Here is a 57,671-nt window from a genome sequence, read left to right on the forward strand (position 1 = left end):
TCCTGGGCCTGCTGCTGCGCAGTCTGGTCGCCCCGCTGTACCTGATGGTGTCGGTCGCCCTCGGCTTCGCCGCCACCCTCGGCGCGACGGTCTGGCTCTTCCAGAACGGCGCGGGCGAGAAGGGCCTGCTGTTCACCTTGCCGATCATCGTCTACCTCTTCGTGGTCGCCATCGGTACGGACTACAACATCCTGATGGTGGCCCGGCTGCGCGAGGAGATAGGGGCCGGACGGAGCCCGGGCGAGGCGGTGCGCCGGGCCGTCACGGCCACCACGCCGACGATCAGCGCCGCCGCGGTCATCCTGGCCGGCACCTTCGGCGTGCTGATGCTCGCCAAGAACTCGATGCTCCAGCAGATGGGCTTCGCCGTGGCGTTCGGCATCCTGCTGTCCGCCTTCGTCATGGCGATGCTGCTGGTCCCGACGCTGACCAGCCTGCTGGGTCGGCACGCCTGGTGGCCCGGCCACCGGACCACCCTGCCGACCACCGCCGGCGATCGGGGCGCGGGCCCGGACGGCCCGGGGAGCGGGACAGCCGGGCCGGGAACGTCCCGTACCGACGACCGAACGCTGGTCTGAGCCGTATCCACCGTGTGACCTGTGCGAGAGGAGGGCGCCGCCCGGTCCGCGCTTCCCGAGGGGGGCGGGGACCGGGCGGCGCACGCCCATGGAGCTGACCGTTTTCCTGTTCATCGCCACCATCACCCTCGTCCTGACCGTGGCACTGCTCGCGGTCGGCGCCCGCCGCCTCCTGGGCCTGCGGATCGGCAAGGTGCGGGCGGCACTCACCGGACTGGTCGCCATGGGGGCCGGCGGCCTGATCGGAGCCGCGATGGGCGAAGCCCGTCGCGGCGCCCTCGTTTCCGTGCACATCGGTCTGACCGTGCTGGTCGCGGTGGTCTTCCTCGCCCTTTCCGAGATGGTGGTGCCCTCCGGGTCGCTGGCGGAGGTGGTGCGCTGGCCGCAGGCCCTGCGCCGCCGGGTCGCCCGGACCCGCCGGTACACCCAGCTGAGCCGGATCGCCGTACGGCACGGCCTGGGCGGGGCGCTGCGCGGCCGGGGGCGGAGCGGGCCGGAGGCGACGGCCGACCGGGAGCAGCTGGCGGCCGGCGTACGGCTGGCCCTGGAGGAGGCCGGCGCCACCTTCGTCAAGCTCGGCCAGGTACTGTCCACCCGCTACGACCTGCTGCCGAGCGAGTTCGTGGAGGAGTTGACGAAGCTCCAGCACCAGGTGGCCGCGGATTCCTGGGACGAGGTGGAACACGTGCTGACGCAGGAACTCGGCAAGGAACCGGAGGTGTTCTTCGCCGAGTTCGACCGCGAGCCGCTCGCCGCGGGTTCGATCGCCCAGGTGCACCGCGCCCGGCTGACCACCGGCGAGAAGGTGGTGGTCAAGGTGCAGCGGCCCGGTGCCCGGCCCGTCGTCGACCGGGATCTGGACATCCTGTTCCGGATGAGCCGCAAGTTCGAGGAGCACACCTCCTGGGGCCGGGACCTCGGTGCGGTCGACCTCGCCGTGGGCTTCGCCAACTCCCTCAACGAGGAGTTGGACTTCCGGATCGAGGCCCGCAACATGGCCACCATCAGGGCCGCGAACGAGCGTCCCGACATGGCGTCCACGGTCCGCATGCCCTTGGTGCACGAGGAGCTGTGCACCCGCCGGATCCTGGTCCTGGAGTGCCTGGACGGCGTACCGCTGAACGCGGCCGGGGCGGTGATCGACGAGCGGGGGCTGGACCGTACGGAGATGGCCCGGCAGCTGCTGGAGTGCGTACTGGAGCAGATCATGATCGGCGGGGTGTTCCACGCCGACCCGCACCCCGGCAACATCATGCTGCTGGACGACGGCAAGCTGGGCCTGCTCGACTTCGGGTCGGTGGGGCGCATCGACCGGGTGCTGCGTGCCGCGCTGCGCAACCTGCTGCTGGCCATCCACCGCAGCGACCCCGTGGCGCTGTCCGACGCGCTGCTGGAGCTGGTCGACCGGCGCGAGGACATCGACGAGATGCGTCTGGAGCGGGCGCTCGGCCGGTTCATGGCCCGGCACCTGACGCCGGGGGTGCGGCCCGACCGGGAGATGTTCGCGGACCTGTTCCTGCTGGTGGCCCGGCACGGGTTGACGGTGCCTCCGGAGATCGCCGCGACCTTCCGGGCGCTCGCCACCCTGGAGGGGGCGATGGAGCAACTGGTCCCGGGTTTCGACATCGTCGCGGAGGCCAGGGAGTTCGCCGCGGGGCAGCTGGAGCGCAAACTGACCCCGAGCTCGATCGGCCAGGTCCTCTCGGAGGAGGCGCTCGCGCTCGCGCCGATGCTGCGCCGGCTGCCGCGCCGGTTGGAGCGGATCACGAACGCGCTGGAGCACGGCCGGTTGGGGGTGCAGGTCAGGCTGCTCGCCGACGAGCGGGACCGGCGGTTCGTGCGCTCCCTCGTGCACGACGTGCTGCTGGCGTTCCTGGGCGGGGTGACGGGTCTGATCGGCGTCCTGCTGCTGGACACGGACCACGGGCCGCCGCTGAACGACTCCCTGACGCTGTTCCAGCTGATCGGCTACAACCTGCTGGTGGTCAGTTGCGTGCTGGTGATCCGGGTGGTGTTCGGCATCTTCAAGGCTCAGCGGCGGCTTCCCGGCAGGTGACCGGCGGCAAGGGTGCGGGGTGGGGCCGGGGTGTGGACCCCGGCCCCTTCGTTCTGTGCGCCGCCCGGTCCGGTGCGCGTTCTCAGGCCGCCCGGAAGGCGACGGGCAGACTGCTGTGGCCGTGGAGGAAGTTGGAGTACACCCGGCGGGCCTCGCCGCGGGACTCGATCGAGGCGACCATGTCGCGCAGGGCCGACAGCAGGGCCTTCAGTTCCTCGCGCCCCAGGAACGCGCCCAGGCAGAAGTGCGGGCCGAAACCGAAGGTCACGTGCTTGTTGGGGGTGCGGGCCAGGTCGTAGCGGCGGGGGTCGGCGAAGACGTTCTCGTCGAAGTTGGCGGAGGTGTTCCACAGGGTGACGATGTCGCCGGCCGCGATGGTGTGGTTGTCGATCTCCACGTCCACCAGGGCGCGGCGGCCGAAGTGCATGGCCGGGGTGGTCCAGCGCAGCACCTCCTCGGTGGCGCTCTCCACGCTCACCCCGCCGCCCTTGAAGGCCTGCCACTGGGCGGGGTGTTCGATGAAGGCGAGCACCGCGCCGATGGAGGCCATGCGGCTGGATTCGTCGCCGCCGATGATCAGGCTGTAGCAGTTGAAGATGATCTCTTCCTCGCTGAGGGGACGCCCCTCGACCTCACCCGTCGCCAGCGCGCTGATGACGTCGTCGCCGGGGTTGCGGCGGCGGGCGCGGGCCAGGTCGGAGAAGTACAGCAGGATCTCGTTGCGCGCCAGCCACGCCTCGTCGGCGGTGCCGTCGCTGCTGTCGGCGCTGAGCACCTGCTTGTTCCAGTCCAGCAGCCGCTGGCGGTCCTGCGGCGGTACGGCCATCAGGTCGCAGATGGTGCCCATCGGGATGTGCTCGGCGATGGCCTCGGCGTAGTCGAAGCCGCCGCGGTCGACGACCTGGGAGAGCAGGTCGCGGGTGCGGGTGTTGACCTGCTCGACCACGTGGCGCAGGGCCCGCGGGGAGAAGGACTTCAGCATCAGGTTCCGGATGGCGCGGTGGCGGGCGCCGTCGCTGACGGCGAGCATCTTGCCGGCCGCCGAGTCACCGCCCTGGAGCAGGGTGGAGAGGACGTTGCCGCGCTCGGAGGTGAAGTGGGTGGTGTCCTTGTAGACGGCCATCACGTCGTGGTGGCGGGTGAGCGCCCAGAAGCCGGGCAGGCCCGCGGTGGCACGGTGGTGGTGGACGGGCCGCTCGGTGCGGAACCGCTGCCACAGGTCGTGGATCGCGGCGGGGTCCGCGGTGACGAAGGTCCGGGGGTCCGTGAGGTCGACGGCGTCGAGGTCGCCGGGTATGCCGGGGCCGGTCCCGATGGTCTCGGTCGTAGTGGTCATGTCCGCTCTCAGTTCGGTCCGTGCGCGACGCGCACGCGGTCAGGGGGTCCGGTCCGACGGGGATTCGGCGCGGCGGCGGATGCCGTGCAGCCACTCGCGGCGGATCAGGCCGCCGGGCAGCCGGATCAGCGTCCAGTAGCGGGCGAAGCTGCGCCGGGTCGCCTCGTCGGTGCTGAGCACGCGCGTCTCGGTGATCAGCCGGCCGTTGTCGTAACGGAAGTTGAAGGCCACCTTGTAGTGGCCGGGGCGCTCGAAGGCGGCGAAGGACTCGCCGGCCGGTTCGGCCAGTTCGGCGGGCCCCTTGGGCTCACGGACGGACACGGCGGCGCCGACGACCAGTTCGCCGGGGCCGCGGTGCAGTTCGGTGAAGCCGCCGCCGGTCATGGAGCCGAGGAAGGGCTCCTGGGCCTTGTCGCGTTTGGTGCCGAGGGAGCCGACCACCATCATCGCGTGGAAGAGGGGGACGTCGCGCCAGCGGGTCTCGTCCACGGCCCGCAGCACGCTCTCGCGCGGTGCGCGCACCGCGACGGAGTGCCGCTCGTGATGGTCGTAGCGCGGCAGCAGCCGCTCCAGTGCCGTGGTGTCGGTCTTCATGTCGGTCAGGCCTCCTCGGGCCGGGGCGGGCGGGTGCGCCGCTGGAAGGCCACGGCGAGTGCGGTGAACAGCAGGCCGCCGAGCATCCAGTAGGGCTCGTAGAGCAGGACGGCGAAGCGGTCCATGCCCTCCAGCGGCCCGCTGCGCCTGCCGGCCAGGTAGACCGCGAGGTCGACCATGGCGGGCAGGGCGTGGAAGACCATCAGCAGGGCGCAGCCCCAGGCCCCGAACAGGACCAGCTTGCGCGGGAAGAACAGGCCCCAGCGCTGGACCAGGGCGAGGGCGAGGGCGGCTCCGCCGAGGTTCATCGGGATGGCGATCAGGTCGATGATGAACAGGGGCTTGTTGTCGACGAGGGACTCGCCCGGCGGCAGCCCGTAGGTGCCGCCCAGGGCCCAGTAGGCGTGGAAGGCCGCGAAGAGGACCATCCAGACGCATGCGGCGGCGCCCGTCGCTCTCTGCCGGGCCGTGGCTGCGGGGTGGAGGTCGGCGCGGGCCGCCAGGCGGCTCGTCCTACGGCTGGCGTCGGCGGGTGCGGTGCGCATGCGGTTCCTATCGCGGTAGGGGTGTCAGGAGGAGGGGTCCGGGCCGTAGCCCATCGGGCATCCGTAGACGACGTCGCCGTCGCCCTCGGCTGTGGTCTCCCCCGTGGGCGCCGCGTGAACCTGGCTGCGCGCCTCGTGCAGTTCGGGGAAGAACCATTTGTCCAAAGTGGTGCGCAGGAACTCCGATCCGGCGCTGCCTCCGCTGCCGGGGCGGGTTCCCAGCGCCCGTACCACCAGCATCCAGTGCTGGTAGCGCCACTGGTGGAACAGGGCGTCGTAGGCGAGGAGGTCCTCGGCCGTGTCGCGCAGTTCCTCGTCGGGCGCGCCCGGCGCGAACAGCTTCTCGACGCTCAGGCCGCGTCGCTCCAGCAGGGCGTGGAAGGCGTCGTTGAGGGAGGGCTCGTGGAAGCGGCGCAGCAGCCGTTCCCGTTCGTCCACGGTGGCGCCCGGCAGGTTCAGGTAGCGGCGGTCGCGCAGGCCGGAGAGCATTTCGAGCTCGCGGAACTGTACGGACTGGAAACCGCTGGACTCCCCCAGCGCGCCGCGGAACTCGTTGAACCCGGCCGGGGTCATGGTGGCGAGCACGTCGAGGTGGCCGAGCCACAGGGAGTTCATCCGGGTCAGCCGGCGCAGGCCCCAGCGGGCCCGGCTGAGCAGGTCCTGGTCCAGGCAGACGCGGACCTGCTCCAGTTCGTGCAGGGCGCAGGAGAACCACAGTTCTATCGCCTGGTGGGTGACGATGAACAGCAGTTCATCGTGGGCGTCGGTGCGTGGGCGCTGGAGTTCCAGCAGGCCGGGCACCTCCAGGTAGGTGCCGTAATTGAGCGGCTGGGGCGTGACGTCGGCGGCGGGGGCCGGGACGGCGGTGGCGGTGAGCGGCTCGGCGATCGTGTCGGTCATGACGTGGTGTTCCCCCTAGGTGGAGCGTCAGCGGGCGACGGCGGTGCGGTACTTGCGGGTCGCCAGCGGTGCAGCGACGGCCAGCAGCAGCGCCATCCAGATCAGGCTGAGCGCGATGGGATGGTCGTTCGGGAAGGAGTGGCCCGCGGTCGCGGCCGGGTTGCCCCACAGTTCGCGGCAGGCGCCGACCACGGAGCTCAGCGGGTTCCACTCGGCCGCCACGCGGAGCCACTCGGGCAGCCCGGTGAGCGGGATGAAGGCGTTGGACAGGAACATCACCGGCATCAGCAGCAGCGCGGGCACGGACGAGGCCGTCGACGGGTCGCCCACGGAGAGGCCGATCAGCGCGCCGAGCCAGGCGACGGTGAAGCCGAAGAGCAGCAGGATCCCGAAGCCGGCCGCGACGCTCAGCGGGCCGGTATGGGTGCGCCAGCCGATGGCGAGGCCGACGAGGGCCATCGCCAGGCAGCTGATCGCCCGCAGTGCGGTGTCGCCGACGGTGCGGCCGATGAGTACGGCGGCACCCGACATGGGCAGCGACCGGAACCGGTCGACGAGGCCGTTGCGCAGGTCCTCCACGGCGCCGACCGAGGTGTCCGGTACGGCGGTCAGGACGCTCTGGACGAAGATGCCGGCCATGATGAACTCGGCGTAGCCGCCGTCCGGGACCTCGATGACGCTGCCGAACAGCACGCCGAAGAGCAGGACGAACACCATGGGCAGCAGGACGGCGTTGACCAGCCGGCCGGGGGCCCGTCGCAGGTGCCGCAGGTGCCGTTCGACGCAGACGGCGCCGTCCTGGACCGCTTCGACCGCCGCGCTCATGCCGCGCTCCGTTCCGTGTTCTTGGTGCCGCCGTGGCCGGTGAGGTGGAGGAAGACGTCGTCCAGGGAGGGCCGGCGGACGGCGAAGTCGACCACCTCGACACCGGCGGCCCGCAGGGCCAGCGCCGCTTCCGCGATGTCCTCCATGCCGGTGGCCAGCTGCACCGACAGGCTCCGGCCGTCGTCGTCCGCGACCGGCGCGACGCCGACCGCGCGGGTGAGCGCGGCGGCGGCCGCGGGCCGCTGGGAGGGGTCGGCGAGGCCCACGTCGAGGCGTTCGCCGCCGACCTTGTTCTTCAGCTCGTCGGCGGTTCCCTCGGCGATGACCTGCCCGCTGTCCACGACCGCGATCCGGTCGGCGAGTTGGTCGGCCTCTTCCAGGTACTGGGTCGTCAGCAGGACGGTGACGCCCGCGTCGACCTGCTCGCGGATCATCGCCCACAGGGCGATCCGGCTGGCCGGGTCGAGCCCGGTGGTCGGCTCGTCGAGGAAGAGCACGGCCGGATCGCCGATCAGGCTGACGGCCAGGTCGAGCCGGCGGCGCATGCCGCCGGAGTACGTGCCCGCCGGTCGGTCGGCCGCCTCCACCAGGTCGAACTTCTCCAGCAGTTCCCGGGCCCGCGCCTGGGCGGCTGCCCTGGACAGCCGCAGCAGCATGCCCACCATCCGGAGGTTCTCCCGGCCGGTGAGCTGCTCGTCGACCGCCGCGTACTGGCCGGTGAGACCGATCGCCCGCTGCACCCGGCGGCGTTCGCGGACCACGTCGAACCCGGCGACCCGCGCCGTGCCCGCGTCCGGTTCCAGCAGCGTCGCCAGGATGCGGACGGTCGTCGTCTTGCCCGCGCCGTTCGGGCCGAGCACCCCGAGCACCGAGCCCGCGGGGACGGCGAGGTCGACACCGCGCAGCGCCTCGTGGGCGCCGTACCGCTTGCGGAGTCCCTCCGCCTGGATTGCCAGCTCCACTGTCAACTCCTCTTTTCCCCGCGGATGCGGTCCGCGAGCCGCCGGCCGATCTGCGTGACCGGTTCGGGCCGTGTCATGTCTTCATGGGCACAGGCGATGTCGTGGACTTCGATCCGCCCGTCGACGTGGGGCTCCCACGAGGCGACCGACGGCGCGTCCTCGCCCCGGCCCTCGGTGGCGAAGAAGTACAGGACGTCGCCCCGGAAGCGGCCCAACCCCGAGGTGTCCGCCTGGAGCCGGCCGTTGTTGGCGGCGACCCGCTCGACGGCCGCCAGGTGCCGTTCCTGAAGGCCCGCGAACCCGTCGCCGCCGCCCCGCAGGGCCGCTGCCAGCTCGCGGCGGAACTCCTCGGCGTCGTGGTCGGCCTGCCGCGTGCCGCTCGCGTAGGCGTCGAGCATGGCCAGGAGGGCGACCTCGTGACCCTGTTCCTGGAGCCGGGTGGCGATGAGGTGGGCGACCACGCCGCCGAAGGACCAGCCGAGGAGGTGGTAGGGGCCGGACGGCTGGACGTCGAGGATCCGCGCGACGTAGTCCTCGGCCATCTCGGCCGAGGTGGCGGGGAGTTCGTCCTCGCCGGTCAGGCCGCGGGCCTGGAGCGCCCAGACGGGGCGGTCCGGCTCCAGCGCCGGGACGAGGCCGGAGTACACCCAGCCGATGCCCAGGCCCGGGTGGACGCAGAACAGCGGGGGCAGCGAGCCCTGCGGGCGCAGCGGCAACAGCACCTCCAGCGCGTCGTCGACGGTGTCGGTGCCGAGCCGCTCGGCGAGCCGGGCGACGGTGGGTGCCTCGAACATGCTGCGGACGGTGAGTTCGGCGCCGCAGGTCTCCCTGATCCGGCCCGCGAGCCGCATGATCAGCAGCGAGTGGCCTCCCAGGTGGAAGAAGTCGTCGTCGATGCCGACCCGCTCCAGGCCCAGTACCTCGGCGAAGAGCGCGCACAGCAGCTCCTCGCGCGGGGTGCGCGGGGCCCGGTCCGAGACCCCGGCCGCGAGGTCCGGGGCGGGCAGGGCCTTGCGGTCGAGCTTGCCGTTGGTGGTCACCGGCAGGGCGTCGAGGGCGAGGAAGGCGGCCGGCACCATGTGCTCGGGCAGCAGCTGCCCGAGGTGCGCGCGCAGCTCGTCGGCGCCCGGGGCCGCCGTCCCCGGCTCGGATACGACGTACGCGGCGAGCGCACGGTCGCCCGGGGTGTCTTCGCGGGCCACGACGGCGGCGTGGGCGATGTCGGGGTGGCGGTCGAGGGCGGCCTCGATCTCGCCGAGTTCGATGCGGAAGCCGCGGATCTTGACCTGGTCATCGGTACGACCCAGGTACTCCAACACCCCACCCGCGGCCCACCGCGCCAGGTCCCCGGTCCGGTACATGCGCGAGCCCGCCGGACCGTACGGATCCGCCACGAACCGCTCCCCCGTCAGCCCCGGCCGCCCCAGATAACCACGGGCCAACTGCACCCCCGCCAGGTACAACTCACCCGGCACGCCCGGGGCGACCGGGCGCAGGGCCGCGTCCAGGACGTACGTACGGGTGTTCCGGACCGGCCGGCCGATCGGTACCGGGCCGGCGTCGGGGGCGCATTCCCAGGCCGTGACGTCGACGGACGCCTCGGTGGGCCCGTACAGGTTGTAGAGCCCCACCCGGGGCAGCACGCGGAAGAACTGGTTCTGGAGCTCCTCGGGCAGTGCCTCGCCGCTGCACACGACCCGGCGCAGCACGGTGCACTGCGAAGCGGCGGGCTCCTGGACGAACACCTGCAACATGGACGGCACGAAATGCACGGTCGTGACCCGCTCCGCACGGATCAACGCCGCCAGATACACCGGATCCCGATGCCCCTCCGGACGCGCCACCACCAACGTCGCACCACTGACCAACGGCCAGAAGAACTCCCACACCGACACGTCGAACCCCGACGGCGTCTTCTGCAACACCCGATCATCCCCGGCCAACCCGAACCGGTCCTGCATCCACAGCAACCGGTTCACGATCCCCCGATGGGAAACCACCACCCCCTTGGGACGACCCGTCGACCCCGACGTGTAGATCACGTACGCCGGATGGTCGGCGGCAGGTTCCACGGCCCCGGCGGCCTCGGCGGGAACCGGTGCGGCCAGGTCCGCCCCGTCGACGAGCAGGTGGGGCACGGCCGGGTCGGCCGGGAGCCGGGGCGCGGTCGCCGCGGTCGTCAGCAGGAGGGTCGGGGCGGCGTCCGCGAGCATGAACGCGATGCGGTCGGCCGGGTGGTCGGGGTCCACCGGCAGGTAGGCCCCGCCCGCCTTGAGGACGGCCAGCAGCGAGACCACCAGCTCGACCGAGCGCGGCACGGCCAGCGCCACCACGCTCTCCGGTCCGACGCCGCGCCCGCGCAGGACGTGGGCGAGGCGGTCGGCGCGGGCGTGCAGCTCGGCGTAGGTCAGGGAGCTGCCCTCGAAGCGCAGGGCCTCGGCGTCCGGGGTGCGCGCCGCCTGCCCGGCCAGCAGCTCCGTCAGGGTGGTGTCGGGCACGGGCTCGGCCGTGGCGTTCCATCCGTGCAGAACCTGCTGCCGCTCGGCGGGCTCCAGCACGTCGGCCCGGCCGATCGGCTCGTCCGGACGGTCGGTGACCGCGGTGAGCAGTCGCACCAGCCGTTCCAGCAGGAGCTCGACGGTGGCCCGGTCGTAGAGGTCGGTGTTGTACTGCAGGACGCCGTCGATGCCGGCGGGCGATCCCGCGGCGTCGAACCGTTCGCCCAGGTGTCCTTCCAGGTCGAACTTGGCGACGTGGTTGTCCGCGGCGTGGGCGCTCGCGGTCAGCCCCGGCATCCGCAGTTCGGCCTGGGTGTTGTTGTGCACGGACAGCAGGACCTGGAAGAGGGGGTGCCGGGCCAGCGACCGGGTCGGGTTGAGCACCTCGACCAGCCGCTCGAACGGCATGTCCTGGTGGCCGTACGCGGCGAGGTCGGTCTCCCGCACCCGGGCCACCAGCTCGCGGAAGGTGGGGTCGCCGGAGGTGTCGGTGCGCAGGACCAGGGTGTTGACGAAGAACCCGACGAGGTCGTCAAGCGCGTCGTCGGTGCGGCCGGCCACGGGGGTGCCGATCGGGATGTCGCTGCCCGCGCCGAGCGCGCCGAACAGAGCGGCGAACCCGGCCTGGAGGACCATGAACATGCTGGCCCGGCCGTCGTGGGCGAGGCGCGCCAGGCGGGCGTGCAGCCGGGCGTCCAGGGAGAAGGTCACGCCCGCTCCGCTGTTGCCGAGGACCGCGGGGCGGGGCCGGTCGGTGGGCAGGTCCAGCTGCTCGGGCAGGCCGTCCAGGGTGCGGCGCCAGTAGTCGAGCTGCTGGGCGGCGACGCTGCGTGCGTCGTCCTCGTCGCCGAGGACCTCGCGCTGCCACAGCGCGTAGTCGGCGTACTGCACCGGCAGCGGGGTGAAGGCCGGTGCCCGGCCGGCGGTCCGGGCTTCGTAGGCGGTGGCCAGGTCGCGGGCGAACGGGGCCATCGACCAGCCGTCGGTGGCGATGTGGTGGATCACCAGGAGCATCACATGTTCCTGCGGAGCCACGGTGAACAGCTCGGCGCGCAGCGGGAGGTCCACGGCGAGGTCGAAGCCGCGGCCGGCCCGCGCGTCCAGCAGGGCGGGGAGCCGGTCCTCGGTGGTCGTGGTGAAGGCGAACGCGACGGGGGCGGCTGCGGCGGGCAGCACCTGCTGGCGGGGTTCGCCGTCGGGCGCGGGGAAGACCGTACGGAGGCTCTCGTGGCGGGCGACCACGTCGGCGAGGGCGGCGTCGAGGGCCGTGTGGTCGACGGTGCCCCGGAGCCGGACCGCGAGCGGGATGTTGTAGGTGGCGCCGGGGCCCTCCATCCGGCCCAGGAACCAGAGCCGGCGCTGGGCGAAGGACAGGGGCACGGTTTCGGGCCGGGTACCCGCGCGCAGCGGGGGCCGGGCCCCGCCCGCGGCGGCGACGCGTCGGCCGAGTTCGGCCGGGGTGGGTGCCTCGAACAGGGAACGGATGGCGAGTTCGACGCCGAGGTCGGAGCGGATCCTGCTGACCAGGCGGGTGGCGAGCAGCGAGTGGCCGCCGAGGGTGAAGAAGCTGTCGTCGACGCCGATGTGCTCGATCCCCAGGACTTCGGCGAAGAGCGCGACCAGCGCTTCCTCCTCGGGGGTCTCGGGGGCCCGTCCGGTGGTGGATCCGGACAGCTCGGGTGCGGGCAGCGCCTTGCGGTCCACTTTGCCGTTGGGGGTGAGCGGGAACTCGTCGAGGACGACGGTCGCGGCGGGGACCATGAACTCGGGCAGCGAGGCGGCGATGTGCGCGCGCAGCGTGTCCGGGTCGGCCGGCCGGTCCTCGGCGGCGATCACGTACGCCACGACGCGCTTGTCGCCCGGCTCGTCCTCGCGCACGATCACCGCGGCGTGGCGGACGCTGTCGTGGCCGGCGAGCACCGACTCGATCTCGCCGAGCTCGATCCGGAAGCCGCGGACCTTGACCTGGTGGTCGGCGCGGCCCGCGAACTCCAGGCGGCCGTCGGCGCGCCACCTCCCGAGGTCGCCGGAGCGGTAGAGGCGGGTTCCGGCCGCGCCGAAGGGGTTGGCGACGAACCGCTCCGCGGTCAGCCCGGGCCGCTTGAGGTAGCCGCGGGCGAGGCCCGTACCGGCGATGTACATCTCGCCGACGGCGCCGGGCGGGACCGGGCGCAGCCAGCGGTCCAGTACGTACACCTGCGAGTTCACGAAGGGGCTGCCGATCGGCGGGGTGCCGCCGACGCCGAGCGGGCCGCTCATGGTGGCGCCGACGGTGGTCTCGGTGGGGCCGTAGCCGTTGAGCAGTCGGCGGCCGGGCGCCCAGCGGGCGACGAGCTCGGGGGTGCAGGCGTCGCCGGTGGAGACGAGGGTGGCGCCGGCGAGCACGTCCTGTCCGGCGGGCAGTGAGGCGAGGGCCACCGGCGGCAGGGTGGCGTGGGTGACGCGGTGCCGGCGGACGAGGTCGGCCAGGGGGTCGCCGGGCAGCAGGTCGTCGGCGGGGCCGAGGACGAGGGCGGCGCCCGAGAGCAGGCCCATGGAGATGTCCCAGAAGCCGGCGTCGAAGCTGACCGAGGCGAACTGCAGCACCCGGCTGCCGGGGCCGGCCTGGACGGCGTCGGCCTGCGTCGCGACGAGGCTGGCGAGGCCGTGGTGCGGGACGACGACGCCCTTGGGGCGCCCCGTGGATCCCGAGGTGTAGATGATGTACATGGGGTGGGTGGTGGTCAGGGGTGCGACGCGGTCGGCGTCCGTGATGTCGGCGCTGTCGTACGCGCCGAGCGCGCGGGCGGTCTCCGGGGCGTCGAGCACCAGCTGCGGGGTGTCCCCGGCGGCGTCGCCGAGCAGCCGGGAGGTGGCCCCGATGGTGATCAGCAGGCTCGGCCGGGCGTCCTCCACCATGAACGCGAGGCGGTCGACCGGGTACTCGGGGTCGAGCGGGAGGTAGCCCGCGCCCGCCTTGAGCACGGCCCACAGGGCGATGATCAGTTCCACCGAGCGGGGCACGGACACGGCGACGAACTGTTCGGGTCCGACGCCCTCGTCGATCAGCCGGCGGGCCAGGCGGTTGGCGCGGGAGTCGAGTTCGGCGTACGTGAGGGTGGTGTCCCGGAAGAGCAGCGCGGGGGCGTCGGGCTGCTCGGTGACACGGGCGGCGAACAGCTCCGGGAGGGTCCGCGGGGTGATGTCGCGGGCGCTGTCGTTCCAGTCGCCGAGGATGCGCCGGCGCTCGGCCGGGGTGAGGACGTCGACGCGGCCGACGGGCTGCTCGGGGTCGGCGACGACGGCCGTCAGCAGGCGTACGAGCCGGTCGAGGACGGCCTTGGCGGCCTGCTCGTCGAACAGATCGGGGGCGTAGCACAGGCGCAGGTGCAGGTCGTCGCCCATCAGGCCGGCCGCCAGGTTGAGCGGGTAGTGCGCGCCGTCGCGGCCGTCGACACCGCTGAACCGGACTCCGTCGACGACGAGTTCCTCGGTGGTCGGGTCGACGGGGTAGTTCTGGTAGACGAGGGTGGTGTCGAACAGCTCCTGGTGGCCGGAGAGCTGCTGGACGTCGGTCAGCCGGACGTGCTGGTGTGCCAGCAGCTCCGACTGCTCGTCCTGGAGCCGGGTGAGGGCGGCCAGCAGCGTCTCCTGCGGCCGGAACCGGACGCGGACCGGGAGGGTGTTGATGAACAGGCCGACCATGGTGTCCACGCCGGGTATCTCCGGCGGGCGGCCCGAGACGATGGCGCCGAAGACGACGTCGTCGCGGCCGGTGAGGGTGGACAGCAGCAGGCCCCAGACGCCCTGGACGACGGTGTTGACGGTCAGCGAGCGGCTGCGGGCCAGGGCGAGCAGGCCGCTGGTGATCTCCACCGGCACCTCGTGCCGGAGCCAGCCTGGTCGCACCAGGCCGCGACCGCGGTCGACCGGGGAGACCAGGGTCGGCTCGTCGATGTCGGCCAGCGCCGACTGCCATGCCTCGCGGGCCGTGTCCGCGTCCTGGGCGGCGATCCAGGCGAGGTAGTCGCGGTACGGGGTGACCGGGCGCAGCACGACCGGGTCGCCCTTGCTCCCGTACAGCTCGAACAGCTCGCGCACCAGGACGGGCACCGACCAGCCGTCCATGAGGATGTGGTGCTTGGTCAGCATCAGCCGGAACCGGTCCGGGCCGAGGCGGAAGACGGTGAACCTCAGCAGCGGCGGGCGGGTCAGGTCGAAGCCGCGGGCCCGGTCCTCGTCCGCGTGCCGGGCGAGTTCGGCCTGTCGTTTGTCCTCGTCCAGGGCGCTGAGGTCGATCTGTTCCCAGGGCACGTTGACGCGGCTGTGGACCAGTTGGACGGGCTCGGTGGAGCTGTCGTGGCGGAATCCGACGCGCAGGTTGGCGTGCCGCTTCAGGAGCGAGCGCGCCGCGAGTCGCAGTGCGCGGCTGTCGAGCGGGCCCTCCAGGTCGAGGAGGAGTTGGTGGACGTAGAGGTCCGGCCCTTCCTCGTCGTACAGCGCCTGGAAGAGCATGCCTTCCTGCAGGGGTGACAGCGGAAGGACGTCCTCGATCGTGGACCTGCTCACTTGGCCATCTCCCATTCGTCGGTGAAGTCGTCCTCGTCCTCGTCGTCCCAGTCATCCGGGGCGACCGGCCCGATGCCCGAGGTGAAGGCGTCGAGCTCGTCCTGGCTGAGCCGGACCAGCGAGAGGTCCGACGGGGTGAGCCCACCGATGCCGGCGTGCGCGGCGTGCGCGGCCAGCGCCCGCACGGCGCGTGAGAAGCACGCGGTCAGTTCCTTGACGTCCTGTTCGCGCAGCAGGGTCTGCGGCCAGGACCAGACGAGCAGCAGGCGCGGCCCGTCGGGGTGGTCCTCGGTCATCGCGTTGACGGCGAGGGCGTGGGTCAGCGGGGTCTGCGGGTCGGGCCGGCCGCCTTCGAGGTCGGCGCCGCCGACCATGTCGGCGTCGGCGACCGGTGTCCAGGGCGCGCTCGCGCCGTTGCCGGCCGGGGCCGACCTGCCCAGGTAGTTGAAGCTGATCTGCGGTCCGGGCAGGTCCCGCAGGACTTCCCGGGTGTCGTGGTTGAGATGGCGCAGCAATCCGTGGCCGAGGCCGTGGTCGGGCAGGGCCCGCAGTTGTTCCTTGACCGCCTTGAGGGCTTCGCCGACGGCGTCCCCGCCGAGGTCGAGTTCGGCCGGGTCGCGCGGGCCGGGGTCGATCCGGACCGGGTGGAGGCTGGTGAACCAGCCGACGGTGCGGGAGAGGTCCACGCCTTCGATGACGTCCGCGCGGCCGTGTCCTTCGAGGTCGACCAGGACGGCGCTCTCGTCCTCCTCCCCCCTGCCCGCCCGCCAGTCGGCGACGGCGAGGGCGAGCGCGGTGAGCAGGACGTCGTTGACGCCGGCGTGGTAGGCGGCGGGCAGCGAGGTCAGCAGCGGGGCGACGTGCTCGGGCTCCTCGTTCGTGGTCAGGAACCGCATGGTGGCGAACACGTCCTGGCCCGGGTCGAGCGGACGATCGCCGAGCAGTGCGTCCGGTTCCTCCAGTACCGCCTCCCAGAGCGGGAGTTCGGCAACCCGTTCGGGCTTGTGGGCGAGTTCCACCAGGTGCTCGGCCCAGCGCCGGAACGAGGTGCCGGTCGGCTGGAGCGCCGGCTCGCGGCCCTCGGCGAGGGCGTCGCAGGTGGCCGCGAGGTCGGGGATCAGGACCTGCCAGGACACGTTGTCGACGACGAGGTGGTGGGCGACGAGGAGCAGCCGGCCGGGTGCGTCGGTTCCGGCGTCGAACCAGACGGCCTGGAGCATCACTCCGGTGTCGGGGTCGATGCGGCCCCAGGCGGCTTCGCTCTGCGCGGAGGTCAGGGTGCGCAGGGCGGGGGCGTCGAGTCCGGCGGCGTCCACCCGCAGTACCCGCCCGGTCGCGTCGACGGTGCCCCGCTCGGGCACCTCGAACCGCCAGCTGCCGGTGTCCCGGACCAGTCGGGCGCGCAGGGCGTCGTGGTGGTCGAGGAGGATCTGGAGGGCGGCGGTGAGCCGGTCCTCGGTCAGGCCGGCGGGTGCCTGGAGGAGCGTGGACTGGTTGAACCGGCCGATGGGTCCGCCGCGTTCGCGGAGCCAGTGCATGGTCGGGGTGAGCGGCACCTCGCCGATGCCGAGGTCGGGGCCTTCGCCGACGACCTGGTCCAGGCGGCCGGAGGCGGCCGCGAGGGCGGCGACGTTCTTGTGCTCGAACACCTGTCGCGGGGTGATGACCAGTCCGGCTCGGCGGGCCCGGCTGACGAGCTGGATGGACATGATGCTGTCGCCACCGAGGTCGAAGAAACTGTCGTCGATCCCGACGGAGGACAGACCGAGGAGTTCCTTGAAGATGGCCCCGAGGGCCTCCTCCCGGTCCGTACGGGCCTGACGGCCACCGGAGGTGGACACCGACAGATCGGGGGCCGGCAACGCCTTGCGGTCCAGCTTCCCGTTCGGCGTCTGCGCGAACTCCGCCAGCACCACGATCGCCGCCGGAACCATGTAATCGGGCAACGCCTCGGCGACGTACGCGCGCAACTCCGCCGGATCGACGTCCTGCCCGCCGCGCGGAACGACGTATCCGACGAGCTGTTTCACCCCCGGAACGTCCTCACGGACCATCAGAGCGACCTGACCGACACTCCCGTGCCGCGCCAACCGGGCCTCGACCTCGCCGAGCTCGATACGGAACCCGCGGATCTTCACCTGGTCGTCGGCCCGCGCCACGTACTCCAACTGCCCGTCCGCCCCCCACCGCACCAGGTCACCGGTCCGGTACATCCGCTCCCCGACCGCACCGAACGGAGCCGCCACGAACCGCTCCGCGGTCAACCCCGGACGACCGAGATAACCGCGGGCCAGGCTCGCGCCGGCGAGGTACAGCTCGCCGATGACACCGGGCGGTACCGGTCGCAGGCGGGCGTCGAGGACGTAGAGCCGGCTGTTGATGACCGGGCTGCCGATCGGCACCACCGTGTCCGCCGCGGTGAGCGCACGGCTCATGGACGCGCAGACGGTGGTTTCGGTGGGACCGTACGCGTTGAACAGATCACGACCGACGGACCAACGGGCCACCACCTCACCCGACAACGCCTCACCCGCCGACACCAACGTCCCACCCGACAACAGATCCCCACCCGCGTCCATCGCCGCCAACACCACCGGCGGCAACGTCGCATGCGTCACCCGATGCGACCGCAACGTCCCCGCCAACGGCTCACCCGGCAACAACCCATCCGCACCCGCCACCACCAACGCACCACCGGACAACAACCCCATGCACAACTCCCAGAACGCCGCGTCAAAACTCGGCGAAGCGAACTGCAACACCCGACTACCCGCACCCACACCGAACCGCTCCACCTGCGTGGCCAACAAACTCGCCACACCCCGATGCGTCACCACCACACCCTTGGGACGACCCGTCGAACCCGACGTGTAAATCACGTACGCCGGATGACCCGACCCCAGGCCGACCACCGGACCCGACGAACCCGCCGGACCCGACAGACCCCTCGGATCCACACCGTCCGCCCCATCCCGAGCCTCGAGAGCCTCCAGGAGCACCACCTCGGTGCCCGCCGGCACACTCCCCACCGTCAACGCCGACGCCAACACCAACGCCGGACGCGCATCACCCAACATGTAGGCGATCCGATCCACCGGATAGGCCGGATCCACCGGCAGATACGCACCACCGGCCTTCCACACCGCCAACACCGACACCACCAACTCCACCGACGAACGCGGCAGAGCCAACGCCACCAACGACTCCGGCCCCACCCCCAACCCCACCAAACGCCGCGCCAACCGCGCCGCCCGCACATCGAGGTCGACCGCCGTGACCGTTCCCGCGTCGAAGACCAGCGCGGGGTCCTGCGGAGCGGCGGCGACGCGCCGGTCCCACAGCTCGGGCACGGTGAGCGGGTCCACCGGGCGGGCCGACCCGTTCCAGTCGGTCAGCACGCGGCGGCGCTCCTCGGCGCCCAGGACGTCGATGGCGCCGACCGGGGTCTCCGGGGCGGCGACGACGGCGGTCAGCAGGCGCAGCAGCCGGGCGACCAGCCGCTCGATGGTGGCGTGGTCGAACAGGTCGCTGCTGTACTCGACCAGGGCGTCCATGCCGCCCGCCGGCCGCTCGGTGAATTCGAGGCCCAGGTCGAACTTGGCGGCGCCCGTCCCGACGGGCATCGGTACGGAGTCCAGTCCGGGCAGTCCCGTCTCGGCGGTCGCGGTGTTCTGCAGGACGAGCATCACCTGGAAGAGCGGGTGACGGGCCCGGGAACGATCAGGAGCCACCGCGTCCACGACCCGCTCGAACGGAACGTCCTGATGCGCGTACGCCGCCAAATCGCCCTCACGCACCCGCGACAACAACTCCCGGAACGACGGATCACCCGACACATCCGTACGCAACACCAGCGTGTTCACGAAGAACCCCACCAGCTCGTCCAACGCCTCGTCCTGACGCCCCGCGATCGCACCACCGATCGGAACGTCCTCCCCCGCACCCAACCGGGTGAGGAGGGCGGCGAGTCCCGCCTGGAGGACCATGAAGAGGGTGGCCCGGGACGCGCGCGCCAGGGCCACGAGGCCGTGGTGGAGCTCGGGTTCGACGGTGAAGGTGAGCATGCCCCCGCGGTGACTGGCGACGGCGGGCCGGGGCCGGTCGGTGGGCAGCTCCAACAGGTCCGGGGCCCCCGCCAGCGTCTTCGTCCAGAACCGTAGCTGGTGGGCGGCCAGGCCCTGCGGGTCGGTGTCGGAGCCCAGCAGGTCGCGCTGCCACAGGCTGTAGTCCGCGTACTGCACCGGCAGCGGGCGCAGGTCGGGAGCGGCCCCTTCGACGCGGGCCGCGTAGGCGGCGGCGAGATCCTGACCAAGAGGAGCCAGTGACCAGCCGTCCGCAGCGATGTGGTGGACCGTCAGCAGCAACACCTGCTCCTCGGAACCCAGCACGAACACCTCGGCACGCAGCGGCAACTCGGCCGCCAGATCGAACCCACGCGCCGCCGAAGCGACGAGCGCCGCGTCCAACCCGTCCTCCGACACCTCCACCACGGCCAACCCCGGACGGGCCACCGCCGCATCGAGGACGTCCTGGTAGGGGATGCCCGCCTCTTCGGGGAAGAGGGTGCGCAGGCTCTCGTGCCGGGCGACCACGTCGCCCAGTGCGGCCCGGAGCGCGTCGTGGTCCAGGGTGCCCCGCAGCCGCAGCGCGAGGGGGACGTTGTAGGTGGCGCCCGGGCCTTCGAGCCGGTCGAGGAACCACAGGCGGCGCTGGGCGTACGACAGCGGTACCCGTTCGGGGCGGACGGCCGGCAGCAGGGGCGGCCGGGCCTCGCCGGCGTCGCCGATCCGCTCGGCGAGCGCGGTCGGGGTCGGGGCCTCGAACAGGGTACGGATGGCCAGTTCCACGCCCAGGGCGCCGCGGATGCGGCTGACCAGGCGGGTGGCGAGCAGCGAGTGTCCGCCGAGGTCGAAGAAGTGGTCGTCGGCGAAGACCTCCCGGACGCCCAGCACTTCGGCGAACAGTCCGCAGAGGATCTCCTCCTGCGGGGTGCGCGGGGCCCGCCCGCGGGTGTCGCCGGGGCCGGTCTCCGGGGCGGGCAGCGCCTTGCGGTCGAGCTTGCCGTTGGGGGTCAGCGGCAGGGCGTCGAGGGCGACGAAGGCGGCCGGGACCATGTAGTCGGGCAGGTCGCGGCCCGCGTGGGTGCGCAGCTGCGCCACGTCGATCCGCTCGCCGGCGGCCGGCACCAGGTAGGCGGCCAGCCGCAGGTCGCCCGGCTGGTCCTCGCGGACGACGACGGCGACCTGGGCGACCGTCGGATGGGCGGCGAGCCGGGCCTCGATCTCGCCGGGCTCGATCCGGAAGCCGCGGATCTTGACCTGGTCGTCGGCGCGGCCGACGAACTCGAGGGCGCCGTCCCCGGTGCGGCGGGCGACGTCACCGGTGCGGTACATGCGGGCGCCGGGGGCGCCGAACGGGTCGGCGACGAAACGGCTCGCGGTCAGGTCGGGGCGGCCCCGGTAGCCGCGGGCCAGGCCCGCGCCGCCGACGTACATCTCGCCCGCGACGCCGGGCGCGGTGGGCCGCAAGCCGCCGTCGAGGACGTGGATCCGCAGGTCCGGGATGGCCACGCCGATCATGCTGCCGGGTCCGGCGGCGGCGCTCGGCGCGTCCAGGGCGAGGTGGCTGACGTGCACCGTGGTCTCGGTGATGCCGTACATGTTGACCAGGACCGGAGCCCGATCGTCGTGGCGGGCGTACCAGTCGGCGAGCCGCCACAGGTCGAGTGCCTCGCCGCCGAAGACGACGTACCTCAGGGCCAGCCGGTCACCGACGGTCGGGTTCTCCCGATCGGCCTGCATCAGCTGGTGGAAGGCGGACGGGGTCTGGTTCAGGACGGTCACCCGCTCGTCCGCGAGCAGCCGCAGGAACTCCTCGGGGGAGCGGCTCACGGCGTGCGGGACGACGACGAGCCGGCCTCCGTGCAGCAGCGGCCCCCACAGTTCCCACACGGAGAAGTCGAAGGCGTAGCTGTGGAAGAGGGTCCACACGTCGTCGGGTCCGAAGTGGAACCAGTGGTCGGTGGCGCCGAAGAGGCGGACGACGTTCTGGTGCGGGACGACGACGCCCTTGGGCCGGCCGGTGGAGCCGGAGGTGTAGATGACGTACGCCGGGTGCTGGGGGTGCAGCGCGCTCACGGGGGCGGTGGCGGGTTCGGCGGCGAGCGCCGTGCGGACGGCCGGGTCGTCGAGCCGCAGCCGGTCGATGTCCGCGCCGAGCCCCTCGGGCAGTCCCGAGTCGGAGCGGGTCACCAGCAGGGTGGGACGGGAGTCGTCCAGCATGTGGGCGAGCCGGTCCGCCGGGTAGTCCGGGTCCAACGGTACGTAGGCGGCGCCGGACTTGAGGGTGGCGAGCACGGCGACGACGAGGTCCGCGGAGCGGGGCAGGGCGAGCGCGACGAACCGCTCGGGTCCGGCGCCGTGCCGGACGAGCAGCCGGGCCAGCCGGTTGGCGCGGGCGTCGAGTTCGGCGTACGTGAGCTGTTCGCCCTCGCAGGTCAGGGCGATCCGGTCCGGGGTGCGGGCGGTCCGGGCGGCGAACAGGGCCGGGATGGTGTCCTCGGCGGTCTCGGTCCCCGGGCCGTGCCCTTCGGCCAGTGCCCGGTGCTCTTCGGGCCCGAGGACGTCGATCCGGCCGGCGGGCCGGGTGGGGTCCTCGGCGAACGCCTCGAAGATCCGCACCAGGCGGTCGCCGATGACGCGTACGGCGTTGGTGTCGAACAGGTCGGGGCGGTGGTCCAGGCGCATCCGCAGCCGGCCGTCGACCACATCGGCGATGACGCCGAGGGCGTAGTGGGTGGCGTCGGTGGCGTGCAGGCCGGTGAGGGTCAGGCCGCTGCCTTCCGGCTGGAGCGCGTCGGTGTCCAGCGGGTAGTTCTCGAAGACCGCGATGGTGTCGAACAGGGGGCCGACCCCGGCGATGCGCTGGACGTCGGTGAGGCCCAGGTGCTGGTGCGCCATCAGGCGGGCCTGGCGTGCCTGGAGCCGGCCGAGGGCGTCGGCGAACGGTTCGGCGGCCGGGAGTTCGATGCGGACGGGCAGGGTGTTGATGAAGAGACCGACCATGGTCTCGATGCCTGGTATTTCCGGGGGGCGGCCGGAGACGGTCGCGCCGAAGACGATGTCGTCGCGGCCGGTCAGCTTGGCGAGGAGCAGCGCCCACGCGCCCTGGAGCACGGTGTTGAGGGTCAGCCCGTGCCGGCGGGCCTCTTCGCGCAGCCGTGTGGTGAGCTCCGCGGTCAGTTCCACGGTGAACGCCTGCGGCTGGACGCCGGCCGGCGGGGCGTCGGCGGGGGCGAGCAGGGAGGGCCCGTCGAGTCCGGCCAGCGCCTCGGCCCAGGCGGCTTCGGCGGCGGCCTGGTCCTGGCCGTCCAGCCAGGCGAGGTACTGGCGGTAGGGGGTGACCCGCGGCAGGGCGCTGTCGTCGCCCCGGGAGGCGTACAGGTGGAACAGCTCGCGGACCAGGACCGGCATGGACCAGCCGTCCATGAGGATGTGGTGCTTGGTGAGGACGAACCGGTGCTGCTGGTCGCCGAGCCGGTACAGGGCCGCGCGCAGCAGCGGCGGCCGGGTGAGGTCGAAGCGCTCGGCGCGGTCGGCGGCCAGCAGCCGGTCGAGTTCGGTCCGCCGACGGTCAGGGTCGGTCTCGGCCGTCAGGTCGGTCTCCCGCCAGGGGACGTCGACCTCGTGCGGCACGATCTGGACGGTGCGGCTGAGTCCTTCGTAGCGGAACGCGGAGCGCAGGTTGGGGTGGCGGCGCAGCAGGGCGTCGGTGGCCTCCCGCAGGGCTGCCGCGTCCAGCGGGCCGTCCAGGTCGAACATCAGCTGGACGGTGTACACGTCGGCGGCGTTCTCGTCGTACAGGGCGTGGAAGAGCAGGCCTTCCTGCAGCGGTGAGAGCGGCAGTACGTCGGCGAGTCCCGGCTTCGTCATGAGGAGGTTCTCCAGTCGGCTTCCAGCAGGTCGATCTCGGCCTGGGACAGAGAGACGAGGGTCAGATCGGAGGGGGTGTGCCCGCCGGCCTCGGGTGCCCGGGCGTGGTCGGCCAGTACGGCGAGGGCGCGGAAGAAGGTGTCGGCGAGGTCTTCGACCTCGGGGCCGGTGAACAGTTCCGCGGCGAAGGACCAGGTGGCCAGCAGGCGGGGCCCTTCGGGGTGGTCCTGGGTGAGGGCGTTGAGTTCCAGCTCGTGGGTCAGCGGCATCGTCGGGTCGGATCCGCCGCCGAGCAGCTCGGCCTCGGGGGCCGCGGTCCACGGCTCGCCGCGCTGCGCGGCGGCCGGGAAGCGACCCAGGTAGTTGAAGCCGAGCTGGGGCGCGGGGGTCTCCGGGAGCCGGGCCTCGGGTGCGAGGTGGCGCAGCATCCCGTATCCGATGCCGCTGTCCGGTAGGGCGCGCAGCTGTTCCTTGATGTGCTTCAGGCTCCGGCCGACGGCGGGGCCGCCGGACCAGAAGCCGTCGCGGCGGGCCGGGCCGGTGTCCAGGCGCACCGGGTAGAGGCTGGTGAACCAGCCGACGGTGCGCGAGAGGTCGGCGCCGTCGACCACGTCCTCCCGGCCGTGCCCCTCCAGGTCCACGAGGACCCCCGCGTCGTTGCCCTTGGCGCGGCGGGCGCGCCAGTCGGCGACGGCGAACGCGAAGGCGGTGAGCAGGACGTCGTTGACGCCGGCGTGGAAGGCGGCGGGAACCTCGGACAGCAGCGCGGCGGTGTGGTCCGCGGTCAGGGTGCGTACGACGGTCCGCTCGGTGGCGAAGACGTCGCGGGCGGGGTCGAGCCGGCCGCGGCCGAGTACCGGATCGTTTCCGGTCAACTGGAGCTGCCACAGCGGCAGTTCCTCCAGCCGTTGCGGTGCGACGGCTGTCAGCGCCCGCGACCAGGCCCGCAGGGGGGTCGGGACCGGCGCCGGGGCGGGCTCGGCGCCCTTGGCGAGTGCCTCGCAGGCGGCCGCGAGGTCCGGCACCAGGATGCGCCAGGAGACCCCGTCGACGACGAGGTGGTGGACGACGAGCAGGAGCCGGCCGGGTGCGTCGGTTCCGGCGTCGAACCAGACGGCCTGGAGCATCACTCCGGCGTCCGGGGCGAGCCGCCCGGCCGCGGTGTCGCTCTCCGCGGCCACGGTGGCGCGCAGCGCCCCGCCCGTGCCGTCGATGTCCGCGACGGGCACCCGGCGCAGCAGCGGGCCGGCGGCCACCGCGCCGGGCTCCGGGACGTGCAGCGCCCAGTCGTCCTCCCGGACCAGGCGGGCGCGCAGGGCGTCGTGGTGGTCCAGCAGGGTCTGGAGGGCGGCGGTGAGCCGGTCCTCGGTCAGGCCGGCCGGGGTGTGCAGGAGCATGGACTGGTGGAACCGGCCGATGGGTCCGCCGTGTTCGCGGAGCCAGTGAACGATGGGGGTGGCCGGGATCCGGCCGGTGCCGCTGTCCGTGACGGGTGCGGGGGAGGCGTCGGCGGTGCCCGCCACGAGGGCGAGCGCGGCGATGTTCTTGTGCTCGAAGACCTCCCCGGGGGTGATGACCAGTCCGGCTCGGCGGGCCCGGCTGACGAGCTGGATGGACATGATGCTGTCGCCACCGAGGTCGAAGAAACTGTCGTCGATCCCGACGGAGGACAGACCGAGGAGTTCCTTGAAGATGGCCCCGAGGGCCTCCTCCCGGTCCGTACGGGCCTGACGGCCACCGGAGGTGGACACCGACAGATCGGGGGCCGGTAGTGCTTTGCGGTCCAGCTTCCCGTTCGGCGTCTGCGCGAACTCCGCCAGCACCACGATCGCCGCCGGAACCATGTAATCGGGCAACGCCTCGGCGACGTACGCGCGCAACTCCGCCGGATCGACGTCCTGCCCGCCGCGCGGAACGACGTATCCGACGAGCTGTTTCACCCCCGGAACGTCCTCACGGACCATCAGAGCGACCTGACCGACACTCCCGTGCCGCGCCAACCGCGCCTCGACCTCGCCGAGCTCGATACGGAACCCGCGGATCTTCACCTGGTCGTCGGCCCGCGCCACGTACTCCAACTGCCCGTCCGCCCGCCACCGCACCAGGTCACCGGTCCGGTACATCCGCTCCCCGACCGCACCGAACGGAGCCGCCACGAACCGCTCCGCGGTCAACCCCGGACGACCGAGATAACCGCGGGCGACGGGGCCCGTTACGTAGAGCTCGCCGATGACACCGGGCGGGACGGGTCGCAGGCGGGCGTCGAGGACGTACAGCCCGCTGTTGACGACGGGCCGGCCGATCGGCGGGACGACCGGGTCGCGCAGAGGCCCTCCGATGGACGCGCAGACGGTGGTTTCGGTGGGACCGTACGCGTTGAACAGATCACGACCGACGGACCAACGGGCCACCACCTCACCCGACAACGCCTCACCCGCCGACACCAACGTCCCACCCGACAACAGATCCCCACCCGCGTCCATCGCCGCCAACACCACCGGCGGCAACGTCGCATGCGTCACCCGATACGACCGCAACGTCCCCGCCAACGGCTCACCCGGCAACAACCCATCCGCACCCGCCACCACCAACGCACCACCGGACAACAACCCCATGCACAACTCCCAGAACGCCGCGTCAAAACTCGGCGAAGCGAACTGCAACACCCGACTACCCGCACCCACACCGAACCGCTCCACCTGCGTGGCCAACAAACTCGCCACACCCCGATGCGTCACCACCACACCCTTGGGACGACCCGTCGAACCCGACGTGTAAATCACGTACGCCGGATGACCCGACCCCAGGCCGACCACCGGACCCGACGAACCCGCCGGACCCGACAGACCCCTCGGATCCACACCATCCGCCCCATCCCGAGCCTCGAGAGCCTCCAGGAGCACCACCTCGGTGCCCGCCGGCACACTCCCCACCGTCAACGCCGACGCCAACACCAACGCCGGACGCGCATCACCCAACATGTAGGCGATCCGATCCACCGGATAGGCCGGATCCACCGGCAGATACGCACCACCGGCCTTCCACACCGCCAACACCGACACCACCAACTCCACCGACGAACGCGGCAGAGCCAACGCCACCAACGACTCCGGCCCCACCCCCAACCCCACCAAACGCCGCGCCAACCGCGCCGCCCGCACATCGAGGTCGACCGCCGTGACCGTTCCCGCGTCGGAAACCAGCGCGGGGTCCTGCGGAGCGGCGGCGACGCGTCGGTCCCACAGCTCGGGCACGGTCAGGTCCTCGACCCCGCTCGGGTGGGTGCCCCACTCCCCCAGGACCCGCTGTCGTTCGCCGGCGTCCAGGACGTCGAACGAGCCGATGGGTGCCTCGGGGTCCGCGGTCAGCGCGTCGAGCAGCCGGACCAGGCGGTCGGTGAGCCCGGCGACGGTGGTCTCGTCGAACAGGTCCGTGCTGTACTCCACCAGGCCCTCGAAGGCACCGGTGACGTGCTCGGTCACCTCGAAGGCGAGGTCGAACTTGGCGGCGCCCGTCCGCACCCGGCGCATCCGGGTGTCCAGGCCGGGCAGCCGCAGGTCGGCCGCCTCCGTGTTCTGCAGGACGAGCATCACCTGGAAGAGCGGGTGACGGGCCCGGGAACGATCAGGAGCCACCGCGTCCACGACCCGCTCGAACGGAACGTCCTGATGCGCGTACGCCGCCAAATCGCCCTCACGCACCCGCGACAACAACTCCCGGAACGACGGATCACCCGACACATCCGTACGCAACACCAGCGTGTTCACGAAGAACCCCACCAGCTCGTCCAACGCCTCGTCCTGACGCCCCGCGATCGCACCACCGATCGGAACGTCCTCCCCCGCACCCAACCGGGAGAGCAGCACGGCGAGCGAGGCCTGGAGGACCATGAACGGCGTGGAGCGGGTCTCCTGGGCGAGGGCCCGGATCCGCAGGCCGAGGTCACCGGGGACGGTGAAGGGGTGGCCGGCGCCCCGGTGCCCGGCGACGGCGGGCCGGGGCCGGTCGGTGGGCAACTCCAGCAGGTCCGGGGCCCCCGCCAGCGTCTTCGTCCAGTACCGCAGTTGGCGGTTGATCAGGGACTCCGGGTCGTCCTCGGAACCGAGCAGCTCCTGTTGCCACAGGCTGTGGTCCGCGTACTGGACCGGCAGCGGGCGCAGGTCGGGAGCGGCCCCTTCGACGCGGGCCGCGTAGGCGGCGGCGAGATCCTGACCAAGAGGAGCCAGTGACCAGCCGTCCGAGGCGATGTGGTGGACCGTCAGCAGCAACACCTGCTCCTCGGAACCCAGCACGAACACCTCGGCACGCAGCGGCAACTCGGCCGCCAGATCGAACCCACGCGCCGCCGAAGCGACGAGCGCCGCGTCCAACCCGTCCTCCGACACCTCCACCACGGCCAACCCCGGACGGGCCACCGCCGGATCGAGGATCTGCTGGCGGGGCACTCCGTCCGTCTCCGGGAAGAGGGTGCGCAGGCTCTCGTGCCGGGCGACGACGTCGCCCAGTGCGGCCCGGAGCGCGTCGTGGTCCAGGGGCCCGGTCAGGTGGAGGGCGTAGGGCAGGTTGTAGGTGGCCGCGCCGCCCTCCAGGCGGTCCAGGAACCACAGCCGGCGTTGCGCGTACGACAGCGGCAGGGTCTCGGGCCGGGCCACGGGTCGTACGGCGGGCCGGGCGGCCCCCGCGCTGCGGAGCAGCGGGGCGAGCGCGGCGACGGTGGGGGCCTCGAAGACGGCGCGGACGGGCAGCTCCACGCCGAAGACGGAGCGGACCCTGCTGACCAGGCGGGTGGCGAGCAGCGAGTGCCCACCGAAGTGGAAGAAGTCGTCGTCGATGCCGACTCCGGGCAGCGCGAGCACCTCGGCGAACAGGGTGGCGAGCCGCTCCTCGTCGGGGGTGCGCGGGCTTCGCCCGGACGTGGCGGACGCGAAGTCGGGGGCGGGGAGCGCGTTGCGGTCCAGCTTGCCGTTGGGGGTGAGCGGGAACCGGTCGAGGACGACGTACGCGGCCGGGACCATGTGGTCGGGGAGGCTCTCGGCGGCCAGGGCGCGCAGGGCGGCGGTTTCGGGGGCCGGTCCGCCGGCGACGGGGACGGTGTAGGCGGCGAGGAATTTGCTGCCGGGGCGGTCCTCGCGGGCGACGACGGCGACCTGGGCGACCGTCGGATGGGCGGCGAGCCGGGCCTCGATCTCGCCGAGTTCGATGCGGAAGCCGCGGATCTTGACCTGGTGGTCGCTGCGGCCGAGGTAGTCGACGCCGCCGGCGGCGTTCCATCGGGCGAGGTCGCCGGTGCGGTACATGCGGGCCCCGGGAGGACCGTACGGGTCGGCCGTGAACCGCTCGGCGGTCAGGGCTGGTCGCATCCAGTAGCCGCGGGCCAGGCCCTCGCCGCCGATGTACAGCTCGCCCTCGTCGGCTGGTCGCAGGTGCTCGTCGAGCACGCGCAGGGTGGTGTTCCAGATGGGGCCTCCGATGCCGGGCAGGTCGCGGGCGCCCTCGACGTCGAGGGTGGTGGACCAGACGGTGGTCTCGGTCGGCCCGTACATGTTGGTGGTGCGCGCGCCGAGGGCGCTCATCGCGTCGGCCAGTGCCGGGGGCAGCGCCTCGCCGCCGACCAGCATCCGCAGGCCGCGCAGGGCCTCGGGGGCTTCGGTGGTCAGGGCGTGGAACAGTGACGGTGTGGCCTGCAGGACGGTGGCGCCGCTGTCCGCGGCGAGTGCGGCGAGCCGGACCGGGTCGAGGACGCTCTCGCGGGGGGCGATGACCACGGCGGCGCCGGCGAGCAGCGGCAGGTACATCTCCACGACGGCGATGTCGAAGGCGATGGTGGTGACCGCGAGCAGCCGGTCGTCGGCCGTCATGGGGAAGCGGTCGGCCATGTAAGACAGGAAGTTCAGCAGGTTGCGGCGGGTGATCAGCACGCCCTTGGGGCGGCCGGTGGAGCCGGAGGTGTAGATGGCGTACGCGGGGTGGGCCGGGTGGAGGGGGGCGGTCCGGTCGGCGTCGGTGAGGTCGGTGCCGGAGCGGCCGGCGGCGGCGGCCTCGGCCTCGGCGAGGGCGGCGGCGTCCAGGAACAGGGCGGGCCGGGCGTCCTCGAGGATGTAGTTGACGCGGTCGGCGGGGTAGTCGGGGTCGAGCGGCACGTAGCCCGCGCCGGACTTCAGTACGGCGAGCAGGGCGACGGGCAGTTCCAGGGAGCGCGGCAGGGCGAGGGCGACCAGGCTCTCGGGGCCGGCGCCGCGTGCCACGAGCTCGCGGGCGAGCCGGTTGGCGCGGGCGTTGAGCCCGGCGTGGTCCAGGCGTCGGCCCTCGAAGAGCAGGGCCGTGGCGTGCGGGGTGCGGGCGGCCCGGGCCTCGATCAGCGCGGTGGGGTCGGCGTCCGGCAGGGCGCGCTCGGTGTCGTTCATCGTGGTAACCACCCTTGAATGGCTGTCGGTTGCGTCAGGCTCCGGCCGTGGCCGGGGCGTCGACGGCAGGGGCGGCGGGTGTGGCGGGGCCGGCGGGGGCGGCGAGCGCTCCGAGGCCGGCGGGTGCGGCAAGGGCTCCGAGGGCTGTGGGGGCGCCGGGGGCTGCCGCTTCGATGCGGTGCAGTTCGGCCGCGAGGATGCGGCCGATCTCGGCGAGGGCCGCGGGCTTCATCAGGTCGTTGTGGCTGCGCTCCAGGTGGTGCGCGGTGATCGCGCCGGCCACGTACGGGCGCCAGGTCTCGGGGGTCGGCGAGATGTCGACCTTGTCGAGGGAGGCGACCAGGATGGTGACGTCGCCGCCGTACCGGGCGGGTACGAACTCGTGGACGAGTTCGCGGCCGTTGGCGTAGACCCGGCCGATCGCCTCGATGTGGTGCTGCTCCAGGCTGGCGAGGGAACTGCCGAGCTTGCGCAGGATCTCGATGACCTTCTCGTGCTTGAGCGGCTTCTTGCCGAGGTAGCGGCGGTCGTAGCCGACCCAACGCAGCAGGTCGGCGAGGATCTCCTGTTCGCCGAGCTCGGCGAGCGTCTGGCCGGGGTAGGTGTCGAGGATCGCCAGCAGTCCGACGTCCTCGCCCTCCCGCTCCAGGCGGGTGGCGATGACGTGGGCGGCGATGCCGCCGGAGGAGTAGCCGAGCAGGTGGTAGGGGCCGTGCGGCTGGACCTTGCGGATCTGCTCGACGTAGTCGTCGGCCATGTCCTCGAAGGAGCGGGGCAGTGCGCCGGTACCGTCCAGGCCGCGGGCCTGGAGCGCGTAGACGGGGGTGTCCTGGCCGAGGTGCTTGATGATGCCGGCGTAGCACCAGCCGAGCCCGCCGGCCGGGTGGACGCAGAACACGGCGGGGCGGTCGCCGTGCGGGCGCAGCGGCAGCAGGACGTCGAGCGGGTCCTCGTCGCGGTCGCCGTCGGCGATCCTGGCGTCGAGGAGTGCCGGGGTGGGGGCCTCGAAGACGCTGCGGATGGTGAGTTCGGTGCCGAAGGTGGCGCGGACGCGGGAGACCAGGCGGGTGGCGAGCAGGGAGTGGCCCCCGAGGTTGAAGAAGTTGTCGTCCATGCCGATCCGGGGCAGGCCCAGCACCTCGGCGAACAGGCCGCAGACGATCTCCTCGCGCGGGTTGCCGGGGGCGCGGCCGGTGGTGGCGGCCGCGAGGTCCGGGGCCGGTAGGGCCTTGCGGTTCAGCTTGCCGTTGGGGGTGAGCGGCAGCACGGGAAGAGTGACGAAGGCGGCGGGCACCATGTGCTCGGGCAGTTCGCCGGCCAGCTCGCGGCGCAGTTCGTCGGCGGTGGGAACGCCGGAACCGGCCGGGACGAGGTAGGCGACCAGGCGCTTGTCGCCCGGGGTGTCCTCGCGGGCCACGACGGCGGCGTGGGCGATGTCGGGGTGGCGGTCGAGGGCGGCCTCGATCTCGCCGAGTTCGATGCGGAAGCCGCGGATCTTGACCTGGTCATCGGTACGACCCAGGTACTCCAACACCCCACCCGCGGCCCACCGCGCCAGGTCCCCGGACCGGTACATGCGCGAACCCGCCGGACCGTACGGATCCGCCACGAACCGCTCCCCCGTCAGCCCCGGCCGCCCCAGATAACCACGGGCCAACTGCACCCCCGCCAGGTACAACTCACCCGGCACGCCCGGGGCGACCGGGCGCAGGGCCGCGTCCAGGACGTACGTACGGGTGTTCCGGACCGGCCGGCCGATCGGTACCGGGCCGGCGTCGGGGGCGCATTCCCAGGCCGTGACGTCGACGGACGCCTCGGTGGGCCCGTACAGGTTGTAGAGCCCCACCCGGGGCAGCACGCGGAAGAACTGGTTCTGGAGCTCCTCGGGCAGTGCCTCGCCGCTGCACACGACCCGGCGCAGCACGGTGCACTGCGAAGCGGCGGGCTCCTGGACGAACACCTGCAACATGGACGGCACGAAATGCACGGTCGTGACCCGCTCCGCACGGATCAACCCCGCCAGATACACCGGATCCCGATGCCCCTCCGGACGCGCCACCACCAACGTCGCACCACTGACCAACGGCCAGAAGAACTCCCACACCGACACGTCGAACCCCGACGGCGTCTTCTGCAACACCCGATCGTCCCCGGCCAACCCGAACCGGTCCTGCATCCACAGCAACCGGTTCACGATCCCCCGATGGGAAACCACCACCCCCTTGGGACGACCCGTCGACCCCGACGTGTAGATCACGTACGCCGGATGGTCCCGCTCGGGGGCCGGGCCGGCGACGGGGCCGTCGGGCTGGGCCGCGAGCAGGTCGACGGTGTCGTCGATGTCCACCACGAGCAGCGGCGCGGCGAGGCCCGCGGGCAGCCGTACGGCGGTCTCGGCGGTGGTGAGCAGCAGCGCGGGCCGGGCGTCGTCGAGCATGAACGCGATGCGGTCGGCGGGGTAGTCGGGGTCCACCGGCAGGTAGGCGGCGCCGGCCTTGAGCACCGCGAGCAGGCTCGTGAGCAGTTCGACGGAGCGCGGGACGGCGAGGGCCACCAGGTCCTCGGGGCCGACGCCCCGGGCGCGCAGGACGTGGGCGAGGCGGTCGGCGCGGGCGTGCAGCTCGGCGTAGGTCAGGGAGCTGCCCTCGAAGCGCAGGGCCTCGGCGTCCGGGGTGCGCGCCGCCTGCCCGGCCAGCAGCTCCGTCAGGGTGGCCGATGCCTCGTCGTGGGCGGTGTCGTTGTGTCCGCGGACCACGAGGTCGATCTCGGCGTCACCGGCGACCTCGATCCGGCCGACGGGGGATGCGGGATCGGCGGCGGCCAGTCGGCCCAGGAAGCCGAGGAAGCGGTCCTGGTGGGCGGCGATCTCCCGGGGGGTGTACAGGGCCGGGTTGGCGTCGAAGTCGACTTGGAGGCCGCGGCCGTCGGAGCGCTCGTAGACGATCAGGGAGAGGTCGTCGGAGGGGCCGATGGAGAGGTTGTTGACGACGGCGGGCGCCTCGCCGAAGCGCAGCCCGTAGTCGAACATCATGATGTTGATCTCGGGGCCGGCCAGCCGTCCGCCGCCGCTCAGCAGCTTGCGGTCGCGGACCAGGTCCTCGTAGCGGTAGTGCTGGTGCTTCACGGTGGCGCGCAGGTCGGCCGAGACCTGGAGCAGCAGGTCCGCGAGGGTCATGTCCTGGGTGACCGGCACGCGCAGCGGTACGACGTTGGAGACCATGCCCGGTACGGAGCGGGCGGCCTTGCCCAGGCGGCAGGAGACGGGGACGCCGAGGACCACCTCGTCGGCGCCGATGGAGCGCTGAAGGTAGAGAGCGGCTGCGGTCATCATGGCCGCCGGCCAGGTCACGCCGACCTCGCGGGCGGTGTCCCGCAGCGCCTCCAGGCGGTCCTTGGCGAGGAATTCGGTGCGGCGCACCAGGCCGTGGGCCATGACGGGCCTGGTGTCGGAGAGGCCCACGGGTTCGGGGCAGTCGGCGAGCCCGTCCTGCCAGAACTGCCGGTCGGCGACGAAGCGTTCACCGGCGCGGTACTCGGCGTCGGAGCGGACCAGGTCGGCGACCGTGCCGAAGCCGCTGGGCTGCGGCTCGCGGCCGGCGGCCAGCGCCGTGTACAGCTCGGCGGCACGCCGGGTGACCAGGGCGACGGCGAACCCGTCGACGGTGACGTGGTGGTAGCGGTAGAACCAGAAGTAGCGCTCGGTGTCGACCCGCAGCAGGGCGAAGCGGAAGAGCAGGTCGCGGCGCGGGTCGACGGGCTCGGCGAGCGCCTCGCGCATCCAGGCCTCGGCAGCCGCCTCGGGGTCGTCCTCGCCGCGGACGTCCAGCTGCTCCAGCTGCCAGGCCGGGGCCGGGTCGGCGATCTGCCACAGGCCCTCGTCGTCCTCGACGATCCGCATGCGCAGCGCCTCGGCCTCATCGACCAGGATGCGCAGCGCCTCCTCCAGAATTCCGGCGTGCACCGGTCCCTGGATGTCGAGGTATTCAGCCGCGTTGTAGATCGGGTTTTCCGGGTCGAGCTGCTGGGCGAACCAAATTCCGGCCTGAGCCGCGGTCAATGACAAGGCGTCTCCAGCGAGCATGATTCCCATCCACCCCTAGCGGACAATCGGCAGCCGAAGAACCCGGGCTGTGACTTTCGTAGAACGAATTCCACTCTCACATCTGTCCGAAATCATCGACAACGCCCACTGCATCAACCTGCCATCCGGCCCCGACAACGCCGAACGGGCGTTGCAGATACCTGCCAACGCCCGTCCCCTCGGCTTCTTCCTGTCAGGCCGCGGTGGCCCGGACCAGGCTGGTCGGCCGCATGTCCGTCCAGTTCTCGTTGATGTGGTCGAGGCACTCCTGCCGGGGCGCCGCGCCGTGCCGGACGGTCCAGCCGGCCGGTACCTCCGCGAACGCGGGCCACAGGGAGTACTGGCCCTCTTCGTTGACGAGCACGAAGTAGCTCGCGGCGTCGTCCTCGAACGGGTTGGTCGCCATATCTCTGCTTCCTTTCCTGCCGTGCGTGGTGAAGGGAATTGGTGTGGGTGTCGGAAAAGACGTGTCAGCGGGCGGCCCGTACCGACTCGGCGAATCCGGCCAGCCGGTCGACGCCCCAGTACTTGTCGAAGCCGCTGATGAAGAAGGGGACGCCGAACACGCCGTCCCGGTGCAGGGAGTTCAGGGCGTTCAGCCCCAGCTCGCGGATCTCGGAGTCATCGTGGGCCCGTGCGAGCGCTTCGGGGTCGAGCCCCAGGCCCTCGCCGATCTTGCGGATGGTGTCGGGATCGGAGATGTCCTCACCGAGCTCCCAGCGGGCGCGGTAGGTCTCGGCGATGAACTCACGACCCGCTCCGAGCCGCTCGGCCGCCAGGTACGCCAGGTGCGACACCTCCCAGCGGGGAGCGGGGTCCACCGGCCACACCATGTCCAGGCCGCGGGCCCGGGCCAGGCGCCGGACGTCCTGGAGGATGTAGAGGTGCTTCTCCTTGGACATCGGGACGTACGGGAGCTTGATGTTGCTGCGCTCCAACTCGTCCAGGGCCGGCTCGTCCGGCTCCCAGAAGGGCAGCCATTCGATCGCCGCGGCCACGTCCGCGTGCCGGCCGACCAGGTCCCGGTAGGCCATCCAGGAGTAGGGGCTGCGGAAGGAGAAGTACCAGCGGGGTCCTCGTCGTGCCATCACCGCCTCCAACGGTTCGTGTGCGGGTGGTGCTAGATCGTGATGCCGCCGTCGATCTGCAGGACGGCTCCGGTGATGTACGCGGCCTTGTCCGAGGCCAGGTAGGCGACCAGGTCGGCGACCTCCTGCGCGGTGCCCATGCGGCGCAGCGGGATCGCGGACAGGGCTTCCTTGCGGGCCTTGTCGTTCATCCCGGCGACCATGTCGGTCTCGATGAAGCCGGGTGCGACCGCGTTGACGCGGATGCCGGAGCGACCGGTCTCCTTGGCCAGGGCCCGGGAGAAGCCGATGATCCCCGCCTTGGAGGCGGAGTAGTTGGTCTGGGTGCCGTGGCCGTAGACCCCGGCGACGGAGGAGATGTTGACGATGGCGCCGCCGCGGCGCTTCATCATCCCGAAGACCACCGCGCGGCAGACGTGGTACACGCCGTCCAGATTGGTGTCGATGACCTGGCGCCACTGTTCGTCCTCCATGAGGACCAGCGGGTTGTCGCGGGTGATCCCGGCGGCGGTGACGGCCGCGGAGATCGGTCCCAGCCCGTCCTCGGTCGCCGTGATCCAGGCCCGTACGGCGGGCCCGTCGGCGACGTCGACGCGGCTGCCCACCACCTGGACGCCGAACTCCTCGCCGGCCTTCTCCAGGGTGCGCGCGGCGTTGTCGTCGGAGCGGTAGCAGAAGGCCACGTCGAATCCGTCGCGGGCGAGCGCGCGGACCGTGGCGCGGCCGATGCCGCGGGAGCCGCCGGTGACGAGGGCCACCGGGTTGGTGCTGTCCGACATGTCGTTCGTCTCCTCAGGCGGTGGCGGGGCGCAGCGCCGCCGCGGGGCGGAAGGCCATGACGATCCGGTCGACGGTCATCACCGTCTCGCCGGCGGAACGGGTCTCCCCGTCGAACAGCAGCGTGTCGTCGACCTTGCGGTCCAGGCGCACGCGGTGTTCCAGGACCTCTCCGGGCAGGACCGGGCGGTGGAACTCGACGCCGGTCATGCCGCCGAAGAGCATCACGCGGCCGTCGAGGACGTCCGGGTTGGGGTCGTCCCAGGTGGCCAGTACGCCGGCGGACTGGCACCAGGACTCCACGAGCAGCGTCGCCGGGTAGGCGAAGTCCTCCTCGGGGGTGTCCGCGTCGAGCCGCTCGTACCAGGGCTCGTTGCAGGTGACGGCTTTGAGGGCGATGAGCCGCTCGCCGGGGACGATGTCCACGACCCGGTCCACCAGCAGCATGGGGAAGCGGTGGGGCAGCCGGGCCCGGATGTCGCGCTGGCCGATCACGCTGCCGCCTCCTCTCCGGTGGTCGCGGGCGCGGCGTAGCGCAGGCGTACGCCGGCCGCGGGGCCCCGTCCGGTGGTGAGCTTGGCCCGCACCTGCCAGTCGCCGGCGGGGGTCCGCTTCCAGGCGAGGGCGATGTCGACCCGGTCGCCGGGGAAGACCGGCCCGGTGAACCGGGTGGACTCCACGGCCGCGAGGCGGGCGCCCTTGGCACCGTCGGGCAGGGTGGCCTCGGCGCCCTGGCGGGCGCATTCGACCAGGCAGACCCCGGGAAAGATGGGGAAGCCCGGGTAGTGGCCGGGGAGCACTGTTTCGGTGTCCGCCACGGTGAACCGGGCCGCGGTGCTCAGCTCGCCGTCGGCGGGCAGCACCTCGACCGCGGCGAGGAGTGGGCTCGCGGCGGGCATCAGGCCGCCTGCGCCGTGTCGATCCGGGCGCGCAGCACGTCGTAGGCGCTGTCCAGGGTGACGATGTGCTTGAGGTCCGATTCCGGCAGCTTGACGCCGTACTTCTTCTCCAGCACCACGACGACCTCCAGGGCCATCAGCGAGTCGACCTCCAGGTCGTCGACGAACTTGACGTCGTCGCCCACCTCGGCCACCTCGACGTCCAGCACCTGGGCGACGAGGGCGCGCAGTTCTTCCTTCTCCAGCACGGTGTTCTTGTCCTTTCGGGAGGGCGGGCCGGCTTCAGCGCAGGCCGAGCAGGGCGCAGCCGACGGTGCCGGTGCGGTCCACGGAGGTGATCACGCCGATCCGGCCGGCCGCCTCGGCGGGCCGGTCCTCGGCGTACGACAGCAGGGCGGCGGCCTGGAAGGCGGCCGCGGCGGCGCCGGTGTCGCCGATCAGGCCGGTCGGCGTGAGGTCGGCGTGGTCGACGGCGCCGAACACCTCGCGCACCGCGTCGGCCTCGCCGAGGCCCTCGCTGCCGGGCGCGCCGGAGCGGGCGACGGCGGCCACCTGTGACGGCTCGACGCCGGCCCGGCGCAGGGCCGCGCGCAGGCAGGCGACGAGGGCGGGGCGGGGGTCGCCGTCGAGGACGACGCCCAGTTCCACGGCGAGGAGTTCGGCGAGCACGGGCTGGTCGGCGTCCTCGGGCGTGTGCGGTTCGACGAGCAGCATGGCGCAGCCCTCACCGAGCGCGGGGGCGGGGGCGGCCGGCGCGGCGTCCGCGCCGGCGGGCTCGCCGCTGTGGTGCTCCAGCCAGGCGCGGGCCTGGCTGAACTCCTCGGCGGCGCCGCACAGCACGGTGCGGGCGCGGCCCGATCCCAGCAGCCTGCGCGAGTAGTTCAGGGCGTGCAGGCCCGCGGTGCGGCCGCCGGCGATGGTGGCGTTGGGGCCCTTGAGGTGGAACCAGATGGCGCTCTGCCCGGCGGCGCAGTTCATGACCGTGTTGGGGAAGCGGGCCGGGTCGACGAAGAAGGGCTGTTCCCCGGTGAGGGAGTCCCGGGTGAAGTCCATCATCGACTGGGCGCTGCCGGTGGTGGTGCCCAGGGCGAAGGCGGCGCCCTCCCCGGTGCCGACGGCGCGGTTGCGCGCCGAGTCGTCCAGCAGGGCGCCGGCGGCGGTGACGGCGAGGCCGGTGACCCGGTCCATCGAGCGGGTGCCCTTCTTGCCGAGCACCTCGCGGACCGCGAAGCCGGGCACCACGTGGCCCACGCCGTCGGGGGTCGTGCCGTACTCGGGCCCGAGCTCGGTGACGGTCGTGCGCCGCTCCCGCAGGCCCTCGGTGAAGGCGGCCCTGCCGATGCCGTACGGCGACACGGCGGACCAGGCGGTGATCACCGGGCGTCCGGTGCCGGTGGTGGGAGTGGTCATGACCGTCACGTGTTCCTTCCGTTCGGGGTGGTGCAGGTGGTGGTGCCGTTCGTGGCCGGTGGTCCCGGGCGTGCCGTTCGTGCCGGTGGTTCCGGGCGGGACGGTCACAGGAAGACGACCATCCGGTACTCGTTCCAGCGGGCGGCGGTCTCGTCGGCGGCGACGAGCCGGACGCCTTCGATCAGCGGCCGGGCGGCCGCGAGGGCTGCGATGTCGGGCTCCTCCACGAGGACGCCGACGCCCTGCTCCAGCAGGGTGCGGACGCCGGCGCGGGGGTCGGTGAGGGTGTCCACCGTCCGGCTTCCGATGCGCAGCGCCGGTACGGGGCCCGTGTCCAGGGCGTAGCTCGCGGCGGAACCGCGCAGCAGGATGTCGAGGCCGCCCAGTTGCCGGTGCAGTTCGGTGGCGAGGTAGAGCTCGTCGAAGAACTGTTTCTCCAGCGCGCCGCGGTAGCCGTGTTCGACGATGGCCAGTACACGGGCGTCCATCAGATCCCCCCCAGGTGCAGGACCTTGTCGGCGGCCGCCGCGTTGGCGGCGTAGCCGCCGGGCGGGCGGATCACCACCTGGGGCAGGTGGTGATCGGCCCCCCGGTCGTCGCTGCAGAAGCGGCAGCCGTACCAGTACAGCCGCCCCTCCCAGGTCGTGAGGAGGTCCTCCACCAGCGCCGCGGTGGAGGGGTACTCCCGGTTCCAGTCGGCGAGGTTGCGCGGCTTGTCGTCGCCGAGGGCGCGTTGGGTGAGCATGGTCGCGTAGCCGCAGGTCCACACCTGTACGGTGGCGCCCCGCTCCAGGAGGGACTGGGTCAGCCGCAGGGCGGTGGTGACCTGGTCCGAGGTGTGAGGGGGACCCATGAGGGTGATGAGCACGTCGGTGTGCGGAATCTTCCTGGCCACTTCAGTGCCACACCACCCGGACGGCCGGATCGAGGATCCAGCCCGCCACCACGTCCATGCCCACGACGCGCAGTTCGGGGCGGAGGGACGCCTCCTCCAGGCCGCGCTGGGCCAGCGAGAAGCTGTCCGCGGCGAGCACTCCGCCCTCCTTCTGGAACCGGTCCAGGTCGCTGTCGCTGCCGGGGACGGCGAGGACGACCCCGTCCTGGACCAGGAAGAGGAGCGCCGTCTGCCCGGTGATCACCTGGGTGACCGCGTCGCGCCGGAAGCCGGCGTCCTGCGCGAAGCGACCCTGGCTCTCGACGAGCAGCAGCCGGGGGGTGCCGCTCTCCCAGTCCTCGCTCACGCCGCCGGCGTCCCGTTGACGGCGTCGAGGACGCGCTGGTCGAAGTTGACGAGGCTCCAGTCGCGGCGGTTCTCGATGACGGCGTAGCCGTGCACGATGCTGCCGGTCGCGGTCTTCACGAGCTCGCCGTCGCGCAGGACGTAGAAGTCCATGCGCGAGGTGTAGGTGAAGTCCTTGAAGACCTCCTCGACGGTGTAGACCGTGTAGAGGTCCTCCTCCATCAGCGCCTCGTCGAGGATGCGGATGTCGGAGCGGGGCACGACGGGGATCCAGCGGCGGTCGTCGAGCAGCGTCTTGATGGAGATGCCGCGGTCCGCGACGAAGCGGTCCTTGCCCTCCTCCATCAGGCGCAGGTAGCCGGACATCTGGATGCGCTCGGTGAAGTGGCAGTACGGGTACGGGATGTTCCACTTCCAGGCGTACGCGTTGCGGCCGGTGGTGAGGGAGGCGAGGATCTCCTCCTCGGCCGGGGCGGCGGCGGGCGCCTCGCGCTCCAGGTCGTCGCCGAGCTTGGCGACGGCGAAGCGGGCGAGCTGCTCGGGGACCTCGCCGGCCGCCTCGAGGTAGGTGTCGATCCGCAGGGAGACGCGGACCTTCGAGGTGACCGCCTTGTGGATCTCGCCGCCCCGCTCGAACTGGATGGTGACCTTGAAGCCGATGGTCCCGTCGTCGTCCTTGGTCCACGGCACGACCTGCGCCTCGGCGGTGTCGTCCATGTGGAAGGCGTGCAGGATGCGGCTGTCGATGGTGACCAGGTCCAGGCCCAGGCCGTGCTCCTCGTACAGCGCGCGGGCGGGCAGCCCGGACTGGCGGAAGTGGTCCAGTACGGCTTCCTCGACGAGGTAGTTGACGTGCTTGAAGCCGATCCAGGTGCAGATGTTGGACCCCTCGTAGCGGGGGCGCACCGTGGTGGTGGTGGCGGTGGTCAGCAGCGTCTTGACGGCGGTGTCCGTGACGAGGGTCATGCTCGGTGCTCCAGGGCGGTGAGGAGGGCGGGCCCGCTCGGCGGGGTCAGGCCCATGGTCGAGTTGACGAAGCTGCTGACGGCGGCGGCGAACTCGCCCGCCGCGTCGAGCATCGGGAAGTGCCCGCTACCGGGCAGGACGCGGGAGACGGCGTCGGGCAGGGCGGCGGCCAGCGCCACGCCCTCCTGGGGCCGGGCCACGAAGTCGTGCTCGCCGGCCAGTACCAGGGCGGGCGCGGTGATCCGCCCGGTCTGCAGGGCGGGGGTGCGCAGGTACAGCTCGAAGAAGCGCAGCCAGCCGTAGGGGCCGACGCGGTCGCGGACCCGTTCCCCCATCGCCCGGCGGACGTCGTCCGGGAGCCGGCCGCCGGAGTGGGCGCGGATGCCCTCCTCCATGATCAGGTGGAAGTCGTTGAGGTAGAAACTGATGGCGTTCCAGTCGAACTCCTCGGCCCGGGACCGGTAGAACGGCGACACGAGGACCAGGGCCCGGATGCCGTACTGGCGCAGCGAGTCGACGCCGCCCCGGTTCTTCTGGTCGAGCAGGTCGAGCAGGACGTTGGCGGCCATCGAGTGGGCGACGACCACTTCGGCGCCGCCCGGCACCGCCTCCAGGGCCTTGCCGAGCCAGCCCCGCAGGTTGGGCTGCTCGCCCCAGTCGGCGATGGTCTCGGTCCGCCACGGCAGCCGGGCCGTCCACACCTGGTACGACGGCGGCAGCTCGGGCAGGACCCGCTCCCAGACGCTGTCGTTGGCCGCGAGTCCGTGCAGCAGCAGGACGCGGGGCCCGCTGCCCGCGGTGCGCCGTTCGACGGTCACCGGGCGCAGGTCCACATGGGTGTTCATCACAACCTCCTCCTCGCCCTTTCAGGCAGCTTCGGGAGCGAGCAGCAGCAGGTCCGCGCGCGCGTCATCGACGGCGCTGCCGGTCACGGCCTGTACGGGGCCGCGCTCGCCGGCGTCGAACCAGCCGACGGCGGCGGCGACCTGGAGCAGCCCGGAGGCCCCGGAGGCCTTGCCCAGGTGGGCGGGGGCCTCCCAGCGGCGACCGCGCGCGCCCACCTCGCCGGCGCCTCGGCTGTACGGGCCGATCACGGCGCGGACCCTCGCGGAGCGTGCGGCGGCGGCGGCCCGGGACTCCACGACCAGGGCGGCGCCGCCGTCGACGGCGTGTCCGCCGCCCAGCAGTCGGCGCACGACCTCGTTGTCGGGCTCGACCCCGAGGACGAGCACCCGGTCGGCGCGGCCGGCGGTGATGATCGTGACGGCCCAGTGCACGGCGTCCAGGCCGGAGGTCTCGCCGTTGCAGACCATGAGGTTGGGGCCGCGCAGCCCGTAGCGGATGGCCGCCGAGGAGGCGATGACGTTGCTGGAGGCGTTGGGCAGGTCCATCGGCGAGGTGGCCGTGACGGTCTCCTCGCGGATGGTGTCCAGCGCCCGGGCCACGGTGTCGAGGTTGCCGAAGTTGGAGCTGGCCACCACGCCGACGCTGGTCGCGGGCACGCCGAGGCCGGCCTTCTCGTCGGCGCCGAGCAGACCGGCGTCGCGCAGCGCCGCGGCGGTCAGGGCGTAGCCGAGTTGGGTGGCCCGGTCCTTGTAGCGCAGGCCCTTCTTGCCGACGTGCGCTGCGGGTTCGACGGGGGCGCCGCCGCGGGCGGGTCCGTCGGCCAGGGCCCGTACGGTGTCGGCGCCGGGCACCAGGACGGCGGCGCCGGTGACCACCACGGCGGTGCCGGTGACTGCGGTGGCGGACTGTGCGGTCATCGGGGACCCTCCACAATGGCGACGGCGTTGATGCCGCCGAATCCGAAGGCGTTGAGCTGCGCGACCTTCAGGGGCCGGCCCTCGGCGGACTGCCCGGTGACGAAGCGGAACGGCGCGGCTTCCTCGACCGGCTCGTCCAGGCCCAGGGTCGGCGGCACCCGCCCCTCGTTCAGGGCCGTGACGCCCACGATCAGGTTGATGAGTCCGGAGGCGCCGGAGGTGTGGCCGGTCATGGACTTCACGGCGGTCATCAGCGGCACCGAGGCGTCGGTGCCCAGGACGTCGGCGAGGGCGGTGGCCTCGGCCTCGTCGTTGAGCAGGGTGCCGGTGCCGTGGAGCATCACCAGGTCCACGTCGGACGGTTTGACGCCGGCGAGCCGGTGCGCGGCGCGCATGGCCTCGGCGATGCCCTCCGGGGAGGGCGCGGTGACGTGGTACGCGTCGCAGTTGACGGCGACGCCGCGCAGGTGGCCGTGGACCCGGCGGGCGCCCTCCTCGGTGCGGCGCAGCACGATGGCGGCGGCCCCGTCGCCCATGAGGACGCCGGTGCGGTTGCGGTCGAAGGGCCGCACCCGGTCCGGCGGCGTCGGGTGGACGCGTTCCAGGAGCCCGTACATCGACTCGGTCAGGACGTCGACGCCGGCGACGATGACGGTGTCGGGGGCGTCCTCGCCCTCCTGGGCGAGGAGGTCGCTGCCGAGGGCCAGGGCGTACAGGGAGGCGGAGCAGGCGTTGGAGAACGTGTGGGTGACGTCGGCGTTGAAGCGTTCCTTCAGGCCGGTGCCGAAGTGCAGCCCGGAGTCGGCGAAGGGGGATCCGTCACGCCACCACAGCTCCAGCGAGCGCAGTTCGCGCAGGCCGGTACCGACCAGGATCGGGATCCCGGAGAGGTCCTCCCCCAGGCCCGCGTCGGCGGCGGCCTGGGCTATCGCCTCGTGCAGCAGCCGGCTCGCGCGACCGGGTACGTCCTCGCCGACGGCTGGTCGGTCGTCGACCTCGTAGGCGTGTTGCGCCCGGAACCTGGTGCGGTCGAAGCCGCGCAGTTCGGCGCGTCCGCTGACGCCCGCGCACAGGTTCTCGAAGAGTTCACCGACACCGGAACCGGTGGCGGCGACGGCGCCCATCCCGATGATGGGGCGGGTCGTCATGACGCCTCCTTGATCGCGTCGTACCGGCCGAGCAGGACCGCCGCGTTGTTGCCGCCGAAGGCCAGTCCGTTGTTCTGGACGATCCGCAGATCCGCCTCGACGGCGTGGTTCGGTACGCAGTCGACGTCGCACTCGGGGTCGGTGGTGACATGGTTGATGGTGGGTGGGATGAAGCGGTTCTGAATGGCCAGGGCGCAGCCGATCGCGCCGAGGGCGCTGGCGGCGCCCATGCTGTGGCCGAGCATCGACTTCATGGAGACGGTCCGGGGCGGGGTGTCCCCGAAGACCTGGCGGATGGCTCCCGCCTCGGTGATGTCGTTGGCCCGGGTGCCGGTGCCGTGCGCCGAGATGAGGTCCACCTCGTGCGGTTCGACGCCGGCGTTCTCCAGGGCCAGCCGCATCAGTTCGGCGACGCTGTCCCGGTCGGGGGCGACCTGGTGGTGGGCATCGCAGTTGAGCCCGTAGCCGAGTACCTCGGCGTAGATGGTCGCCCCGCGTGCCAGGGCGGAGTCCAGGCGCTCCAGGACCAGGACGCCCGCGCCCTCGCCGGTGAGGATGCCCTTGCGGTCGACGTCGAAGGGCTGGCAGCGGTCGGGGGCGATGGTGCCGAGCCGGTAGAAACCGGTGAAGGTCTTGCGGCACATCGCGTCCGCCCCGCCGCAGAAGGCGAACTCCGCCTCACCGGAGCTGACGGCGTCGAAGCCGTAGCCGATGGCGTAGTTGCCCGCCGAGCAGGCGGTCGGGATGGTGAGGGCCTCGACGTCGGTGAGGCCGAGCTCTTGGGCGATCGCCACCGAGAGCCGGCCGGCCGGTACGCGCCGGGCGGCCGCGGGTTCGAAGTCGCCCGTCTTCGTGCCGAGTTCGCGCTCGACGAGCTGGTCGAGGTCGTAGCTCTCGCCGTCGGTGGTGCCGATGGAGATCAGGCCCCGCCTGCCGCGCAGCTCCGTCAGGTCGAGGCCCGAATCCTCCAGGGCCATTCGGGCGGCCGCGGTCGAGAACTGCGCGGCCCGGCCCAGCTGTTCCACGTCCAACGTGGTGATCCATTCGCGCGGGTCGAAATCCGTGATTTCGCACCCGTTGGCGTGGGCGAACCCTTCCGTGTCGAACACGGAAATGGGCCGGGCACCGCTACGGCCTTCGCGGAGTCCCTGGAGGAACTCCTTCGCGCCGAGTCCGATGCTGGACACCACTCCCAGTCCGGTGAGAACGACCCGGTGCCGCTCCGGCCGGATACGGCCGGCGCCGTGCTCTGCCGCTGTCATGGCAATCTCCCCATCCTTCCCGACGCCGCTTTCCCTACCAGCCGGCCGGCTCCGCGACGACCTCGTAGACGCCCTTGAGGTTCACCATGCGGGGCAGCTCACTCTGGTTGATCACGATGCCGAACTGCTTCTCCAGGGCGGCGAGGATCTCGATGGCGCGGAGCGAGTCGGCGTTGTGGTCCTCCTTGAAAAGGCTGACCTCGGTGACCTCGTCCTCCTCGATTTCGAGAATGTCGCAGACGGTTTCCTTGATGAGTTCGAGCCGATCGTCGCGCGTTGCAGTCGTCACGCTTTTCCCCTTGTCCGATTTACCGCCGCGAGCGCGGCGCGTTTACTCGCACTGGAATGGTGCGGGCGCGAGTTCTTTTCTCACAACGACGGCTGCAACAACCTGCCACCGTCGCCGCTGAATTCAGCCGGCGGAGCGGACGGCCGCGGAATTCGCCCGGGTACCGCGCAGCAAGACGTCACTCAAGGAGACGGCCGCGTCCATCGCGGCACGTCGCAGTTCCCGGTCGGGGACCTCGGGCATCCGGCTCGACACCCCCGTCAGGACCAGGGCCGCGGCCACGACGCCGGCCCCGGAACGCACCGGTACGGCGTAGGAGATCAGGCCGGACGCGAGCGGGTCGGGGCCGTAGGCCCAGCCCCGGCGCCGTACGGTCGCCAGTTGCGGGGCGGTGAAGCGGGCCCGCCGCAGCCCCTCGTACAGCACGTCGGGTTCCTCCCAGGCGTACAGCACCTGGGCCGCGGGGCCGGCGGTGGCCGGGCGGGCGGTGCCGATCGCGGCCAGGTCCACGCCCGCCACCCGGTCCACGGAGGAGCCGACGCAGATGTGCAACCCCTCGCGCCGGCGGTGGAGCCGGGCGTCGAGGCCCGTCTCCCCGCTCAGGCGTTCCAGGATCGGCCCGGCGGCCTGGGCGAGTCGGTCGTGGCGTGCCTCGACGGCGAGCAGGCCGAGGCGGGGTCCGAGGGCGAAGCGCCCGCGGGCGTCCCGGGTGAGCAGCCCGAGCCGTTCCATGGCGGTGGCGATCCGGTGGGTGGTGGGGCGGGACAGGCCGCTGTGCGCGACCAGGTCGACCAGGCTCGTCGGGCCGCTCTCCACGATCTCCAGCAGGAGGGACGCCTTGTCCAGCACCCCCACCCCGCAGTCCGGCAGGGGCCGCAGGTCGGTGCTCACCGCTGCGGCGCCAGCCGTGCGCGGATGTCACCGACGAGTTGCTCCCGGCCGTCCACCAGGTAGAAGTGGCCGCCGGGCAGGACCCGCAGGTCGAACCCGTGCGGTGCGATGTCGGACCAGGCAGCGACCTCGTGGGCTCCGACACCGCGGTCGCTGTCGCCGACGTACCCGACGACCGGGCAGGGCAGCTGGACGCCGGGCCGGGCGGCGTAACCGGCGACGGCGGTGAAGTCGGCCCTGATGGCGGGGAGTACCAGCTCGCGCAGGTCCTCGTCGTCGAGCAGCGCGGAGTCGGTGCCACCGAGCTCCTTGACCTGTTCGATCAGCTCGGCGTCGGTGTCGAAGGCCGCCGTGCGCGGGGTGAGCAGGTGCGGTGCCTTGCGGCAGGACACCATCAACAGTTCGGGGGCGACGGAGAACCGTTCGCGCAGCCGCAGGGTGATCTCGTAGGCGAGGGTGGCGCCCATGCTGTGGCCGAAGAGGGCCAGCGGGGTGTCCAGGTACGGCTCCAGCTCGCCGGTGATGGCGCCGGCGAGCTCCTCCAGCGAGGTCCAGGGTTCCTCGCAGACGCGCTCCTGGCGGCCCGGGTAGCGGACGGCGAGCACTTCGACGTCGTCGCCGAAGGCGTGCCCCCAGTCGTGGAAGAAGCTTGCCGAGCCGCCGGCGTGCGGCAGGCAGACCAGGCGCAGGCGCGGTGGCCCGGCGGTCGTGAACCTGCGCAGCCAAGTGCTGTGGGTGCCCAGTGGCATGTGGGTGGTCTCCTCGTGCGTGTGGCGCGGTGGGCGTGGGGTGGGCGCGGATGCCGGCCGGGAACGGGGCCCGGCCTCAGTCCAGGGCCGCGGGGCTGTCCAGGGACACGGTCGCGGTGTCCGGGGCGATCCTGCGGATCAGTCCGGCGAGCGTCCGCCCGGGGCCGATCTCGATCAGGCGGCGGCAGCCGAGCGGTCCGACGAGGGTGTGTACGGACGGCTCCCACAGCACCGGGGAGGTGAGCTGGCGGGTGGCCCGCTCGACCCAGTCGCCGCCGGTGTGGGCCCGGGCGTCGACGTTGGCGACCACCGGCAGGTGTGCCGGGGCGAAGGCGGTGTGTCGCAGGGCGGCCCGCAGGCGTTGCGCGGCGGGCTCCATGAGCGGGCTGTGGAAGGCGCCGCCGACGACGGGACGGATCATCTTGGCGCCGATCGAGGGCGCTTCGGCCCCGATCCTGTCGATGCCCTGGACGGAGCCGGCGACGACCGTCTGGCCGGGTGCGTTGACGTTGGCGACCCATACCTCGTGGCCGGCCGTACGCATCTGCTCGGCGAGGCCGGTGACGGCCTCCAGCGGGGCCGCGACCAGGACTCCCATGGTGCCGGGGCGTTGTTCGGCGGCCTCCCGCATGGCCCGGCCGCGGGCGGCGACCAGGGCGGCGGCCCCGCCCGGTGAAAGGGCTGCGGCGGCGGTCAGGGCGGCGTACTCCCCGAGGCTGTGCCCGGCGCAGGCCACCACGTCCCGGCCGTCGAAGGCGCCGCGGCGCACGGCCTCCGCGTGGGCTACGAGGGTCAGCGTGAAGACGGTCAGCTGGGCCAGGTCGGTACGCCGGAGCTGCTCGTCGGGGGTGTCGAGGAGCAGTCGGGGCAGGTCCTCTCCCGTGACGTCGGAGATCTCCTCGGTGATCTTCCAGGAAGGGGTGTCCCGCCAGACGGCGCCCATGGCCTCCTTCTGGGTTCCCTGTCCCGGGAACACGAGCCCTGTCGGCATCCGGTCCATTGCTCCGCCTTCCACGCCGTACGCCGCGTCGTCCACCGGGGGCCGCGAGGATCCGTCGTCGTCGCTCTCGCGATCGACGGATCCCCGCGCGCCTGATGGCATGCAGGACGGGGGCTCTCCATGCCACCGGGAAGGGGCCGAGGATCTACCAGGAGCCCGGTTCCCTGTCCCGGCGCCATACAACTGGCGACGCGGGGCGGGCGGCAACGGAGGTTTCAGGAAGCTGCCGGCGAGCGGCCCGGATGCCCGTCGGGGACGGTGCCGGTGGCAGCAGGGGGCCGCGTGCTGTCAGGCCCGCCCGCCGCCGGGAGCGTCCGGTGCGGTGGGCAGCAGGCCCAGTGCCGCGGCCCGGACCCCGGCCTGGAACCGGGACTGGGCACCGAGTAGCGCCATGATCTCGGCGACGTGCCGGCGGTAGGTGCGCACCGAGACGGTGAGTTCGCGAGCGGCCACCTCGTCGGTGACCCCGGCGCGCAGCGCGCCGAGGATCTGCCGGGCCAGTACGGCCCGGTCGCGGTCTCCGAAGACGATCCGCTCGCCGGCGGGCACGGCGTTGCGCCAGATGCTCTCGAAGAGCGTGTCGAGGGTGTGCAGGACCTCCGGCGCACGGATCATCGAGGCCCGCACGCCGGCCGCCGACTCCGCCATCACCAACGCGCTGGTGCCGTCCACCAGCAGGGCCTGGAGCGGCGGTACCCGGGCCACCCGGATCGCCACCGGTCTTTCCAGCGCGAGCTGTTCGCGGACGAAGTCCTCGTCCACCATCGCCGGGCTGGTCAGCACCCGGACGGCGACCCCCTCGGCGGTCGAGTAGATGAGGTTGCGCTCGGCCCGATCCTGACGGGCCTGTTCCTCCTGCGTGCCGGGCAGCCGGGCGTCGACGATGTCGATCGTCCGCACGGCTCCCCGGATGAGACTCGCCGCGGTGTCCAGAACGGGTGCGTAGCCCCCGTCCACCTCGGCGATCTGCTGCTCCCTGATGCTGCGGTCCCGGTGGATGGCCACCGTCGACTCGATCAGGGCCCGTACTTCCAGAAGCGCTCGCTCCAGTTCGTCCTCGGTCGCATGCGACACGTGGCGCTCACCATCCCCGTTGGTGTGATGTGTTGCTGCGCGGCCCCGTAGGTCGATCGGTGCCACGCGATCCCCGTTTGAGCCGGCCCGCGGCTGCGTCACTCCGAGAGCAGCCCCAGTTCCACCGCGCGCACGCCCGCCTGGAATCGGGAGCCGGCGCCGAGCTCGCGCATGATGTCGGCGACGTGGCGTCGATAGGTGCGCAGGGAGACGTTGAGGTCGCGGGACGCCGCTTCGTCGGTGAGTCCGTCGCGCAGCTTCTCCAGGATCCGGCGGGTCAGGTCGCCGCGGAACTTCGGGCTCAGCGCGAGGTGGTCGTCCAGCCTGCGGCCGCGTGCCCAGGCTCCGGCGAAGAGCAGTTCCAGGGCTCGCACGGCCGCGGCGTCGTGGACCAGGGTCGCCTGTCCGTTGGCACTGTCGGCAGCTGCCCGCACCAGTGCGGAGGAGCCGTCGACCACCACGATGTCGCGCAACTCCGCTTCGCACACCCGCACTTCCAGACGGATGCCGGGAGCCTTGGCCTGCAGGGCCGGCGAGCGGTCGGCGACGTCGGGTGCGCACAGCACGCGCACCACGAGTCCGGATTCCAGCGTGGCCAGGGCCTTCCGGGCGATGTGGTGGAACGCTTCACCGCCCGTGACCGCGATGCAGACCGAGTGCCGGGCACGGCGGACGAGTTCCTCGATGGCGTCGCCGAGCACCGCGACGTCGGTGTGCGGCGCGGCAGGAGCCGGCGCCGACCGGTTGCGGTGCAGCGAGACGGTGGACTCGATGAGCGCGCGTGCCTGTAACAGGGTGCGCTCCACGTGAGCGGCGTGGTCGGACGGTTCTACTTCCGGAATCTCCTCCCGCATTTCTTTCCCATGGGTGGACTCGATCGCGGCACCTGTCATTGCATCCCCCTTGCTCGACCGGTGACTGGATGATTGTGGCTTCAACCCTCCGCAGAAATAGATGCATGCTCAACTATTTCATCAAGCAAATATCATAGCGAGTTTCAAGCACCATTCGAGGTCAGACAGTAGTTCGCCGAATCGCGGCTGGTCAACAATTCCAGAGGCGACCGCCCCGGCCGCGGAGTACCTGGTCAGTCGGTACGGCGCGACCTTTCCGACCAAGGGGTCACCGAGGACGTTCGGGGCGCCCGTCGGGCGGACCCGGCCGACGGGCGGCCGGGCGGACGGATGTGCGGAGGGGCGGCTCCAGCTCGATCACGCGTGCATAACGCCACCTGTTGAACAGTCACTTACCGCTGAACACAAGGCGACATGGGAGGAGGTGTCACACCACGCTTGCAATTCGCCGACTTGTACGAAGATTTTCAGCTGCGATGGCAGCAACCTGCACCCACTCCCCGGAACGCAAAACCGCCACTTCCGCTTGCATCACGGGGTGTTCCCCCCGGTTCACGATGCGTGGCGACGGTGTCCGCTTCTGGCCAACTCACCCCGGCTCAAGCATCGCTGGGGCCGGACTCAAGCCTACGGTGACCTCTGTGACCACACGCCACACGGGGACGGAACAGATAACTTATGCGCCATTTTCGGAGACCTCCGACGCAGTCGTCCGGTGGTGGCCGGTACCGACCGGCACGTACCGCGGTGACGACCTCGCCCTCCTCGACGACGAGGAAGCGGACCGCGCCGCAGCGATGAGGTCGGCGGTGGCGCGCGCCGGGTTCATCACCTGCCGGGCCGCGGTCAAGCGGGCACTCTCCGAGGTGCTGGGCGTGCCGGCCGACGGGGTCTCCCTCGGCCGCGAGGCCTGTCCCGGGTGCGGCCACGAGGACCACGGGCCGCCCGTGGTGCGGTTCCCCGCGACGGCCTGGCGGATCAGCGTCGCCCACACCGACGGCCTGGGGATGGTGGCCCTCTCGCCCTTCCGGGTCGGTGTCGACGTGGAACACGTCCGCCCGCTCGACGCCGACCGGTTCGACTCCGTGGTGCTCACCCCGGTCGAACGCCGGGCCGTGTACGCGCGGCCCGAAGGAGCCGCCCGTACCCTGGCCTTCCTCCGCTGCTGGACCCGCAAGGAGGCCGTGCTCAAGGCCGTCGGGATCGGCATCGCGACCGATCTGACCGCGCTGGACACCGGCGCCGGCGGCTTGGCGCCCGACACCGCACAGGACATCGGCACGGCGCGGGACTTGGCCCCGGCGCAACCCGCTCACACCGCACAGGACTTCGCCCCGCGGCAGCTCGTCGATACGGCGCCCCTCGGTTTCCCCGCCCTGTGGCGGACCGTCGGACTGGCCGTGCCCGACGGTTGGGTGGCCTCGCTCGCACTGCCCGCGGGCGCCGCCGGAGGGCCGTACTCCGTACGGCGCCTCGGCGCCTGACCCGTCGCGGCCCTCACGTCCTTCACCCCATTCGGCACGCACGCCTCGTCCCGGCGTGCGGCGAGGCCAGGAGACAGACGACCGTGTTTTCCGCGCAGCCCTCGACCACATCCCACCCGACCCCGACGCCTGCGGCCGTCCCGCCGCCGGCCACCCTCACCGACCTGCTGCTCGCCGCCGTGGAGCGCCACCCGGACTCGGGTCTGCGCCACTGCCACGGCGCCGCCCACCTCGGGTACGAGGACCAGAGCCACCCCGAACTCCTGGACCGGGCCCGCCGGATCCTCACCGGGCTGCGGGCCCGGGGACTGCGCCCCCGGGACAGGATCGTCATCGCCCTGGATCGTGCGCAGGACTTCCTGCCCACCTTCTGGGCGGCGGTGCTCGGTGGCTTCCTGCCCTGCCCCCTGGCGGTTCCGGCCGGTGACCCCGCGGCCCTCACCGAGCGGCTGCGCCACGTGGGCGCCCTGCTCGGCGGTCCGTTGACCGTCACCAACGCCGCCCTCGCCGACCGGCTGCCGCCGGCGGCTCACCGGCAGGTGGTCCGGCTGGAGGAGTTCGACGGGGCGGAGCCCGCCGAGGAGCTGCACCGGGCCGCGCCCGGTGACACGGCCGTGCTGATGCTGACCTCCGGCTCGAGCAGGGCCCCCAAGGCGGTCATGCTCAGCCACGCCGCCCTGCTCTCCTCGATGGTCGCCAAGAACGGCCACCAGCGGCTCACCGCCGCCGACACCACCTTGAACTGGGTCTCGTTCGACCATGTGGCCGCCCTCCTGGAGTGCCACCTGCTGCCGCTGTCCACGGGCAGCCGCCAGGTCCACGCACCCGCCGCGGCGGTGCTCGACGACCCGCTGGAGTTCCTGCGGCTGATCGACCGGCACGGCGTGACGATGACGTTCTCACCCAACTTCCTGCTGGGGCTCGTGGCCGCGGCGGCCGGTCGTCTCACCGCCACCGGCGAAAGCCTCGACCTCGGCCGGCTGCGGCACGTCATCAGCGGCGGCGAGGCGGTGGTCGTCCCGACCGGCGAGGCGTTCCTGCGCGTCCTCGCCCCGTACGGCCTGGCCCCCGACGCCCTCTGGCCGGCCTTCGGGATGACCGAGACCTGCGCGGGCAGCGTCTACTCCCGGGGCGAGTTCCCCGAGGCCGACCGCGGCGCCGAGTTCGCCGGGCTCGGCACCCCCGTCGCGGGGCTGCGCATGCGCGTCGTCGACGAGGCCGGACGGGTGCTGCCCGAGGGGGAGGCCGGGGAGCTCCAGCTCCGCGGCCCGATGGTCACCACCGGCTACTTCAACGACCCGAGGGCCACCGTCGAGGCCTTCACCGACGACGGCTGGTTCCGCAGCGGCGACCTCGGCCGGATCGAGGACGGCCGGCTGACCCTGGTCGGGCGCAGCAAGGACAGCGTCATCGTCAACGGGGTCAGCTACTTCAGCCACGACATCGAGGCCGTGCTCGAACGGCTGGACGGCGTCACCCCCACCCAGGTCGCTGCTTTCCCCACGCGCCCGGCCGACAGCGACACCGAGCAGCTGGTGATCGCCTTCACCCCCGACCTTCCCGTCGGTGACGAGGCCGGCCTGCACGGGGTGATGACGGCCGTCCGCAGCACGGTGGTCATGCACTGGGGTTTCCGGCCCGCGCTGGTGCTGCCACTGCCCGCCGAGGACTTCCCGAAGACCAGCCTCGGCAAGATCCAGCGTTCGCACATGCGGCGCGGCCTGGAATCCGGTGCGTACGAGGACCACAGACGGGCCGCGGCCGACCTGCGGCAACGCATGTTGGGCGGCCACACCCCGCCCGAGGGGCCCGTGGAGCGGGTGATCGCGGAGATCTACGCCGAGCTGTTCGGCGTCGACCCGGCCGCGATCAGCGCCACGGCGAGCTTCTTCGACCTGGGCGGCACCTCGCTGGACATCCTGCGGCTGCGCGCCAAGGTGGCGCAGCGGCTGGGCGTCACCGGGCTGGCGGTGGTCACCGTCCTGACCGCGTCCACGGTCCGAGCCCTGGCCGCCCTCGTCACCGGCCGCATCCGGACCGGCACCGGTTCGGACACCGGCCGGCACCCGTACGACCCGGTCGTGCCGTTGCAGACCTCCGGCGCCAAGACCCCCCTGTTCTGCGTCCACCCGGGTGTCGGCGAGGTGCTGGTCTTCGTCGGGCTGGCCACCTACTTCGCGGGCGACCGCCCCTTCTACGCCCTGCGCGCCCGTGGCTTCAACGACGGCGAGAAGCCCTTCGCGTCCTACCCGCAGATGGTCGACGCCTACGTGGACGCCATCCGGGCGCGGCAGCCGCACGGACCGTACGCCCTCGCCGGCTACTCGTACGGCGCCTCGGTGGCCTTCGAGATCGCCAAGGTCCTGGAGTCCGAGGGGGAACGGGTGGACTTCGTCGGCAGCTTCAACCTTCCGCCGCACATCAAGTACCGGATGGAGGAACTGGACTTCACCGAGACCGCCACCCATCTGGCGTCCTTCCTGGACCTCATCGACAAGGAACAGGCCGCCCTGCTCCCGGCCACCTTGCGCGGACTGCCCAAGGAGACCCAGGTGGCCCGCCTGATCGCGCTCGCCCCCGCCGCGCGCCTCGCCGAACTCGACCTGGACGAGGGCAGGTTCGCAGCCTGGGCGGAGGTCGCCGACGCCCTGACCGATCTGGGGCGCGGCTACGAGCCGGCCGGGACCGTGCGCGCGATGAGCGTCTTCCACGCGGAACCGCTGCGGGGCACCCGGGAGGACTGGCTGGAGCACCAGTTGCGCCGCTGGGACGAGCACACCACCGGGCCCAACCGGTACCTGGAGGTGCCGGGCGAGCACCACACCCTGATGGGCGCGCGCCATGTGGCGGCCTTCCAGGCGATCCTGCGCCGGGAACTGGACCGCTGCATGGCCGGAGCCGACGCCGCGCGGGCCGCCGGCGGGCGCGTACGTACGAGCCTTGCCGGGGGGAACGAGAAGTGATGAGGGGCAAGAAGATCCTGATCACCGGCGGCACCGGGCAGGTGGCGCGGCCGGTCGCCCGGGCGCTGGCAGCGGACAACGAGGTCTGGTGCGTCGGCAGGTTCGGCGACCCGGGGGCCGAGCGCGAGCTGGCCGACGCCGGGGTCACCACCTGGCGCTGGGACATGGCCGACACCTCGGACAGCGCGTTCAAGGGTCTGCCCGAGGACTTCACCCATGTGCTGCACTCGGCCGTGGACCGCGGCGAGGACGGCGATTTCAACCGCTCCACCGAGGTCAACACGGTGGCGACCGGCCGCCTGATGACCCACTGCCGGACCGCTGAATCGTTCCTGTACGTCTCCACAGGCGCCCTGTACGCCCGCCGGACGCTGGACCACGCCTACGCCGAGGACGACCCGGTGAGCGCGTCCGCCGACTGGCTGCCCGCCTACCCGGTGGGCAAGCTCGCCACCGAGGGCGTGGTCCGCGCGTTCGCCCGGGTGTTGGGCGTGCCCACGACCATCGCCCGCCTCAACATCGCGTACGGGCCCGGCGGCAGCTACGGCGGCGTCCCGATGCTGTACTTCCGCCAGATGCTGGCCGGGACGGCGATCCCGGTCCCCCTGGCGGGCCAGAACTGGTGCTCGCTCCTGTACACGGACGACCTCGTCGCCCAGGTCCCTCACCTGTGGCGAGCCGCCTCGGTCCCCTCGACGCTGGTCAACTGGGGCGGCGACGAGGCGGTCGGCGTCACCGATCTGCTCCGGCACATCGAGGCGCTGACGGGCGTCGAGGCGCGGCTCGCGCCCAGCGAGGTCACCCGGGAGACGTACCGGTTCGACCCCACGCTGCGCCGGCGGCTCACCGGCCCCTGCCTGGTCGACTGGCAGGACGGCATCGAGCGCACCCTGCGCGCCCTGCACCCGCGGCAGTTCCAGCGCTGACTCTCTCGCTCCAACCAACGGGGACACGAAGACATGACGACGATGACCTGCGCGCCCGACCCAACCGACGTGGCCGAGCCGACCGACGCGCCCGACCCAACCGACGCGGCCGACCCGGCCGACGCCCCCGACCCGACCGAGGCGAACCTCGCCCTCGTCCGGCGCGCCTACCGCGCCTTCCACGAGCGCGACGTGGCGGCCCTGCTGGAGACGCTGGACCCGCAGGTGGAGTGGGTGCACCCGCACGGGATGGCCGAGTACGGCCTCGGCGGCACCAAGCACGGCCACGCGGGCGTCCGCGAGTTCCTCTCGCGCGTGCCGGCCGTCCTGGGCGGGATGCGCCTGGAACCGGAGGAGTTCCTGGCCTCCGGAAACCGGATCGTGGTCTTCGGCGTCCGCCAGGTCACCTCGGTCCGCGGCACGACGCGGACCCTGCCCTTCATCCACTCCTGGACCCTGCGGGGCGGGACCGCGGTACGGATGGAGGACGTCTTCGACACCGTCGTCTTCCAGTGCCTGATCGAGAGCTGAGCCGGACCACCGGGACGTGCCGACCCGGACCGCCGGTAACCAGGGGTACGCCCCGCCGCCGCCCGTCCGGGGACGGCGCGCCCGTGCGGACCTTCCGGCCCGCCGGGCGTGCGGTGGGCCGGAAGGGCGTCCTGGTGCGGGTGATCAGGCGTTGACGCAGGTGTTGCCGAAGGCCGGGTTCAGCAGGCCGATGACGCTGACCGAGTTGCCGCAGGCGTTGATCGGGATGTGGATCGGAACCTGGATCAGGTTCCCGGAGAGCACGCCGGGCGAGCCGATGGCCGCGCCCTGCGCGCCGGCGTCCGCGGAGGCCATGGAGGCACCGCCGAACACGACGGCTCCGGCGGCGAGGACGAGACCGGCGCTCTTCAGAACACGCGACATGAGGGTTCTCCTTCAGGAATGCGGACCGACCCGCCCCGAGGAGCGCGCCGCGCCGACCCGTCCGGGCCGGCAGCTGCGATTCGGCGTCCTCACGGGTCCGGCTTGGTGCCTTCCGCGTTCTTCCCCCGCCTGGGTGAAGCGTGCGTTCCACCGCGCCGCCGTCCTGCCGGAGAGCCGGCCCGCCCTTCTCCGCGGCGGAAGCGGAATACCAGGACGGGGATCAGTACCGCCCCGCCCGGATCTGCCGGATCGCCGCCGCTCCCGAAGCCGGGTGGACATCTGCGTTCGACCGCCGCGGCCGGTGGGATCCGTACGTTCTGGCGAACCCGTCACTCGATCGCGAGTTCCTCCGCGTCCGGGCCGCCGTGACGCGATGCTCGCAAGGGCGACGCGTGACCGGGGTCGCCGGGGCGCGGGTCGAACAGGGGGACGCGATGACGCAGGACGCGGGGCCGGAGGGCAGGGCGGTGCTGCTGGCGGCCGGCCTGGCCGATCTGGCGGTGACGACGGTGGGTTCGGCGTTGGGCACCGTCCTCGACACGGTCGGGGGGCTGCTGCGCCGCTCGGACGCCACGGAGTTGGCGGCGGAGGCCGAGCACGACCTGTTGGCGCGCGGACGCCTGGTCGTGGACCGGTACGCGGCCGTACCCCCGGCCCACCTGGAGCTCCTCGCCCGGCACGTGATGGCCCGCGGGAACCATGACGGGTGAGGGGTGGGCGCAGGCCGCCTTCAAGGTCCGGGTCGATGAGGTGCTGCACCGGGTCGTCGGCGAGGAGGCCGACCGGTTCGCGGCGATCGACGCGAGCCTGGCGGGGGTGGCCGAGCAGCTGGAGGCTTCCGTCGCGCGCGGCAAGCGGCTGCGGGCGGCGTTCTGCTACTGGGGCTGGCGGGCGGTGGGGCAGCCGGACAGTGACGCCCTGGTGCGGGCGGCGGCCTCCATGGAGCTGGTGCACGCCGCCGCCGTCGTTCACGACGACCTCATCGACGACAGCCCGCTGCGGCACGGGCGACCCACCGCGCACGTCGCCCTGCGCCGCGCCGTGAGCGCCTCGGATGCCGATGCCGCCGCGCGGTCGCTGGCGATGCTCGTCGGGGACCTGCTCATGGCCCTGGCCGGTCAGCTGTTCGCCGGCTGCGGTCTGCCCTCCGCGTACCTGGCCCGGGCCCGTCCGCTGTGGTCCGTGATGGCGCGGGAACTGATCGCGGGCGAGTGCCTGGAGATCCTGCGCACCGGAGCCGGTCCGGACACCGCCGCGGCGCTGAAGGTGATCCGGTACAAGACCGCCAAGTACACCGTCGAGCACCCCCTGCTCATCGGCGGGGCGCTGGCCGGCGCCGGGGCGCGGCTGCGCGAGGGCTACTCCGCGTACGGGCTGCCGCTGGGGGAGGCGTTCCAGCTGCGGGACGACCTGCTCGGCCTGTTCGGTGATCCGGAGGACACCGGCAAGGCCAACGCCGACGACCTGCGCGGCCACCGGCCGACGGCCCTGTTGGCCGAGACCTGGCGGCTGGCCGGTGACGAGGACCGGGAGCTGCTGCGCGGTCTGCTGGGCCGGCCCGACCTGGACGCGGAGGGCCTGGACGTGGTCCGCGCGACGATGCGCCGGCTCGGGGCTCCCGACCGCGTCGAGGACATGATCACCGCCCGGGTAGCGGAAGCCCTCGCCGCCCTCCACGACCTGGCCGTACCCGAGCGGGCCGGCACCGCCCTGACCGTCCTGGCGCATTCGGCGTCGGCCCGGCTGTCCTGACCCGCGCGCGACAAGGAGCCCTGCCATGACCTACACCGAGGCGTCGATGGACGCGCTGCGGCGGACCGGTGACGAACTCGCCGACGCGACCGTGGCCACGCTCTTCGCGCGCGGGGAGGTGGGCAAGTTCAACAGCTTGATGCGCCACGTCTCCACCGCGGGGGCTCCCCTGCCGGACGGTCTGCCCGACGTCGCCCGGGAGTACCTCGACGTCACGAGCTTCCCGCCGGCCTGGGTGGACTGGGGGGAGATGGAGAAGGCGCGGCTGTTCTTCATCGACAACAACGTGCACATCTCCACGGCCCTCTCCTTCGCCTCCATGCCCGCCTGCTACCTCGTTCCGCACGTGGCGAAGTTGCTGTCCGCCACCCACGGGTTGAAGTACCCGTCGAAGCGGATGGCGGAGACGGGCCAGTTCACCGTCCTGTTGATGCAGCCCGACGCCTTCGAGGCCGGCAGCCGTTTCCTGCCCGCCGTGCAGAAGGTCCGGCTCCTGCACGCGGCGATCCGTCACCACCTCGCGCGCGAGGACAAGTGGGACGTCGCGGCGCTCGGGACGCCGATCTGTCAGGAGGACATGATCGGCGGGCAGATGTTCTTCTCGCTGCTCGTGCTGGACAGCCTGCACCGGCTGAACATCCACATGTCCACGGAGGGCGCGGAGGCCTACTTCTACGCCTGGCGGGTGGTCGGGGCCATGCTCGGCGTCGACCAGGAGGCCGTCCCGAAGTCCCTGGACGAGGCACGTCGCTTCCTCGACCTGTACATGATCCGGCACATGGGGCCGTCCGAGGAGGGCGCGCGGCTGACCCGGCAGCTGATCGACCTGTACGAGGAGATCGTGCCCGGGACCTTCTTCGACCCGATCGTCTCCGCGCTCATCCGTCACCTCGTCGGCGACACGAGCGCGGACTGGCTCCGGGTGCCGCGCACCCCGTGGGACACCGTGGTCAAGGCCGCGCC

The 57,671-nt window shown here is 72.4% G+C and carries 41 protein-coding genes (2 of these 41 cut by a window edge); 9 read left to right on the forward strand and 32 right to left on the reverse strand.

All coding sequences use genetic code 11. The annotated features are described in order from the left end of the window. Positions 1-578 carry the final stretch of an MMPL family transporter gene (locus ACZ4XJ_RS28130; protein ID WP_468497839.1) on the forward strand. It extends 1,615 nt beyond the left edge of the window, so 578 of the gene's 2,193 nt are visible here — the last part of the coding sequence; the start codon falls outside the window, past its left edge; it ends in the stop codon at positions 576-578. 88 nt (positions 579-666) lie between these two features. After that, positions 667-2,634 carry an ABC1 kinase family protein gene (locus ACZ4XJ_RS28135; protein ID WP_362881550.1) on the forward strand — a complete coding sequence of 656 codons (1,968 nt, stop codon included), beginning with the start codon at positions 667-669 and terminating at the stop codon, positions 2,632-2,634. Positions 2,635-2,716: 82 nt separating this feature from the next. Here ACZ4XJ_RS28135 and ACZ4XJ_RS28140 read toward each other — a convergent pair whose 3' ends face one another. The 31 genes from ACZ4XJ_RS28140 to ACZ4XJ_RS28290 form a co-directional block, all read right to left on the reverse strand. Beyond that, complete coding sequence (locus tag ACZ4XJ_RS28140) at positions 2,717-3,970, reverse strand: cytochrome P450 (RefSeq protein ID WP_468497840.1); 1,254 nt, start codon at positions 3,968-3,970, stop codon at positions 2,717-2,719. Between the two features lie 39 nt (positions 3,971-4,009). After that, positions 4,010-4,564 carry a hypothetical protein gene (locus tag ACZ4XJ_RS28145; protein ID WP_362881546.1) on the reverse strand — a complete coding sequence of 185 codons (555 nt, stop codon included), beginning with the start codon at positions 4,562-4,564 and terminating at the stop codon, positions 4,010-4,012. 5 nt (positions 4,565-4,569) lie between these two features. Next, on the reverse strand, positions 4,570-5,109 hold the full coding sequence (locus ACZ4XJ_RS28150; RefSeq protein ID WP_388904172.1) for a DUF3995 domain-containing protein: 540 nt from the start codon (positions 5,107-5,109) through the stop codon (positions 4,570-4,572). 24 nt (positions 5,110-5,133) lie between these two features. Beyond that, positions 5,134-6,009, reverse strand: coding sequence for a tryptophan 2,3-dioxygenase family protein (locus ACZ4XJ_RS28155; RefSeq protein ID WP_362881542.1), 876 nt, complete (start codon positions 6,007-6,009; stop codon positions 5,134-5,136). A gap of 27 nt (positions 6,010-6,036) precedes the next feature. Beyond that, complete coding sequence (locus ACZ4XJ_RS28160) at positions 6,037-6,834, reverse strand: ABC transporter permease (RefSeq protein WP_362881540.1); 798 nt, start codon at positions 6,832-6,834, stop codon at positions 6,037-6,039. Beyond that, positions 6,831-7,796, reverse strand: coding sequence for an ATP-binding cassette domain-containing protein (locus ACZ4XJ_RS28165; RefSeq protein WP_468497841.1), 966 nt, complete (start codon positions 7,794-7,796; stop codon positions 6,831-6,833). The genes ACZ4XJ_RS28160 and ACZ4XJ_RS28165 overlap by 4 nt, the downstream gene beginning before the upstream one ends. 2 nt (positions 7,797-7,798) lie before the next feature. Next, positions 7,799-14,842 (reverse strand): amino acid adenylation domain-containing protein, encoded by a 7,044-nt coding sequence (locus ACZ4XJ_RS28170; RefSeq protein WP_468497842.1) that lies wholly within the window; start codon positions 14,840-14,842, stop codon positions 7,799-7,801. Further along, positions 14,839-22,773 carry an amino acid adenylation domain-containing protein gene (locus tag ACZ4XJ_RS28175; protein WP_468497843.1) on the reverse strand — a complete coding sequence of 2,645 codons (7,935 nt, stop codon included), beginning with the start codon at positions 22,771-22,773 and terminating at the stop codon, positions 14,839-14,841. The genes ACZ4XJ_RS28170 and ACZ4XJ_RS28175 overlap by 4 nt, the downstream gene beginning before the upstream one ends. Next, positions 22,770-29,177, reverse strand: coding sequence for an amino acid adenylation domain-containing protein (locus ACZ4XJ_RS28180; protein WP_468497844.1), 6,408 nt, complete (start codon positions 29,175-29,177; stop codon positions 22,770-22,772). Before ACZ4XJ_RS28180 ends, ACZ4XJ_RS28175 begins: the two co-directional genes overlap by 4 nt. A gap of 34 nt (positions 29,178-29,211) precedes the next feature. Beyond that, positions 29,212-33,240: an amino acid adenylation domain-containing protein gene (locus ACZ4XJ_RS28185; RefSeq protein ID WP_468497845.1), complete on the reverse strand. Its 4,029-nt coding sequence runs from the start codon at positions 33,238-33,240 to the stop codon at positions 29,212-29,214. A gap of 211 nt (positions 33,241-33,451) precedes the next feature. Further along, entirely contained in the window at positions 33,452-33,664 is a 213-nt protein-coding gene (locus ACZ4XJ_RS28190; protein WP_362880989.1) for an MbtH family protein, read from the reverse strand. A 64-nt stretch (positions 33,665-33,728) separates the two neighbouring features. Continuing rightward, positions 33,729-34,346 carry a DsbA family protein gene (locus tag ACZ4XJ_RS28195; protein ID WP_468497846.1) on the reverse strand — a complete coding sequence of 206 codons (618 nt, stop codon included), beginning with the start codon at positions 34,344-34,346 and terminating at the stop codon, positions 33,729-33,731. A 32-nt stretch (positions 34,347-34,378) separates the two neighbouring features. Continuing rightward, entirely contained in the window at positions 34,379-35,125 is a 747-nt protein-coding gene (gene fabG / locus ACZ4XJ_RS28200) for a 3-oxoacyl-[acyl-carrier-protein] reductase (protein ID WP_362880986.1), read from the reverse strand. Between the two features lie 13 nt (positions 35,126-35,138). Beyond that, positions 35,139-35,618, reverse strand: a complete 480-nt coding sequence (locus ACZ4XJ_RS28205; RefSeq protein WP_362880985.1) for a 3-hydroxyacyl-ACP dehydratase FabZ family protein — start codon at positions 35,616-35,618, stop codon at positions 35,139-35,141. Continuing rightward, positions 35,615-36,022, reverse strand: a complete 408-nt coding sequence (locus tag ACZ4XJ_RS28210; protein WP_362880983.1) for a 3-hydroxyacyl-ACP dehydratase FabZ family protein — start codon at positions 36,020-36,022, stop codon at positions 35,615-35,617. The genes ACZ4XJ_RS28205 and ACZ4XJ_RS28210 overlap by 4 nt, the downstream gene beginning before the upstream one ends. Further along, positions 36,022-36,270, reverse strand: a complete 249-nt coding sequence (locus tag ACZ4XJ_RS28215; RefSeq protein WP_362880982.1) for an acyl carrier protein — start codon at positions 36,268-36,270, stop codon at positions 36,022-36,024. Before ACZ4XJ_RS28215 ends, ACZ4XJ_RS28210 begins: the two co-directional genes overlap by 1 nt. A 34-nt stretch (positions 36,271-36,304) precedes the next feature. Next, positions 36,305-37,540 (reverse strand): beta-ketoacyl synthase N-terminal-like domain-containing protein, encoded by a 1,236-nt coding sequence (locus ACZ4XJ_RS28220; protein WP_468497847.1) that lies wholly within the window; start codon positions 37,538-37,540, stop codon positions 36,305-36,307. Next, on the reverse strand, positions 37,537-37,920 hold the full coding sequence (locus ACZ4XJ_RS28225) for a hypothetical protein (RefSeq protein ID WP_362880978.1): 384 nt from the start codon (positions 37,918-37,920) through the stop codon (positions 37,537-37,539). Before ACZ4XJ_RS28225 ends, ACZ4XJ_RS28220 begins: the two co-directional genes overlap by 4 nt. Beyond that, entirely contained in the window at positions 37,920-38,327 is a 408-nt protein-coding gene (locus ACZ4XJ_RS28230; protein ID WP_362880977.1) for a hypothetical protein, read from the reverse strand. Before ACZ4XJ_RS28230 ends, ACZ4XJ_RS28225 begins: the two co-directional genes overlap by 1 nt. A gap of 1 nt (position 38,328) precedes the next feature. Further along, positions 38,329-38,673 (reverse strand): hypothetical protein, encoded by a 345-nt coding sequence (locus ACZ4XJ_RS28235; protein ID WP_362880975.1) that lies wholly within the window; start codon positions 38,671-38,673, stop codon positions 38,329-38,331. Further along, positions 38,670-39,638 (reverse strand): acyl-CoA thioesterase family protein, encoded by a 969-nt coding sequence (locus tag ACZ4XJ_RS28240; protein ID WP_468497848.1) that lies wholly within the window; start codon positions 39,636-39,638, stop codon positions 38,670-38,672. The genes ACZ4XJ_RS28235 and ACZ4XJ_RS28240 overlap by 4 nt, the downstream gene beginning before the upstream one ends. Then, the gene (locus ACZ4XJ_RS28245) at positions 39,635-40,483 is read right to left on the reverse strand and encodes an alpha/beta fold hydrolase (protein WP_468497849.1); all 849 of its coding nucleotides are present in this window, start codon (positions 40,481-40,483) and stop codon (positions 39,635-39,637) included. The genes ACZ4XJ_RS28240 and ACZ4XJ_RS28245 overlap by 4 nt, the downstream gene beginning before the upstream one ends. Before the next feature lie 21 nt (positions 40,484-40,504). Beyond that, positions 40,505-41,401, reverse strand: a complete 897-nt coding sequence (locus tag ACZ4XJ_RS28250; protein WP_468497850.1) for a beta-ketoacyl synthase N-terminal-like domain-containing protein — start codon at positions 41,399-41,401, stop codon at positions 40,505-40,507. After that, positions 41,398-42,549, reverse strand: a complete 1,152-nt coding sequence (locus ACZ4XJ_RS28255) for a beta-ketoacyl-[acyl-carrier-protein] synthase family protein (protein ID WP_362880967.1) — start codon at positions 42,547-42,549, stop codon at positions 41,398-41,400. The genes ACZ4XJ_RS28250 and ACZ4XJ_RS28255 overlap by 4 nt, the downstream gene beginning before the upstream one ends. Then, positions 42,546-43,811: a beta-ketoacyl-[acyl-carrier-protein] synthase family protein gene (locus ACZ4XJ_RS28260; RefSeq protein WP_362880966.1), complete on the reverse strand. Its 1,266-nt coding sequence runs from the start codon at positions 43,809-43,811 to the stop codon at positions 42,546-42,548. The genes ACZ4XJ_RS28255 and ACZ4XJ_RS28260 overlap by 4 nt, the downstream gene beginning before the upstream one ends. Before the next feature lie 34 nt (positions 43,812-43,845). Continuing rightward, a complete protein-coding gene (locus tag ACZ4XJ_RS28265; RefSeq protein WP_356882249.1) occupies positions 43,846-44,100 on the reverse strand; it encodes an acyl carrier protein in 255 nt (84 codons plus the stop codon). Between the two features lie 123 nt (positions 44,101-44,223). Further along, complete coding sequence (locus ACZ4XJ_RS28270; RefSeq protein ID WP_468497851.1) at positions 44,224-44,991, reverse strand: IclR family transcriptional regulator; 768 nt, start codon at positions 44,989-44,991, stop codon at positions 44,224-44,226. Next, positions 44,988-45,740, reverse strand: a complete 753-nt coding sequence (locus ACZ4XJ_RS28275) for a thioesterase II family protein (protein WP_468497852.1) — start codon at positions 45,738-45,740, stop codon at positions 44,988-44,990. Before ACZ4XJ_RS28275 ends, ACZ4XJ_RS28270 begins: the two co-directional genes overlap by 4 nt. A 76-nt stretch (positions 45,741-45,816) precedes the next feature. Beyond that, a complete protein-coding gene (locus ACZ4XJ_RS28280; protein WP_468497853.1) occupies positions 45,817-46,731 on the reverse strand; it encodes an ACP S-malonyltransferase in 915 nt (304 codons plus the stop codon). Positions 46,732-47,028: 297 nt separating this feature from the next. After that, positions 47,029-47,814 carry a LuxR family transcriptional regulator gene (locus ACZ4XJ_RS28285; RefSeq protein WP_362880957.1) on the reverse strand — a complete coding sequence of 262 codons (786 nt, stop codon included), beginning with the start codon at positions 47,812-47,814 and terminating at the stop codon, positions 47,029-47,031. A gap of 98 nt (positions 47,815-47,912) precedes the next feature. Further along, entirely contained in the window at positions 47,913-48,707 is a 795-nt protein-coding gene (locus tag ACZ4XJ_RS28290; protein ID WP_362880956.1) for a helix-turn-helix domain-containing protein, read from the reverse strand. A gap of 602 nt (positions 48,708-49,309) precedes the next feature. Between ACZ4XJ_RS28290 and ACZ4XJ_RS28295 the strand changes: the two genes are divergently transcribed. The 4 genes from ACZ4XJ_RS28295 (at position 49,310) to ACZ4XJ_RS28310 (ending at position 54,572) form a co-directional block, all read left to right on the forward strand. Then, positions 49,310-50,152 carry a 4'-phosphopantetheinyl transferase family protein gene (locus tag ACZ4XJ_RS28295; RefSeq protein WP_468497854.1) on the forward strand — a complete coding sequence of 281 codons (843 nt, stop codon included), beginning with the start codon at positions 49,310-49,312 and terminating at the stop codon, positions 50,150-50,152. A gap of 83 nt (positions 50,153-50,235) precedes the next feature. After that, positions 50,236-53,115 carry an AMP-binding protein gene (locus ACZ4XJ_RS28300; RefSeq protein WP_468497855.1) on the forward strand — a complete coding sequence of 960 codons (2,880 nt, stop codon included), beginning with the start codon at positions 50,236-50,238 and terminating at the stop codon, positions 53,113-53,115. Beyond that, complete coding sequence (locus tag ACZ4XJ_RS28305; RefSeq protein ID WP_362880951.1) at positions 53,115-54,041, forward strand: NAD-dependent epimerase/dehydratase family protein; 927 nt, start codon at positions 53,115-53,117, stop codon at positions 54,039-54,041. The genes ACZ4XJ_RS28300 and ACZ4XJ_RS28305 overlap by 1 nt, the downstream gene beginning before the upstream one ends. A 33-nt stretch (positions 54,042-54,074) precedes the next feature. Beyond that, positions 54,075-54,572, forward strand: coding sequence for a nuclear transport factor 2 family protein (locus ACZ4XJ_RS28310; RefSeq protein WP_468497856.1), 498 nt, complete (start codon positions 54,075-54,077; stop codon positions 54,570-54,572). Between the two features lie 144 nt (positions 54,573-54,716). Here the strand turns inward: ACZ4XJ_RS28310 and ACZ4XJ_RS28315 are convergent, their stop codons facing one another. Continuing rightward, positions 54,717-54,956 (reverse strand): chaplin, encoded by a 240-nt coding sequence (locus ACZ4XJ_RS28315; RefSeq protein ID WP_281207891.1) that lies wholly within the window; start codon positions 54,954-54,956, stop codon positions 54,717-54,719. Positions 54,957-55,390: 434 nt separating this feature from the next. Between ACZ4XJ_RS28315 and ACZ4XJ_RS28320 the strand changes: the two genes are divergently transcribed. The 3 genes in view from ACZ4XJ_RS28320 to ACZ4XJ_RS28330 are tightly spaced (at most 25 nt apart) and all read left to right on the forward strand, a layout consistent with a single transcriptional unit that may run on beyond the window. Further along, on the forward strand, positions 55,391-55,666 hold the full coding sequence (locus ACZ4XJ_RS28320; protein ID WP_362881002.1) for a polyprenyl synthetase: 276 nt from the start codon (positions 55,391-55,393) through the stop codon (positions 55,664-55,666). Next, a complete protein-coding gene (locus tag ACZ4XJ_RS28325; RefSeq protein WP_362880947.1) occupies positions 55,656-56,708 on the forward strand; it encodes a polyprenyl synthetase family protein in 1,053 nt (350 codons plus the stop codon). Before ACZ4XJ_RS28320 ends, ACZ4XJ_RS28325 begins: the two co-directional genes overlap by 11 nt. Before the next feature lie 25 nt (positions 56,709-56,733). Continuing rightward, a protein-coding gene (locus ACZ4XJ_RS28330; RefSeq protein ID WP_468497857.1) for an oxygenase MpaB family protein crosses the window boundary here: on the forward strand, positions 56,734-57,671 show its 5' portion. Its footprint extends 223 nt past the window's final position; the window shows 938 of its 1,161 coding nt (coding positions 1-938); it begins with the start codon at positions 56,734-56,736; its stop codon lies beyond the right edge, outside the window.

Source organism: Streptomyces sp. NPDC029836 (assembly GCF_055574495.1).

Excerpts from the sequence above, each read along its gene's own strand:
- ACZ4XJ_RS28135 (WP_362881550.1), top strand. The coding sequence starts at position 667 with ATGGAGCTGACCGTTTTCCTGTTCATCGCCACCATCACCCTCGTCCTG.
- ACZ4XJ_RS28140 (WP_468497840.1), bottom strand. The coding sequence starts at position 3,970 with ATGACCACTACGACCGAGACCATCGGGACCGGCCCCGGCATACCCGGC.
- ACZ4XJ_RS28145 (WP_362881546.1), bottom strand. The coding sequence starts at position 4,564 with ATGAAGACCGACACCACGGCACTGGAGCGGCTGCTGCCGCGCTACGAC.
- ACZ4XJ_RS28150 (WP_388904172.1), bottom strand. The coding sequence starts at position 5,109 with ATGCGCACCGCACCCGCCGACGCCAGCCGTAGGACGAGCCGCCTGGCG.
- ACZ4XJ_RS28155 (WP_362881542.1), bottom strand. The coding sequence starts at position 6,009 with ATGACCGACACGATCGCCGAGCCGCTCACCGCCACCGCCGTCCCGGCC.
- ACZ4XJ_RS28160 (WP_362881540.1), bottom strand. The coding sequence starts at position 6,834 with ATGAGCGCGGCGGTCGAAGCGGTCCAGGACGGCGCCGTCTGCGTCGAA.
- ACZ4XJ_RS28175 (WP_468497843.1), bottom strand. The coding sequence starts at position 22,773 with ATGACGAAGCCGGGACTCGCCGACGTACTGCCGCTCTCACCGCTGCAG.
- ACZ4XJ_RS28180 (WP_468497844.1), bottom strand. The coding sequence starts at position 29,177 with ATGAACGACACCGAGCGCGCCCTGCCGGACGCCGACCCCACCGCGCTG.
- ACZ4XJ_RS28190 (WP_362880989.1), bottom strand. The coding sequence starts at position 33,664 with ATGGCGACCAACCCGTTCGAGGACGACGCCGCGAGCTACTTCGTGCTC.
- ACZ4XJ_RS28195 (WP_468497846.1), bottom strand. The coding sequence starts at position 34,346 with ATGGCACGACGAGGACCCCGCTGGTACTTCTCCTTCCGCAGCCCCTAC.
- fabG (WP_362880986.1), bottom strand. The coding sequence starts at position 35,125 with ATGTCGGACAGCACCAACCCGGTGGCCCTCGTCACCGGCGGCTCCCGC.
- ACZ4XJ_RS28210 (WP_362880983.1), bottom strand. The coding sequence starts at position 36,022 with ATGCCCGCCGCGAGCCCACTCCTCGCCGCGGTCGAGGTGCTGCCCGCC.
- ACZ4XJ_RS28225 (WP_362880978.1), bottom strand. The coding sequence starts at position 37,920 with ATGGACGCCCGTGTACTGGCCATCGTCGAACACGGCTACCGCGGCGCG.
- ACZ4XJ_RS28240 (WP_468497848.1), bottom strand. The coding sequence starts at position 39,638 with ATGACCCTCGTCACGGACACCGCCGTCAAGACGCTGCTGACCACCGCC.
- ACZ4XJ_RS28245 (WP_468497849.1), bottom strand. The coding sequence starts at position 40,483 with ATGAACACCCATGTGGACCTGCGCCCGGTGACCGTCGAACGGCGCACC.
- ACZ4XJ_RS28250 (WP_468497850.1), bottom strand. The coding sequence starts at position 41,401 with ATGACCGCACAGTCCGCCACCGCAGTCACCGGCACCGCCGTGGTGGTC.
- ACZ4XJ_RS28255 (WP_362880967.1), bottom strand. The coding sequence starts at position 42,549 with ATGACGACCCGCCCCATCATCGGGATGGGCGCCGTCGCCGCCACCGGT.
- ACZ4XJ_RS28260 (WP_362880966.1), bottom strand. The coding sequence starts at position 43,811 with ATGACAGCGGCAGAGCACGGCGCCGGCCGTATCCGGCCGGAGCGGCAC.
- ACZ4XJ_RS28275 (WP_468497852.1), bottom strand. The coding sequence starts at position 45,740 with ATGCCACTGGGCACCCACAGCACTTGGCTGCGCAGGTTCACGACCGCC.
- ACZ4XJ_RS28280 (WP_468497853.1), bottom strand. The coding sequence starts at position 46,731 with ATGCCGACAGGGCTCGTGTTCCCGGGACAGGGAACCCAGAAGGAGGCC.
- ACZ4XJ_RS28290 (WP_362880956.1), bottom strand. The coding sequence starts at position 48,707 with ATGACAGGTGCCGCGATCGAGTCCACCCATGGGAAAGAAATGCGGGAG.
- ACZ4XJ_RS28305 (WP_362880951.1), top strand. The coding sequence starts at position 53,115 with ATGAGGGGCAAGAAGATCCTGATCACCGGCGGCACCGGGCAGGTGGCG.
- ACZ4XJ_RS28310 (WP_468497856.1), top strand. The coding sequence starts at position 54,075 with ATGACGACGATGACCTGCGCGCCCGACCCAACCGACGTGGCCGAGCCG.
- ACZ4XJ_RS28315 (WP_281207891.1), bottom strand. The coding sequence starts at position 54,956 with ATGTCGCGTGTTCTGAAGAGCGCCGGTCTCGTCCTCGCCGCCGGAGCC.
- ACZ4XJ_RS28320 (WP_362881002.1), top strand. The coding sequence starts at position 55,391 with ATGACGCAGGACGCGGGGCCGGAGGGCAGGGCGGTGCTGCTGGCGGCC.
- ACZ4XJ_RS28325 (WP_362880947.1), top strand. The coding sequence starts at position 55,656 with ATGACGGGTGAGGGGTGGGCGCAGGCCGCCTTCAAGGTCCGGGTCGAT.